We start from the raw sequence: 55,391 nt of genomic DNA on the forward strand, positions 1-55,391 counted from the left end.
CGTGTGGTCGGTGAAGTAGATGGTCGAGGCGCCCTGCCAGCGGGCTATGCGCAGCGCCTCGTCGAGGTGGCCGCGGGGCATGCCGTGGACGAAGTGGCAGAAGCGCTCGGGCGGGTAGTCGGCGGTCCACTCCGCCACCTGGGACCAGCGGTAGTCGCTCCACGGGCCGGAGAAGGTGACCAGTTGGTCGGCGCTCTCGGCGTAGCCGGGATACGGGTGGGTGCCGTGGCCGAGGACGACGTGGGCGTCGTCACGGATCGCGCGGAGCGTGGTGACCGTGCGGCGGATCTCAGGCAGCGCGGCGCGTTCGGTCGGGCAGCGGTCCAGGAGGAAGCCGTCGACCTGGTACCAGTCGATGTAGCGGTGTGCGTCGGAGATCATCTCGCCGAAGGTGCGGGCACCGTACGTGGTGTCGACGTGGCCGAGGACACGGACGCCCGCGTTGCGCAGGCGGCCGGCCGCCTCCAGGCAGTGCGGGTCGGGGCGGGCGCCGGGGCCGTCGGCGACGTTGAGGACGGCCCAGTGCAGGGGCATGTCGGGGCGGGTGAGTTCGCCCCATTCGGCCGGGGCGACGAGAGGGTGGGCGAAACCGGGGATGCCGAAGCCGGTGCGGAGTTCGGTGCTGGGTGTTGTTGTTTTCGTGCTGGTCAGATGCGGCATGCCGCCTCCATCCAGATGTCTGCCAGGGACTCTTCGAGGTTGATGCGGGGGCGCCAGCCGAGCCGGTCGCGTGCGGTGCGCACGTCCGCCTGTTGCCAGCTGCCGCAGCCGTCCGGGTACGGGTACGCGACCGGGGCCGCGTGGTCCGATTCGGAGCGGGGGTGGCCGATGGATGCGTGGCCGATGGTTGTCCTCAGAGGGCCGGGAGGGCCGTCGAGTTCGTGGAGGGCGCCGCCGTATCCGGCGACGCGGGCCAGGACGGCTGCGGCGTCGCGGAGTCGGACGGCGCGGCCCGAGCCGATGTTGATGACGCCCTGGGCAGCGGAGAGCGAGGCGGCGTGGACGGCTCGGGCCACGTCGCGGACGTCGATGAAGTCGCGTTGGGCGCCGAGGCCGCCGAGTTTGAGCTCGCCGTCCCCGGACTGCATGGCGCGGCGCATGGCCTCGGCGAGGCGGCCCAGCGGGGAGCCCGCGGGGGTGCCGGGGCCTGCCGGGGAGAAGACCCGGAGGACCACGGCGTCCAGGCCGGAGCCGAGGACGAGTTCGGTGGCGGCGAGTTTGCTGACGCCGTACGGGCCGCCGGGGCGGGGGACGGCGTCCTCCGCCGTGGCGGAACCGGGCTGGCTGGGGCCGTACTCGGCACCGCAGCCGATCTGCACCAGGCGGGCGCCGCAGCCACTGCGGCGGAGGGCCTCACAGACGGTGGCGACGGCGACGGTGTTGTGGCGGGTGAGGTCGCGGGCGCCGCCTCGGGTGGCGCCGGCGCAGTTGATGACGACGCCCGGGTGGACCGCGTCGAGGAAGCGGGTGAGGGCGCCGGGGCTGCCGGACGCGAGGTCGAAGCGGACGTCGGCGTCGTCGCCACGGCCGAGGGCGGTGAGCTGGACGGCCGGGTCGGCGAGCAGGCGGTCGGCTACGAAGCGGCCCAGGTAGCCGTTGGCTCCGATCAGTAGAACTCTCATCGGGCGGCTCCCGATGCTTGGGGTCGGGAGGTGGTCATGGGTGGTTCTCCTTCGAGGAGGGTGTGCGGATGCGGGTGCCTGCGGCGCCTGTGCGGGTTCGGTGGGGGCGTGTGCAGCGCCTGCGGGTGCGTGGTGGGGTCGGGGCCGCGCCGGGGGGTGTCCGTCCTCGGTCGGGCGGTGCTGTCTGTCCGGCAGTGCTCGGTGCCGGACGCCCGCCGCTGCGGGCGGACGTCCCCGGGCCCGTCCCGTTCCCGCCGTACGCGGATGCGGGTCCGCGGGAGTGCCGGGCGCGTCAGCACGGGTGCTCCGGCTGGGCGTGGGCCGACGCCCGGGTGAGTTTGCGGGTCGCGTGGATCAGCAGGGTCAAGGCGCCGATGCCGCAGGCGAGTGCCTGGACGCTGCCCGGGCCCCAGGTCGCTACGAGCGCCTCGACCGGGGTGGACAGGAAGGCACAGCCCGGCAGGCGGGCTGCGAAGACCGTGGCCAGGGCGGTTGCCTGGGCTGTGGCGGTGACGGTGAGGACGAGTGGTGGGGCGTGGGTGAAGCCGTGTGTGGTGAGGAGGCGGGCCAGGAAGAGGAGGGCGCCGAGGGTGGTGGCCTGGGCGTAGGCGCCGGGTTCGTTCAGAGCTGTGGCGCACAGGGCCAGCAGGGTCGTCAGGGCACACAGATGGAGGGAGAACGTGCCCAGCAGCAGGGGGCGTACGGAGGCGGCGAACTCCTCGAGACCGCGACTGGCCGTCAGTTTGGGGCGCACGCGCACCGCGAAGAGGTGGGCGCTCCAGGCCGCGGGGGCGCAGGCCAGGGTGAGGGCGAGGACCGGGGCCGTGGCGAGGGGCCAGGGGGCGTCGGCGGCGCCGGTGGGCAGGGCGTCGGGGCCGCCGGTGACGGCCGCTCGGAGCAGGCCGTCACCCAGGGCCGCGTAGGCGACGAGCCAGCATGTCTGGGTGGCGGTGCCGGTGGGGTGTGTGCGGTCCGGCATGGCGAGGGGGCCGCGTGACAGGGCTGCGCGCAAAGCCAGGGAGACGGCCAGGGCGCCGACGACGGCCGCGATCAGGCGGGACTGGCCTTGGGTGAGATGGATCGCCACCGCTGTGGCCGCGCAGGCCGCGCCGGGCAGGAGGGTGAGCAGGGCCCAGTCGGCGCGGGCCCGGGGGGTTGCCCGTGGTGTGGGGGGCGGGGGTGTGTCCGCGTCTCTCGGGATGCGGGCGTACATCTCCTCGGCCAGTGAGAAGACGTCCCGGTGGCGGAAGCGGGTCGCGGTGCGGTCGGTGACGCCGTGCGCCTCCAGGCCTGCCGCGATCTCCAAGGGGTCGACAGCTCGTTCGCAGAGCTCGCGGTGACGGTGCATCAGGGCCTTCACCGGGTCCACGGCCGTACGGCGGCCGGGAACAGGGGCGGGCTTGCGGCCGGTGGTCTGCGTGGCACGGTCTCCGGGTGCCTCGGCGGGCCCGTCCCGTAGGGCCGTCTCCGTCACGAGCCACTCCTCCGACTGTGGGTCCCACGCTCCGGGACTGCCCGGGGTCCCGGGGAGGTCCAGTTCGCCCAGGTCGCTCATCCGGCAGCCCCCTCGGTCGCGGCGACGGGAGTCGTGGCGCGGACCGGAGGCCCCGCGGCCCAGCCGGGGCCGCCGCGGGCCACGACGCGGGCGCTGTGCTCGGTCCAGCGGCCGGGCACATGGGCCTCGGCGGGGGCGGCGAACGGCAGGGGTTCGCCGGTGTCGTCGAGAACGACGCGGTGGACCGGGGTGCGCGAGACGATCTCCAGGTAAATGCCGTGAAATGCCGTGATGTTCTGTTCCACGGTGAACAGTTCGAGCGCGCGGGCCCGGGCGGCGGCACCCAGGCGCTCACGGCGCTCGGGGTCGCGCAGCAGCGCGACGCACGCCTCGGCGAGCGCCCGCGGATTGCGCGGAGGGACGACGAGTCCGGTGCCGCCGATGACCTCCACGACCGCGCCGACGTCCGTGGACACCGTGGCGCGGCCGCAGAGCATCGCCTCGACCAGGCTGATCGGGAAGCCCTCGACGACGCTGGACAGGACGGTCACGGCGCCCGACGCATACGCCTCGGCGAGGCTCGGGACCTCCGGGCCGCCGATCTCCTCGAAGGAGACCGGGTTGTCGCCGACGGCGTGCAGTCCCTCCGCCTCGTCGGGGAAGAGTTGTGCGGCCAGCGCCTTGCAGTGGCCGAGGTAGGCCGTGCCCTCGGCACCCGAGGGGGCGCCGACGATCCCCAGGCGCGTCTTCGGCTCCTCCTTGCGGATCTCCGCGAAGGCGTGCAGCAGGGAGATCAGGTCCTTGGTCGGTTCCACCCGGCCGACCCAGACCAGTGTGTCCGGGTCCGCGCACTCCGGGGACTCGCCGACCTCCGCGAAACGGGAGGTCTCCATGCCCGGGTAGACCGTGCGCAGCTTCTCGCGGTCGGCGCCGCAGCGCTCCTGCCAGCGGCGGGCGTGGGTGTTGCCGGGCGTGATGATCGCGGCCCGGCCGTAGATCTCGGCGGCGAGCCGGCCGTGGAAGGCGGCGAGCAGTGACCGTACGGCGGGTGTGGACTCGGTGTCGGCCAGGTAGTGCGTCCGCAGCCGCACTCCGTACTCGGTCACCAGCAGAGGTACGCCACCGAAGTGGTGCGCGAGGAGTCCGGGCAGCGCCGCCGGGCCGCCGGACGTCGCGTGGCACAGGTCGACCGCGCCGAGGCCGTCGTCCTCGTACCAGTCGAGCGAGAGGGGGCGCAGGGCCTGTTCCAGGTGCGCGGCCACGGCGAGCAGATCCGGTACGCGCGCCTCGCGCGCCGTCCGCCGGGCGCCCGGCGCACGACAGGCGCGTTCCAGGGCGCGTACGGCGGTCTCGGAGCGGAGCGCGCCCACCAGCCCGCCCTCGTCGCGGGCGAGTTCGGCGAGTCCGTACAGAGCGTTGGCGAAACGGTCCGCCTCAGCGACAGACGACTCCTCGGAACCCCCGGCACACAGCGCCGCGGCCAACTCGCCGTAGCACTCGGCGAACCGTCGGCGCGCACGCCGCCCGTACCCGACCCCGTCGTCCTCGGCCGTCCACAGCGGTGCCGTACGCACCCTGCTGACCTGCGGCGGCAGTTCGACCCAGCCCTCATCCTCCTGGCGCTCGCTCCGGCTGAGCGCGTAGATGTCGAACTCGTGCTGCTCAAGCCCGCGCACGAGCCGGTCGCACCAGAGCCTGGCGTCACCGCTCACATACGGATAGCCACCCTCCGTAAGCAGTCCGATCCGCACGAGTGCACCCCTGATCTCCCGTATGGGGAGCCGCCGTTGACCCGGCGGCTCGCAGCGGGACGAACGTATGCGGACAAGGCGGTGGTGCGATGGACGGTTGTCCATCGCACCACCAAAAGGGGTGAACGCTCGTAACTTTCCCGTGCGGGTCGCGTTCGATCGCGCTAAGAGATCAAGCAGTTACGTTACGTCAGGCCGCGGTCAGCTCTCGCCTGGCGGTTCTGCGCCGGGCCGCGACCTCCGGGTCGAGGGCCGGTACGGCGGCCAGCAGCTGCTTGGTGTACGGGTCCTGCGGGTTGTCGTACACCTCGTCGGCGGGGCCCTGTTCGACGATCCGCCCACGTTGCATCACCGCGACCCGGTCACTGACCTGGCGGACGACGGCCAGGTCGTGCGCGACGAAGACCAGCGCGAGTCCGAGTTCGCGCTGCAGCTCGCCGAGCAGGGCGACCACCTGGGCCTGGGTGGTGACGTCGAGCGCGGAGACGGGCTCGTCGCAGACGATGACGCGCGGGTCGGCCGCGAGCGCGCGGGCGATGCCCACGCGCTGGCGCTGGCCACCGCTGAACTCGTGCGGATAGCGGTCGTAGTGCGCCGCTTCGAGCCCCACGCGCTCCAGCAGTTCCCTCACACGCCCCCTGATGCGCCCCTCGTCCCGTTCGCCACGCGCGCGGAGCGGGTCGGCGATCGACTCGCCCACGCTGCGGCGGGGGTTGAGGGAGGAGACGGGGTCCTGGAAGACCATCTGGACGGCGGGATTCACGCCCACGCGCGCGTGCCCGTCGTGACGGACCTCCCCCACCGTCGGCTCCAGCAGCCCGACCAGCATCCGCCCCAGGGTGGTCTTGCCACTGCCGCTCTCGCCGACGATGCCGAGGGTCTCGCCCCGGTGGACGGTCAGCGACACGTCGTCCACGGCCGCGAAGGCGCGCTTGCCGCGACCGAACTCGCGCCTGAGGCCGACGGCTTCCAGGACGACTTCCTCGGACGCCTCCGAGGGGGCGCGCGACGCGTCCACGCGCGGGACCGCGGCCAGCAGATCGCGTGTGTACGGCTCCTTCGGCGCCCCGAGCACCGCGCCGACCCGCCCGTGCTCGACGACCCGCCCGTGCCGCATGACCAGCACCTCGTCGACGCTCTCGGCGGCGACGCCCACGTCATGGGTGACGAGCAGCAGCCCCATGCCGGTCTCCTCCCGCAGCGTGTGCAGCAGGTCGAGGATCTGGGCCTGGACGGTGACGTCGAGCGCGGTCGTCGGCTCGTCGGCGATCAGCAGGTCGGGCTCGCAGGCCAGCGCCATGGCGATGAGGGCGCGCTGGCGCATGCCGCCGCTGAACTCGTGGGGGCGGGAACGGGACCTGCGCTGTGCGTCCGGAATTCCCACCCGGTCCAGTACGTCGACGGCACGCGCGCGTGCCGCCCGCCGCGACGCCCGCGTGTGCACGCGGTACACCTCGGCGATCTGGTCGCCGATCGCGTAGTACGGATCGAGCGAGGACAGCGGGTCCTGGAAGACCATGGCGGCCTTCGCGCCCCGCAGCCGCCGCAGTTCGTCGTCGGACGCCTCCTGTACGTCGGTGCCGGCGACCTCGATCGAGCCGCCGACCCGCGCCCCCGTGCCGCGGTGCAGGCCCAGCAGGGCCGAGGCGACCGTGGACTTGCCGGAGCCGGACTCGCCCACCAGGGCCAGGGCGGCGCCCTGCTGCAGCCGGAAGGAGAGGCCGTCGACGGCCCGCAGGTCGCCGAACTCGACGGACAGATCCGTGACTTGGACGAGACTCACGTCAGTACCACCCGTCGGTCGGCCACCGCGTACAGCACGTCGGCGACGGCGTTGGCGAGGACCACGAAGAAGCCGATGACCAGGACCATGCCGACGACGACCGGCAGGTCGACCACATTGACGGCGTGGACGAGCTCCTGGCCGATGCCGGGCAGGCCGAAGAGCGACTCGATGAGGACCGCGCCGCCCACCGCGCTGCCGAAGTCGTTGGCGTTCAGCGCGATGATCGGTGCCAGCGCGCCACGCAGGGCGTGCCGGCCGATGATCGACCTCTCACTGACGCCGTAGGCCCGGAAGGTCCGGATGTGGTCCTCGGCGAGCGTCTCGAGCATCGATGCCCGGGTCAGCCGGGCGAAGTAGGCCGCCTCTCCGAGGGCGAGGGTGACCCACGGAAGCAGGAGGCCCCAGGCCCACTGCTCGGGGTCGTCGGAGAAGGCGACGTACTCCGGGAAGGGCAGCAGCTCCAACTGCCCGCAGATCACGATCATCAGGACGAGGCCGATGACGAAGACGGGCGTGGAGATGCCCGCCAGGGTGACACCGGTCAGCGCGCGCTCGCTGAACCGGCCGCGCCGCCAGGCGGAGAGCACGCCGGTGCCGACGCCCAGCAGGAGCCAGAGCACCATCGCGCCGAACACCAGCGACAGGCTGACGGGCAGCTTGGTCAGGATGATCTGCATGACCTGCTGATCGCTCTGGTACGACAGCCCGAGGCAGGGCGCCGAGCAGTGCGCGACGGACGTGCCGGTCGAGTAGTCCTGGCCGACGACGATGCCCTCGAGGAAGTGCCAGTAGCGCAGGTACAGCGGGTCGTCGAGCTTGAGCTGCTGGGCGACCTGGTGCACCTGTTCCGGCGAGCAGCGCGGGCCGCAGGTGATCTGGGCGACGTTGCCGGGGGTGGCGTAGAAGACGACGTAGACGATCACCGAGAGGGCGAGCAGGGTGAGCACGGCGCCCACGGCCCGGCGCAGCGCGAAACCGGCGAAGCCGCTCATGCGGTGCCCTCCTTGCCGGCCTTGTTCTCGCTCTTGCGGCCCGTTCCGACGCGCAGGCGGGAGGCCGCGCGCGGGTCGAGGGCGGTGCGGACGCCGTCGCCGAGGACGGTGAGCGCGAGCACGGTCACGAACAGCGCGCCCGCGGGCAGCAACAGGTACTGCGGGGCCGCCTGGTACCAGACGTTGGCCGCGGAGAGCATCTGTCCCCAGGACGGCGTCGGCGGCTTCACACCGACGCCGAGGAAGGACAGGGCGGCCTCGATGCTGATGTTGGCCGGCACCATGAGCGCGGCATAGGTGATGACGGGTGCGGCGAGGCCGGGCAGCAGATCACGGCGGGCGATCCGCCACGTTCCCCAGCCGCTGAGCCGGGCGGCGGCGACGTAGTCGAGTTCCTTGAGGGTGAGCGTCGCGGCACGCGCGATCTTGCCGATGGTCCCCCAGGCGACGAACCCGATGATGAGCGAGACCAGCACCGGCCTCGGGAAGTTGCCGGGCACGATGGCCAGCAACGCCAACGCCATGATCATCAGTGGCAGGGCGACGATGATGTCGGTGATCCGGCTCAACAGTTGATCAACCCATCGGTTGCCGAGCGCGGCCGCGACGCCCACGACGACGCCGAGGAGGACCTGCACGGTGGTCGCCGCGAGCGCGACGCCCAGAGAGACCCGGGCGCCGTACACCAACCGCGCGAACAGATCCCGCCCGGTCTGCGGTTCGACACCCAGCCAGTGGTCCCCGCTGATGCCTCCGAACGACCCGATCGGCACGCCCCCGCGCGCGGAGTCGACGAGCGACGGGTGGTAGGTGGTCGGGTCCTGGCCCTCGATCGCTGTGAGCAGCGGTGCGGCGAGCGCGACCAGGACGAGCAGCGCGACGACGGCCGCCGCGACGAGGGCGGCGCGCTGCGTCCGCAGCCGCCGCCAGAACTGACGAGCCCCCGAGGGCCCCGGGACGGGCTCCACGCCCGTCCCGGCGGCCTCGGTGGCGACAAGTGCCTCGCTCATCGGGTTACTTGACCGCGACCTGCGAGATGTCCAGCACACCGGTCCAGTCGCTGATCACGACGTTCCTGATGTCCTTGCCGTACAGCCGCTTGTAGACGGGGTGGAACAGCGGCACGGTCAGCGCCTGCTCGCCGATCTTCTTGTCCAGTGCACCCCACCGCTTGGCGGCAGCGTCAAGATCGGTCAACTTGTTGATCGCGTCAATCTCGGCATTGACCGACTTGTCGTTCAGCAGGCCCGTGTTGAAGTTCGATCCATCCTTGACGATCTGCCGGCCGTCGAAGATCGGGGCGAGGAAGGGACCGCCGGACGGCCAGTCCGCACCCCAGTGGGCGAGGAAGAAGCCGGGCTCGGTCTTCACGTTGTGGATCTTGTCGGAGTAGTCGTTGTCCTCGAGACCCTGCAGCTTGACCGTGATGCCGGCCTTCTTGAGCGCGTCCTGGACCGCGGTCGCGATCTCCGGGCTGGTCTCGAAGTCCTTGGCGTTGGAGTGGGTCAGGGTGATGGTGAGCCCGTTCTTGTAACCGGCCTCCGCCAGCAGCTCCTTGGCCTTGGCCGCGTTGCCGGTCTTGCCCGCCGGGAACAGGTCGTACGGCTCGTAGCCGAAGGACTTCTGGTTGGGCAGGAAGGTGGTCGCGGCCTCGGCGAGCGCGGAACCGCCGGCCGCGTTGACCACGGACGACCGGTCGATGGCGTACGAGATCGCCTGTCGCACCTTGACGTTGTCGAACGGCTTCACCGTCGGGTTGAACGCGATGTAGTTCGTGTAGCCGAAGTGGCCCGTGCCGACGCGCGAGGCCAGCTCCTTGTCACCCGTCACCTTGGCGAGCTCGGCCGGCCCGAGGTTGGTGTCCGTGGTGACCGCGGCCGCGTCCGTCCCCTGGGACGAGGACAGCCGCTGGTTGATCACGGACGAGTCGAGCCCGGACCGTACGTCGATCTTGTCCGGGTAGGCCTTGCGCTCGGCGTCCGTCGAGGCGGACCAGTAGGTGTTGCGTGCCAGGACGATCCGCTCACCGTCGTTCTCGTTCGTGACGACCTTGTACGGGCCGGACGAGACCGGGTGCTCCTCGTACTTGGTGCCCGTGTCCTTGGCCTTCGGGACCGGCGTGGTCTGCGTCTGCGTGGCCAGGTACGGGAACTCGCCCTCGGACTTGTTGAGATGGAAGACGATGGTCCGGCTGTCCGGCGTCTCGATGGCCGACAGGCCCTTCTTGTCCTTGTACGGCCCCTGGTAGTCGGCCGCCCCGACCAGCCAGTCCCTCAGGTAGGGGGCGCCGCCGGACAGCTCGGGGGCGAAGGAGCGCTCGATGCCGTACTTGATGTCGGCCGAGGTGATCGCGGTGCCGTCCTCGTACTTGAGGCCCTTCTTCAGGGTGTACGTCCACACGGTCGCGTTCTTGCTCGGGCGCCCGGTGTCGGTGGCGAGGTCGGGGACGACCTTCGCACCGGCGGCGCCGTTCTCGCGGTTGCGCGTGGTGAGCGTACGGAACACGAGGGAGGGCACGTTGCCGCCGCCGGAGGTGTACAGGCGGGCGGGGTCGAAGTCCTGCTGCGGACTGGAGTTCAGGACCGTGAGGGTGCCGCCCTTGTGGGGCGTGGAGTCGCCACCGGAGCTCTTGGCATCGTTGTCCTCAGGGCCGCAGGCGGCGGCGCCCGCTGCCAGGACCAGGCCTACGGATGCCGCGGCCACGCGGCGCGCTATGACGGACGGTTGACGCATCGGAGACGACCTCTCGAAGTGACAAGTCTCGGATCGCGAGACAGATAGACGAGGAGTGAGACGAAAGTGAACAGACGTCTGCCCCGGCGTCGGGTCGTCGGAAATCCGCGACACAGGTCACGGGTCACGGAGAGGAGTGAGAAGTCGCGACGCGAACGCCAGGGGCGAGCGTCAGCGACAGTGGATGTCGGCCACGCAGAGCGCGGTCACGCCGATGAGCGCCAGCTCGATGGCGGCGCGCTCGGCAACATGACTAGACCACATGCGCAGAAATATGAACGAACTTTCCCCCCATGTCAACGTGACATGAGTGACGCCCGTCAACTCCCGGGATACGGCCAGGGGTTGGCCTTGCAGTGGATTCCGTTGTGGTTCAGGAACTTGGTCTGCTGCTGCATGACCGGGGCGAGTTCGCCGTCCTTGTCGCACGTCACATGGTGATATCCGAGCCGATGGCCGACCTCATGGTTGATCAACATCTGCCGGTACGCATGGATTCGATCACCGTATGTACTGGATCCCTGTGCCCACCGATACGCATTGATCATCACTCGCTCGGTGGCGGCCGAGTCGCACGACACGTTGTCCACGGTGGTGTCCAGGCCGGACTTGGCGCACCAGTCGGCCGTGGTGCCGGGGCTGGCGAGCGTGATCACGAAGTCGGGCTTGCCGGAGTAGATGCGCTCGAAGGTGCGGGCACCGTCGTGGGCCCAGCTGCGGTCGTCGTTGAGCGTCTTCTGCACGGCCTCGGCGAAGAGTTCGCCGTCGAGCCCGAGCCCCTGCTCCACGTCCACGCGATAGGTGTACTTCTGCCCCTTGCCGGGCGCCTTGTCGATCCCCTGGATCGCGTCGAACTTCCCCGAGCCGTCGAGCTTGGCGCCGAGCGCGTACTTCTTGTCCATCTTCTGCTCGTACGTCAGCGTCGCCACACTCGCCGACGGCGAGGCGGACGGCGAGGCGGCGTCACGGACGTCCCGCGCCTGGTCGGTCGCGGTCTGCGTGCGCAGGGCGGTGTCGTCGTGCCCGTCCGTGACCTGACCGGCCACGACGACGGCCAGCACGGTGGTGACGGCGGCGGCCGCGATCCCGGTGAAGGTCCGCCCCTTGGCACCCTTGGCCGGCTCGGGCTCGCCCGCCGGGGGCGCCTCGTCGTCCTCGGTGTCGGTCTCGCTAGGCCAGTCGGTGACGGAGCCGTACGGCTCGGCGGCGTGCGCGGAGGCGGCCGTACGGCGTCCCGGCGCGGGGGTGCGAGGCGCGAAGACGTCGTCGTCCACGAGGCCGTCCGCCCCGAAGGCGTCGAGGTACTCCTGCCGCGGCCCCCCGGGCGGCGCCTGCCGCTGCCCCGGAAGGGTGGCCCCGGGCCCGGCCGGCCTGCCGTACCCGGTCCCGCCCTGCCCGCTCAACTCACCCCAGCCACCCCCGGGTTCACGCTGCTGGGGATGCCCACCACGAGCCTGGGGGACACCACGGGCGGGGGTGCCGTCGGGCAGCCGGGGAAAGCCGTGCGCGGGAGTCCCGTCCGGCAGCCGGGGAAAACCGCGTGCCGGAGTCCCGTCCGGCAGCCGGGGAAAGCCGTGCGCGGGCGTACCGTCCGCCATGCGCGGCACCCCGCGGGCAGGCGTGCCGTCGGGAAAACGCGGCGCGCCCTGCCCCGGCGCCCCGTACCCAGGCATCCCCCTCCCCGGCGCCGCCTGCCGCGCCGCCGGCGGAGGAACCGGTGCCCGCCCCCGGCCGGCCGCATCCTCATCGGCGCCCTTGGAAGCGCCCTTCGAACCACCCTTGCCGGCACCACTCTTGGGAGCCGGCCCACGTCGACTGTGGCGTCCCACGCCGCGCCTCAGCTCCCTGCGTTCGTGGAACCCGATGTACCGCCACCGACACCGACAACTCCCGCCCCACCGCCGGAGACCTCCGCATCCGCGAGGAAGTCGCGGAACGCGCCCGCGACCGTCTCCGGGTACTCCATCATCGCGACGTGCCCCGCCTCCGGCAGGGTGAGCAGGCGGGAGTCACGGAAGGTGCGGGCCGCCTTCTGGGCCATGCGGAAGCCGACGAGCTGGTCGCGGCCGCCGTAGACGAGAAGGGTCGGTGCGAGGACGCGCTCGGCCTGGCGCCACAGCGCGTGCTGGCCGCCCAGCGTGTACGCGTTCACGATGCCGCGCGCGGAGCGCGTCATCGCGTCCCAGAAGTACGGCAGTTGCAGCCGCCGTTCCATCTCCTCCACCGCGTGCTGGAACCCCTCGGGCGTCACCCGCCCGGGGTCGCCGTAGCACAGCGCGGTGACCCCGCGGACCCGCTGCTCGGCCGTCCACTCCTTGGTGAAACGGGTGAAGAGCGTGGCCACGCCGGGTACCGCCAGCAGCGCCGTGGGGACGGCGCTGCGCTGGACGCGGATCTCCGGCAGCGCGGGCGAGACGAGCGTGAGCGTGCGGACGAGATCGGGTCGCACCGCGGCCACGCGCGTGGTCACCGCGCCGCCGAGCGAGTTCCCGAAGAGGTGCACGGGCCCGCGGCCGGACGCGTCGAGAAAACGGATGACCGCGCGCGCGTGCCCCGTGACGGAGTAGTCGCCGTCGTCCGGCGGCGGGGAGTCGCCGAAGCCCGGCAGATCCACGGCCTCGCCGTCGATGGCGCCCTCCAGCTGGTGCATCAGCACCGACCAGTTCTGCGAGGAACCTCCGAGGCCGTGGACGTACAACGCGGGCGGCAGTCCCTCGCGCGCGGGCGGTCTCGACCGCACCGTCAGCGTGATCCCCGGCAGTCCGACCGACCTCAGCCACTCGCCCTCCGCGACCCTGACGGGCGCCACCTTGGGAAGGACGTTGGCGGGCGGCACGAACGGCAGCTCGGTCGAAGACATGCGGCAATGTTACGAGACGATCACGCAGTGATTCATGTGTTCGCCATCACAGACAGGCGTACGAATCAATACATGCGGATCAACGCATACAGGCGATGCATACAGGACAAACAGGTGCGCGGATCAATGGCGTAGGAATCGGGTGTCTCCTAGGCTCGTACGCAGGGCACCCGCACGTGGCCCCCTGACTCACCCAGGGACGTTCTAGGAAGGGAGCCCGGCATGGCCTACGACCCGACCGACCCCGAGTCCTTCGAGGAAGAGGACGGCCCCGTCGAACTCGACGTCGAAGCCCCGGAGGGCGACGCCGCCGAGCAGCACGCCGACATCGCCCCGAACCGCGACGACCCGCTGACCGGCGTCGATCCCGACCGGGCGAACGAGGCCGACCTCATCGAACAGGCCCGCGTCGTCTCGATCGACGAGGACGACTATCGGTGACGCCCCCGGTGCACTCCTGAGCAGGAACGGGGCAGACGGTGCCCGCTACAACCCCGTTTGAAACCTTTGCGCGGCTTTCGTCACCGTCCGGTCCGTGAAATTCTGCGCTCGCACCGCGCACACCACGGTTACTGAAAAGTACGATGGCGGCGCGGCGCACACCGCATGTGGACGACATTGGGAGGCGGCGTGACAGCCATCGAGCAGACAGAGGCGGCACGCCCGCGGGGCACACGCCTGCCGCGCCGTGCCCGACGGAACCAGCTGCTGGGCGCCGCGCAGGAAGTCTTCGTGGCACAGGGCTACCACGCGGCCGCGATGGACGACATCGCCGAGCGCGCCGGCGTCAGCAAGCCGGTGCTCTACCAGCACTTCCCCGGCAAGCTCGACCTCTACCTCGCCCTGCTGGACCAGCACTGCGAGTCACTGATCCAGTCCGTCCGTACGGCGCTCGCGTCAACGTCGGACAACAAGCAGCGCGTACGGGCGACCATGGACGCCTACTTCGCGTACGTCGAGGACGACGGCGGGGCCTTCCGTCTGGTCTTCGAGTCGGACCTGACGAACGAGCCGGCGGTCCGCGAGCGCGTCGACAAGGTCACCAACGAGTGCGCCGAGGCGATCTGCGAGGTCATCGCCGAGGACACCGGCCTCTCGCAGGCGGAGTCGATGCTGCTGGCCTCCGGACTCGGCGGGCTCGCACAGGTGGTGGCCCGTTCCTGGCTGCACAGCGACCGCAGCGTCCCGCGCGACCAGGCGGTCCAGCTGCTGACGTCTCTGGCGTGGCGGGGCATCGCCGGTTTCCCGCTGCACGGCACGGACCACCACTGACGGCCGTTTGTTCCCGTCCCCTGTTCGCTCCTGGCGTTCAGGGGCGGAGCATGCACGTCCCCTCACCGGGCTAATGTGTGCTGGTAAGGCGCGGCAGGTCGCGCACTTCACTGACCGTCGGAGGGACATAGTCGTGGAGGTCAAGATCGGCGTGCAGCACGCGCCCCGCGAGATCGTTCTGGAGAGCGGTCAGAGTGCCGAGGAGGTCGAGCGCGTGGTGGCCGAGGCGCTCGCCGGAAAGACGGCACTGCTGAGCCTCACGGACGAGCACGGCCGCAAGGTCCTGGTCCCGGCGGACCGCCTCGCGTACGTCGAGCTCGGTGAGCCGGCCCCGCGCAAGGTCGGCTTCGGCGCGCTGTAGGCAGATGCATGCGAGAGGGGCCCGGCGACTTCTGGTCGCCGGGCCCCTCTCGCATGCTGTCCGCAAGATTTTTTTCTCCACATATGGAGCACAAGGCCCGCACAGAGGAGGATTGCATTCCGCAGGTCACGGGTATGACGGGCTACGACCGTGATGCGCAGTGTGGCCGTGTGGGAGGGACCCCATGATGTTGATCGAAGCGCTCGGCTCCGCTCTGCTCGGTCTTGTGCTGGCAGGGGCGGCGGTGCACCGGCTCTCGCACCGGCTGCCCGTCCGTTCCCTGGTGCTGGCGACCGGCGTCGCCGGAGCCCTCTTCGGCGCCTTCGTGACCCACAGCGCGCTGGGCTCCGGCAACATCCTGCTGAACCTCATCGGGGCGACGATCGTCTCCGTGGCCTCGCTGTCCCTGCTGCTGCGCCCCGCGGGAAGACTCCGCCGTAGGTCGGCACCGGCGTAGAACCTGACAGTCCAACGCCCTTGGGGGCAGCGCCCAAAGGGGCGCGGGGCTGTGTTGAATTTGCGGCTACCGCCGCGTGGGCGCGACAAGCCCCCGCAGCCCCGCAGCCCCGCAGCCCCGCAGCCGCGAGTCAACCGCAAGCACCCCCCACGGAGCGCTACGCAGCCAACCCCAGCGCAGCCATCCGCTTCGTGTGCGCCTCGGTGATCCGGGAGAACATCCGCCCGACCTCCGCAAGGTCGAACCCGTCCGCGACGCCGCCCACCAGCATCGTCGACAGCGCGTCCCGGTCCGCGACCACGCGCTGGGACTGCGACAGGGCCTCGCCCATCAGCCGTCGCGCCCACAGTGCGAGCCGCCCGCCCACGCGCGGGTCCGCGTCGATCGCCGCCCGCACCTTCTCGACGGCGAAGCCGGCGTGCCCGGTGTCGTCGAGGACGGCCAGCACGAGCTCGCGGGTGTCCGTGTCCAGGCGGGCCGCGACCTCACGGTAGAAGTCACTGGCGATCGAGTCGCCGACGTACGCCTTGACGAGCCCCTCCAGCCAGTCCGAGGGCGCCGTCTGCTTGTGGAAGCCGTCGAGCGCGGCGACGAACGGCTCCATGGCCTGCGTCGGCTCGGCGCCGATCTCGGTCAGCCGGTCGCGCAGCTTCTCGTAGTGGTGGAACTCGGCCGACGCCATCTTCGCCAGCTCCGCCTTGTCCGCCAGCGTCGGCGCCAGCTTGGCGTCCTCCGCGAGCCGCTCGAAGGCCGCCAACTCGCCGTACGCCAGCGCACCGAGCAGGTCCACGACCGCGGCCCGGTACTGCGGATCGGCGGAGGCCTTCGCCCAGTCCTGGGCGGCGACTCCGGTCTGTGGGGCGGGTGCGGCGGCTTCGACGGGCTCCGCGGCTGCGCCGGGCGTCTCCGAGGCGTTGTCAGGCTTGTCAGAGGTCGTCATGAAGCGCACAATAGCCCGCCCACCGCACGCCGGAAGTCCCTGGTCAATGACTGTGACGACGGCTACGTGACCAATTCGGCCATCGCATGTGCGCGTTTCCGGGGTATGGTGGTAATGCGCCTGCTGAGTACTTAGTAGTACCTCGACAGGCCGCACGTATGAGGATGCCCGGTCGGTGGCCCGATCGGCTCCGACCCGACAGCCCTCCTTTATCCGTACGGCACAGTGCGTACGGAATCCCGAGGGGGACCCTCAGCGGTTCGAGCGCTAGAGCGTCGGCAGCGGTCCCGTGCCCTACGGCCAGCCCGTAAGGCAGCCGACGTCCCCGGCACGGTCCTGACACGACCCCCGCGCTCGCCTCGCGCCGCGTACACAGAAGAGGCAGCACCCTGACTACGACTTTCCGCGATCTCGGCATTCTCACCGAGACGGCCGAGGCCCTTGAGGCCGTCGGCATCATCAACCCGTTCCCCATCCAGGAGATGACGCTCCCCGTCGCCCTTTCCGGCACGGACGTCATCGGCCAGGCCAAGACCGGCACCGGCAAGACGCTGGGCTTCGGCCTTCCGATCCTCGAGCGCGTCACCGTCCCCGCCGACGTCGAGGCCGGCCGCGCGAAGCCCGAGGCGCTCACCGACGCCCCGCAGGCGCTCGTCGTCGTCCCGACGCGTGAGCTGTGTCAGCAGGTCACCAACGACCTGCTCACCGCGGGCAAGGTCCGTAACGTACGCGTTCTCGCCATCTACGGCGGCCGGGCCTACGAGCCGCAGGTCGAGGCCCTCAAGAAGGGCATCGACGTCGTCGTCGGCACCCCGGGCCGACTGCTGGACCTCGCGGGCCAGAAGAAGCTCGACCTCAAGCACATCAGGGCGCTCGTCCTCGACGAGGCCGACGAGATGCTCGACCTGGGCTTCCTGCCCGACGTCGAGAAGATCATCAACCTGCTGCCGGCCAAGCGCCAGACCATGCTGTTCTCGGCGACCATGCCGGGCGCGGTCATCGGCCTCGCGCGCCGCTACATGTCGCAGCCCACGCACATCCGCGCCACGGCGCCGGACGACTCGGGCACCACGGTCGCGAACACCGCGCAGTTCGTCTACCGCGCGCACAACATGGACAAGCCCGAGATGGTCTCGCGCATCCTCCAGGCCGACGGCCGCGGTCTGGCGATGGTCTTCTGCCGTACCAAGCGCACCGCGGCCGACCTCGCCGACCAGCTCAAGCAGCGCGGCTTCGCCTCCGGCGCGGTCCACGGCGACCTCGGCCAGGGCGCCCGCGAGCAGGCGCTGCGCGCCTTCCGCAACGGCAAGGTGGACGTCCTCGTCTGCACCGACGTCGCTGCCCGTGGCATCGACGTCGAGGGCGTGACCCACGTCATCAACTACCAGTCTCCCGAAGAGGAGAAGACGTACCTGCACCGCATCGGCCGTACCGGCCGCGCGGGTGCCAAGGGCATCGCGATCACGCTCGTCGACTGGGACGACATCCCGCGCTGGCAGCTCATCAACAAGGCGCTGGAGCTCAACTTCAACGACCCGCCGGAGACGTACTCCACCTCCCCGCACTTCTACGAGGAGTTGAACATCCCCGCGGGCACCAAGGGTGTCCTGCCCCGCTCGGAGCGCACCCGCGCCGGGCTGGAGGCGGAGGAGCTCGAGGACCTGGGCGAGCCGGGCGGCCGCAATGCACGCGGTCGCGGCGACCGCAGCGACCGGGGCAGTCGTGGTGGCCGCGACAGTCGTGGTGGCAGGGACGGTCGCGGCGGCAGGGACGAGTCCCGTCCCGCCGACGGCGAGCGCGCGGACCGTACGCCGCGCCGCCGCCGTCGTACCCGCAACGGAACCCCGCTGGACGCGACGACCACCACCGAGGCGGTCGCACCGGAGGAGACCACCGCGGCGGAGGACGCCACCGCGACCCGCACCCCGCGCCGCCGTCGCCGCACCCGCTCCGCAGCTTCCGAGTCGGTGCCGGCCACGGCACCGGTCTCGACCGAGCCGGTGGTGACGGAGGCCGCCGAGGCCGCCGTGGCGACTTCGGAGGGTACGTCCCTCGACGCCGCGGAGACCCCGGAGAAGCCGCGTCGCCGCCGTACCCGCAAGACCGCGGAGACCACAGAGGTCACGGAGTCCGTGGCCGCGCCGGTGACGGTCGTCGAGACCGCTCCGGAGGCGCCCGAGGCTCCGGCCGCCAAGCCCCGTCGTACCCGCAAGGCCGCGGCTGCCGCTCCGGCCGCCGAAGCCGCCGTCGACACCGCCGAGGCTGCGGAGGCCAAGCCGCGTCGCCGGACCCGCAAGGCCACGGTCGCCGCGGAGGCCCCGGTCGCCGCGGAGGCTGCCGTCGATACGGCAGAAGCCGCTGAGGCCAAGCCGCGTCGCACCCGCAAGACCGCGGCCGCCGCTGCGGCCGAGGCCGCCGTCGACACCGCCGAGGGCGTGGAGGCCAAGCCGCGTCGCCGTACGCGCAAGGTCGCCGAGCCCGCCGTGACCGCCGACATCCCGGCCCAGGCCGACCAGGAGCCGGAGGCCGCCAAGCCGCGTCGTACCCGGAAGACCGCGGCTGCCGTCGCGGCCGAGGCCGCCGTGGACACCGCGGAGGGTACGGCGGCCAAGCCGCGCCGCACCCGCAAGACCGCGGCCGCCGCTCCGGCCGAAACTGCCGTCGACACCGCCGAGGCCACGGAGGCCAAGCCGCGTCGCCGGACCCGCAAGGTCGCCGAGCCCGCCGTGGTGGCGGAGACGGCGGAAGCCGCCGAGGCCAAGCCGCGCCGCACCCGCAAGACCGCGGTGAAGAAGACGGCCGAGGCCGCCGACATCCCGGCCCAGGCCGACCAGGAGCCGGAGGCCGCACCGCGGCGCCGGACCCGTAAGGCGGCGGCAGCGAAGCCCTCGGAGAGCTGATCTCCCGTACGCCGACGGCCCGGCCCACCTCGTGTGGGGCCGGGCCGTCGGCGTTCCCGGACGGTTTCCCCGCCCCGCCGGACGTTCGTGCCCCGGTAACCCTCACCCGATAGCCTCCCCCCGTGACCAGCCAAGCCACCTTCACGCCACCCCCCGGCGCCCGCGCCCACCTCCTCCGTACCGCGCGCGGTGAGTTCGCCGTCGTCGACTCCCCCGCGGCCGTCGGTGTCGAGCCGAAGGGCGTGGCGCTGCTGCTGCCCGGGTTCACGGGGAGCAAGGAGGACTTCACGCTGCTGCACGAGCCGCTCGCGGCGCGCGGGTACCGTGCCGTCGCCGTGGACGGGCGGGGGCAGTTCGAGTCGGACGGGCCCGAGGGCGACGAATCCGCCTATGCGCAGGGCGAGTTGGCGCGGGACGTACTCGCACAGGCCGCAGCCCTCGACGCCGGCCCGGTACACCTGGTGGGGCACTCCCTCGGCGGCCAGATCTGCCGCGCCGCCGCACTGCTCGACGACTCCCCGTTCCGTTCCCTCACCCTCGTCGCATCCGGCCCGGCGCAGATCTCCGACTCCCAGCAGCAGCGCGTGAAGCTGCTGACGGACGCGCTCCGCGTGATGACGGCGGCCGAGGTGTGGGAGGCCATCCTGGCGATGGGACCGCCGGAGAAGGTCGGCGGCCCCGCCCGCGGCATCGGCGACATCAACCAGCTGCGCACCCGCTGGCTGGGCCACAAACCGGCCCAACTCTTCGCCACGGCACGTCAGTTGTGCACGGAGCCGGACCGCGTCACCGAACTCGCCGCCGTCCCACTGCCGTTCCACGTCCTGTCGGGCACCCGCGACGACACCTGGCCCGTGACACTCCTCGACGACATGGCCGTACGGCTGAAAGCGCGCCGGACGGTGATCCCCGGAGCCGAACACTCCCCCAACGCCGACCAGCCCCTCCCCACGGCCCGCGCCCTCGCCGGCTTCTGGGACAGCACCGGCGCATAGGGCCGGTCCGGCGGATCATGCCGGTGTCGCGGGCCCTGGCACACAAGGGCGTGGGGACCCCATCGCGTCGCCCGCCGCGGCAGCGGCTGACGTCAACGTCTCCTCCGCCTTGCGGCTGCACGCACCAGACCCCGCTCGGGTCGCCCCGGGCGCCGCTTCTTGCCGCCGGCCTGATCCGCCGGACAGGCCCTGGCCCCTAGTACTGCGCCTGCAAGTGCCCCCAGAACCCGTCCCGCAGTGCCCGCCGCAGATCCGCCTGCCCGCGCAGCGAGTACTGCAGCAGACCCTCCGCCTCCACCAGCAGGTCCTGGTCCACCGAGCCCGGGAGGTAGGGGTGGCCCGGCAGCAGCTCCACCAGTGACTCCCGCCCTCGCGCCGCCAGCCACTTCGCCGCGATCTGCGCGCCCACGAAGCGGACGTCCTCCCGCGCCGGACGGACCGCCGTCGCCTCGTAGGCGTGGGCCGCGCGCCGGGACACGTACGGTTTGAAGAAGTCCAGGTCGAGGGTGCGCTGGCTGTCGACCTCCCAGAGCAGTGGCTCGGCCTGGTTACGGCCCTCCGGCGCCTCGATGCCCCACAGGTGGACGCGAGCGCCGTACCCCTGGGCCGCCTCGACCGCCGAGACCAGGTCCTCGTCGCCGCCGAGGAGCGCCGCGTCGCTGATGGCGCGATGGCGGGCGAGGGACTCCAGATCGCTCCGGATCAGTGAATCGACGCCCTTCTGCTGGTTGTTGGCGTTGAGGTTGCCCAACCGGACCTTCACGTCCGGGAGTTCGGCGATCGACTGCTGCTCCGCCGTGTGGATGCGGCGTCTGGCGCCGTCGTACCAGTAGACCCGCAGCAGCCGGCTGTCCGCGAAGATCGTGCGGGCCCGGTCGATGAGCGCCTCGATCAGGCCCTCGGTGTCCAGATCGAAGGCGCGGCGGTCCTCCGTGCCGGCGACGAGGCGCCCGGCGGCCGCGTACAGATATCCCGCGTCGACGAAGATCGCATGGGTCGAGGGCGTCTTCGCCACCTCGGCGAGCATGCGCTGGAGCAGCTCGTTGGTGCGGTCGATGCGGGCGTTGAGGGCCGCGAGGTCGTCGTTCATTGCCTCCATTGTCCCGGCGGTCACGCTGCGAACACAACCGGTCCCGAACAGTCGCTTACCGATCAGTAGTTAGCCGTTCGAAAAATTTCTTTAGCGTAGGGAATGTTTGTAACACGCATCCCGTTGACTACCTACGTACACAGAAATTCTCCTCAGGAGGATGACCAGACGAAGGGAGAAGCCATGCGCTTCGAAATCATGCGACTCGACGACGTCGACGGTACCCCCGTGGACAGCACCGTCGTGGACGCCGCCTCCGTCAACCGGATCGTTCAGCAGGCCGCCGCCATCGGGCAGCGGCTGTGGATCCGTCCGGCCGACACCTCGGCCTCGTAACAGCCGCGGATCACCGCAGAAGCTTCAGAGCCCCCGCCCGGCACCGACGCCGGACGGGGGCTCTGCGCATGGCCACTGTCCACGGGGTCAGCTCGCCTGGATCACCTGCGTGACCCCGTTGATGATCTGCTGCACGGCGATCGCGGAGAGCATCATGCCCGCGAGCCGGGTCACCAGGACCACGCCGCCGTCCTTGATGACCCGGATGATCAGCAGCGAATACCGCATCACGACCCACAGCACGACATGGATGGCGAGGATCGCCGTCCACACCGACACCTGCGAGGCGACGCCGTCGGCCTTCTGCACGGCGAGGATGACCGACACGATCGCACCCGGGCCCGCCAGCAGCGGCATGCCCAGCGGTACGAGCGCGACGTTGACGTCCTTGGTCTGCTTCGGCTCGTCCGTCTTGCCGGTGAGCAGGTCCAGCGCGATCAGCAGGAGCAGCAGTCCGCCCGCGATCATCAGCGCGGGCACGGAGACGTGCAGGTAGTCGAGGATCTGGTGGCCCAGCAGCCCGAAGACGGTGATGACACCGCCCGCCACACAGACGGCCTGGAAGGCCATCCGCCGCTGCACCTTGGCGGGCCGGCCGGCGGTCAGCGCGAGGAAGATCGGGGTGATCCCGGGGGGATCCATGATGACGAAGAGGGTGAGGAAGAGCGAGCCGAAGACGGCGACGTCGAACATGACGGAAGAGGCCTTGCAGTAAGAGGGGTGAGCGGGCGTGCCGAGGTGCGGCTCAGGCTCCGCCGGTCCCCGGCACCGGGAACGCCCCGGTGGCCCGCCGCGTGATCTCCCCGTACACCTCGGGGTCCGTCGTGTACTCGCCGAGGGTGACCGTCTTCCGGCTGCCGTGGTAGTCGCTGGACCCGGTCGTCAGCAGACCCAGTTCCTTCGCGAGCCCTCGCAGCCGTACGCGCGTGTCGGCGTCGTGGTCCATGTGGTCGACCTCGATGCCGTCGAGGCCGGCCGCCGCCATCTCCGCGATCGCGGACTCGGGCACGGTCCGCCCCCGCTTGCTCGCGGCCGGATGCGCGAACACGGTGACGCCGCCCGCCGCCTTGACCAGACGGATCGCCTCGAAGGGGTCGGTCTCGTGCTTCTCCACGAAGGCCCGGCCACCGTCGGCCAGCCAGTCCTGGGTGAAGGCGTCGCTCACGGTCGGCACGACGCCGAGCTCGACGAGCGCGGTGGCGACATGCGGCCGCCCGACGGACCCGTCACCGGCGATCCGCGCCACCTGCTCCCAGGTGACCGGCACACCCAGCTCCTGAAGCTTCGCGACCATCCCGCGCGCCCGCGGCACCCGGTCGTCCCGCACCAGCTCGCGCTCGGCCAGCAGCGCCGGCTCCTCGGGGTCGAAGAGGTAGGCCAGCATGTGCATGGACACGCCGTCGATACGACAGGACAGCTCGGCCCCGGTGACCAGCGTGAGTCCCTCGGGCAGCGCGGCGATCGCCTCGGTGTACCCACGGGTGGTGTCGTGATCGGTGAGCGCGACGACATCCAGCCCGGCGGCGCCCGCGTTGCGGACCAGCTCGGCGGGCGTGTCCGTACCGTCGGAAGCGGTGGAGTGGCAGTGCAGGTCGATGCGCACGGCGGACTCCACAGGGCGACGGGACAGAAGCGGACGCTCAAGGATAACCGGATTTTCCAGCTCCCCTGTCACACCCGCAACGGCTGAACGCCCCCTACGAACACCCACCCAGGGGCGCAGGACCGTGTTGAATTTGCGGCTACCGCCGCGTGGGTGCGTCCAGCCACAACGAGCCCGCACCCGCCCACAGACGGACACACGCACCGCCAATAGGCGCTACGGCTTGAGCAAGCGCGGCGACAACGCCCCGCACGGCACCAGCTCCACCTCGGCCCCCGCGTCCCGCAGATCCGTCAGCACCAGCTCGTCGTACATCAGCAGCCCCGACTGCTCGGGCCACACGACGGCCCACAGCCACAACCCAAGCGCCTCGCCCGCGAAAACGGCCCGGTCGTCCGGCGCCCCCGCGACATGCCACAACGGCGTGGGCCGACCCGCGGCGAGGACCTTGGCCTGGGGCGGTTTCTCGACGTTCAGGTACGGCCCCGGGTCCGGGCCGTCGACGCCCGCGTACCGCGCGCCGAGGCCGACGCCGAGTTCCTCGGCGACGAGGATCAGCTCTCCTATGCCGCCCAGCGGGCCCGGTCCCGAGCAGGCCACCGCGGTCGCACGGCCGCCGCTGCGGTCGTCGCCGGCACTGAGCACGCCCGTGAACAGCCAGCCGACCGGCAGCGGCCACGGCATCCACACCGGTACCTGCGTGCGGTGCACCACGACGCCGAGGGCCTCGACGCTGGGCGGGATCACCGGCTGCAGTGGATGCACGCTGCCGTGGACATCGCACTGCCAGGTGTCGGCGAAGAGTCCGGGAGCCCTGACCCGGCCACCACACTTCGGGCAACTGGGTTCGCCCCTCATAGGGCCCCACGGTCCTACCCCTGCTCCCCCACGTCAAGGACGATCACCCGTCCGGCCGGAACCCCAAAACTGCATGCAGCTTGCATTAATTAGCCACGCTAACTTACTATGTGCATATACCAACTATCTCCTCAGGGGAGGAAAGCATGGACGACCCATTCGATGCGGGAGCCGGTAGCCTCCTGCGCCAGCCCAAGGCGGTCTGGGCGACCGCCGGCGCGTCCGTCGTCGCCTTCATGGGCATCGGACTCGTCGACCCGATCCTGCCGTCCATCGCCCAGGGCCTCGACGCCACGGCCAGCCAGGTCTCCCTGCTCTTCACCTCGTACTTCCTCATCACCGCGATCGCGATGCTGGTCACCGGCTTCGTCTCCAGTCGCATCGGCGGCAAGAAGACCCTGCTGCTCGGCCTCGCCCTCGTCGTGGTCTTCGCGGGCCTCGCGGGCACCTCGAACTCGGTCGCGGAGCTGGTCGGCTTCCGGGCCGGCTGGGGCCTCGGCAACGCACTGTTCGTCTCGACGGCCCTCGCGGTCATCGTCGGCGCGGCGGCCGGCGGCAGCGCCGCGGCGATCCTGCTGTACGAGTCCGCCCTCGGCCTGGGCATGGCGTGCGGGCCCCTGCTGGGCGCACTGCTCGGCGACGCCAGCTGGCGCTACCCGTTCTTCGGCACCGCGTTCCTGATGGCGGTCGGCTTCCTGTGCATCACTGCGTTCCTGAAGGAACAGCCGAGGCCGGCCCGCAAGACCTCGCTGCTCGACCCCATCAAGGCGCTCGGCCACGGCGGCCTCGCCTCGGCGGCCGTCTCGGCGTTCTTCTACAACTACACGTTCTTCACCGTGCTGGCCTTCACGCCGTTCGTGCTGAACATGACCCCGTACAAGTCGGGCGCCGTCTTCTTCGCCTGGGGCGTCCTGCTCGCCGTCTTCTCGGTGGTCGTGGCGCCGCGGATGCAGGAGCGGTTCGGCTCGCTGAAGGTGCTCGGCGGCTCACTGGTGCTGCTCGCGGTGGACGTGCTCGTCCTCGGCTACGGCAACCACACCGCCGCCATCGTCTGCACGATCCTGTCCGGTGCCTTCATCGGCGTGAACAACACCGTCTATACAGAGCTGGCCCTCGGCGTGTCCGACGCGCCGCGCCCGGTGGCGAGCGCGGGCTACAACTTCGTGCGCTGGTTCGCGGCGGCCGCCGCGCCCTTCTTCGCGCCGAAGATCGAGGAGTGGACCGACATCCACATCCCGTTCGTGGTCGCGGCGGTCACCGCCGTACTGGGCGCGGTCGTGGTCGTCGTACGACGGAAGTCGCTCACCCTCCCCCACTCTCGAACTCGCTCGAGCGGGGGGACCCCCATCGCGGAGGAGCCGGAGCCGCGGAACGCGACCGAGGACAGCGTCACCGTCTCCGCCAACTAGCGCTTTCCGGCCACCGGTTGGTGAGATCAGTCACTCGAGTGGGACGGATTTCCGGGAGGGATCCCGGAGGTCCGTCCCGTTCGTCAGCCAGCGCTCCTGCAGGGCCTGGGCGCCGTGCACGCGCTTCCAGGCGGCCTCGTTCGGGGTCATGGGGAGCAACGGCAGGAACTGGACCGGGTCGAGGGGCTCGTCGAGCTCCAGGTCCTCGACCAGGCCGCCCGGTTCGGCGACCAGGACCGAGGTGAACGGGGCGCCGGGCCACAGCGGTTCACCGACGTCGAGGGAGGCACCGGGGGCCACGATCACGCCCTCGACCTGCGGGGACGCGCCCAGGACGGCGAGCGGGCGGAGGACCTTGTCGGTATCGGCGAGGCCACTCCTGACAGAAAGGACCAGCTCGGCGCGGGGCCCCTTGACCGGGTCGGCGAGCATCGAGGTCGGGTCGCCCATCGGCTGGGCGGACATGCCGAGCGTGGCGTAACGGACGATGTCCCCCTCCTGAAAACGCAGCACTTCGATGCGGTCCGTACCGAGGAAGGTGACCGCGGCGCGCGCGTCCGGCACGCCCAGCGCGGTGCGCAACCGGGCCTCGACCAGAGGAAGAACATCAGCCATGCCGCGAGCATAGAACTCGTCAGTACCGGGCAAAGCAGCGCCTTGACAGTTCAGTCGGCTGATAGTCTTGCCCGGTCGTTCGGGGCAGCACGCAGAAGCGTCGCGAATCGAGTCCCGACGCCGAATGAGACTCCCTTACGGGAATGGATCGTCCCTTACGAGGGACCGGCCGGAGGAGGTGGGGCTGTCATGGATCGAAGTCGACCGTGCAGTACCACTCGCTCTTCCGGCTGCTGATGCAGCTGCTGTGACTCCCGGCTGACCGCCGCCTCTCACATCTCGCGTCTTCGTGCGGAAGAGCACTTCGTTTCGTCTTGCCTGATCTGTCTGATCTGAAGCAGTAGCTGAATCAGTAGCGAAACTCGCCACCGCGACGGTGCGGTGCTCCCCGCTTTGTGGACGTGCCAAACACCCGCAGTCAGGACGTCCCCATTCCGGGTAGTTCCACCCGCCGCCGGCGCCCTTTCGTTGCCTGCCACGAAGGAGCCTGCCATGTCGATGATCCGTGACCTGCGTGCCGCAGTCCGCCCGTCGCGCATCTCCCTGCGCAAGGACACCGGCGCGTACGACACGACGCGCGACCCCTCGACGCCCTCCGCCGTCGTCGACTGCGCCGTCTACCGCGACGGTGCCCGCGTGGAGACTCCGAAGGCGCTGACCCCGCACGAGGCGATGCGCCAGGTGCGGCGCGACGGGGGATTCGTGTGGATCGGTCTGCACGAGCCGACCGAGGCCGAATTCTCCGGTATCGCAAGCGAGTTCGGGCTGCACCCGCTGGCTGTCGAGGACGCGGTGCAGGCCCACCAGCGGCCCAAGCTGGAGCGCTACGACGACTCCCTGTTCACCGTCTTCAAGACCATCCACTACATCGAGCACGACCGGCTCACCGCCAACAGCGAGATCGTCGAGACCGGCGAGGTCATGTGCTTCACCGGACGGGACTTCTTCATCACCGTCCGGCACGGCGGGCAGGGCTCGCTGCGGGCGCTGCGACACCGGCTGCAGGACGACCCCGAGCTGCTCGCCAGGGGGCCCTCGGCGGTGCTGCACGCGATCGCCGACCACGTCGTCGACGGCTACGTCGCGGTCGCCGACGCCGTGCAGGACGACATCGACGAGGTGGAGACCGAGGTCTTCTCGCCGGGCCGCAAGGGCTCGCCGCGCGGTACGGACGCCGGGCGGATCTACCAACTCAAGCGCGAGGTGCTGGAGTTCAAGCGGGCCGTGTCGCCGCTGCTGCGTCCCATGCAGCTGCTGAGCGAGCGGCCGATGCGGCTGATCGACCCCGACATCCAGAAGTACTTCCGGGACGTCGCCGACCACCTCGCTCGGGTCCAGGAACAGGTCATCGGCTTCGACGAGCTGCTCAACTCGATCCTCCAGGCCAACCTCGCGCAGGCGTCCGTCGCCCAGAACGAGGACATGCGGAAGATCACGTCCTGGGCCGCGATCATCGCCGTACCGACGATGGTGTGTGGCGTGTACGGCATGAACTTCGACTACATGCCCGAGACGCACTGGAAGTTCGGCTACCCGGTCATCATGATGATCACCGGCGTGATCTGCCTCGGGATCCACCGCACACTGAAGCGCAACGGCTGGCTGTGAGCGTGCGTGGATAGGCTGGGCGCATGACAAGTGAGCTGCTCGACCGGGCCCTCGTCGAGGAGGCCACGAAGAAGTCCGGCCTCGTCTGGGTCCAGGGGCCCGGCGCCCCGGCCCGTGCCCTGTGGCATGTGTGGCACGAGGGTGCGGCATGCATGGTCGGCGACGGGCCCGGGGAGCAGCCGCTGCCGGGGCTGACCGACGGGGCCGAGGCCGAGGTGACCGTCCGCAGCAAGGACAAGGGCGGTCGGCTGGTCGCGTGGACCGCGAAGGTCGTCGAGCTGGCGCCGGAGTCCGAGGCCTGGGAGGCGGCGGTCGGCGAGCTCAAGGGCAAGCGGCTGAACGCGCCCGACGGCGAGGCGATGACGGGCCGTTGGGCGCGGGAGTGCCGGGTGTTGCGGCTGGAGCCGACTGGGACGAGCGCAGCCCTGCCCGACGGCGACCTGGCCGAGGCGCCGCTGCCGACGCCGGCGACGACCCGTCAGCCGATCCCCGCGGGACTTCCGCGGCTGCTGTTCAAGAAGCGCAAGCGGGGCTGACCGGCTGGCTCCTGGGACGTCAGGACGCCGGCAGCGCCTTGCCGTAGTCCACCGTCTCACTCTGCTTCGGTTCGTTCAGGGCGAAGTCCTGGCCCCAGGACGAGAAGGTCAGGGTGCCCGCGCCGCCGGCCCGGACCAGGCGGAGCGGGTACGCCTTGCCCTTCAGGGAGACGTCCAGCGTGCCGCCGTCGCCGTCGTCGCCGGTGATGCGGATGGTGGGGGTGCCCGCCTGCTCGTGGTGGCCGTCCGTCCCCAGCGTGCCGTGGAGAGTCAGCAGACCGTCGAGGAGGACGTCCATGTCCGTGAAACCGCTGAACTTCTTGTACGAGGGGTCCCCCTGCGGCACCTTCACGTACTTGCCCTCCAGCTTGTCCCCGGCCGCCGCGTCCGAGCCGTCGCCCTTGCCGTCCGCATCGGTCCAGAAGTCCGCGTCGGCCATGAGGAACAGCTGCTTGTCGATCCGCAGCAGTTCGAAGGTCGCCCCCTCCGCGGTGACCGACCCGGTGCCGCCGTCGGACTTGAGACGCATGTCGAGTCTGTACGTGCGCCCGTTGGTCACCACGTTCCCGGAGAGACGTACCGCGTCGGCGGACTCGGCGGCCTTGCGGGTCCTGGACTGGATCTGGTCGGCCGGCAGTTTGCCGACCCCGTTGGTGCCGGCGTCGGGGTCGTCACTGCATCCCGTCAGTCCCGTTCCCGTCACGACCAGAGCGCACATGGCGCTCACCAGACCGGCCCTGCGGGTACGGCCCTGGGGAATCGCAGTCACAGGTGGGGCTGCCTTTCGGTCGCGGGGCGTGAGAGGTGTACGGCAGGGTACCGGGGTCGTACGCGCTGAGCGGAGCCAGTCCGTCCGGACCGCTCACCAGGGCGTATCCGATCGGGACGGGCTAGCCTGAAGCCCACCCGAGCGGGCAATTCGGAAAAGAAGCTCTCAGGAAACACTCGAAAGACCCGTAGGAAAGAAGGAGGCGCAGCCATGGCAGCCGGCGCCCCCCGGATCTTCGTCTCGCACCTCTCCGGCATCGCCGTCTTCGATCCGAACGGCGACCAGGTGGGGCGCGTACGCGATCTGGTCGTCATGCTGCGCGTCGGGCGACGGCCCCCGCGCGTGCTCGGGCTGGTCGTCGAACTCTCCACGCGCCGCCTCATCTTCCTGCCCATGACCCGGGTGACCGGCATCGAGTCCGGCCAGGTCATCACCACCGGCGTGCTCAACGTCCGCCGCTTCGAGCAGCGGCCCACCGAGCGGCTCGTCTTCGGTGAGCTGCTCGACCGGCGCGTCACCCTCGTCGAGACCGGCGAGGAAGTCGCCGTCCTCGATTTGTCGGTGCAGCAGCTCCCGGCCCGCCGGGACTGGGAGATCGACCGCGTCTTCGTACGGAAGGGGAAGAGCGGCGGCGCCTTCCGGCGGGCCAAGGGCGAGACGCTGACCGTCGAGTGGTCCGCCGTCACCGGCTTCTCCCTGGAGGAGCACGGACAGGGCGCCGAGAGCCTCCTTGCCACCTTCGAGCAGCTGCGCCCCGCCGACCTCGCCAACGTCCTGCACCACCTCTCCCCCAAGCGGCGTGCCGAGGTCGCCGCCGCCCTCGACGACGACCGCCTCGCCGACGTACTGGAAGAGCTCCCCGAGGACGACCAGATCGAGATCCTCGGCAAGCTCAAGGAGGAGCGTGCCGCCGACGTCCTGGAGGCCATGGACCCGGACGACGCCGCCGACCTGCTCTCCGAGCTCCCCGAGGAGGACCAGGAGCGGCTCCTGAGCCTGATGGAGCCCGCCGACGCGGCCGACATGCGGCGCCTGATGTCGTACGAGGAGCGCACCGCGGGCGGCCTGATGACGACCGAGCCGATCGTCCTGCGGCCGGACGCGACCGTCGCCGACGCCCTCGCGCGCGTGCGCAACCCCGACCTCTCCCCCGCCCTCGCCGCCCAGGTCTACGTCTGCCGCCCGCCCGACGAGACGCCGACCGGCAAGTACCTCGGCACGGTCCACTTCCAGCGGCTGCTGCGCGACCCGCCGTACACCCTGGTCAGCGCGATCCTCGACGACGACCTGCAACCCCTCGACCCGGACGCGGCGCTGCCGCTGGTCGCCGGGTTCTTCGCGACGTACGACATGGTCGCGGCGCCCGTCGTGGACGACTCCGGGTCGCTCCTCGGCGCGGTGACCGTGGACGACGTCCTGGACCACATGCTGCCCGAGGACTGGCGGGAGACGGAGTTCCACCTGGACGGGGACGAGGTCGAGGGGGTGGCTCCGCATGGCTCCTGAGCGCGAGAGCACCCGCGAGCGCAGCCCCGCCGGCGCCACGGCCGCCACACGCCCCCGGGCCCGGCTCGACCAGCCGCGCCCGCCCCGCCGCAGGCTGCTGCCCGAGTGGGACCCGGAGGCCTTCGGACGGCTCTCGGAGCGCATCGCGCGGTTCCTCGGCACCGGACGGTTCATCGTCTGGATGACGATCGTCATCATCGCGTGGGTGCTGTGGAACATCTTCGCGCCGAGCGACCTGCGCTTCGACAACTACCCGTTCATCTTCCTGACGCTGATGCTGTCCCTCCAGGCCTCCTACGCCGCCCCGCTGATCCTGCTCGCACAGAACCGGCAGGACGACCGCGACAAGGTCAACCTCGAACAGGACCGCAAGCAGAACGAGCGGTCGATCGCGGACACCGAGTACCTGACCCGCGAGATCGCCTCGCTCAGGATCGGCCTCGGCGAGGTCGCGACCCGTGACTGGATCCGCTCCGAACTGCAGGACATCGTGAAGGAGCTGGAGGGGCGGCAGGACGGGCATGTCGTATTCCCGGCAGAACGGTCGGCCCGACGTGACGTAGACGACCGGTGACGGGCATCCCGGGCCCCCGGTGCGGCGCCGTACCATCGTCCTTATGGCTAGCGAAGACGCTGTGCGTGAAGCACTGGCGACGGTGAACGACCCCGAGATCAACCGACCCATCACCGAACTGGGGATGGTCAAATCGGTGGAGATCGGTGCGGACGGAGCGGTCGCGGTCGCCGTGTACCTGACGGTCTCCGGCTGCCCCATGCGCGAGACGATCACGCAGCGGGTGACCGAGGCGGTCTCGCGCGTCGAGGGCGTCACCCGCGTCGATGTCGAGCTCGACGTGATGAGCGACGAGCAGCGCAAGGAACTGGCGACCGCGCTGCGCGGCGGGACGGCCGAGCGCGAGGTGCCCTTCGCGAAACCGGGCTCGCTCACGCGCGTGTACGCGGTCGCCTCCGGCAAGGGCGGCGTCGGCAAGTCCTCGGTCACGGTGAACCTGGCGGCCGCGATGGCCGCGGACGGCCTGAAGGTGGGCGTCGTCGACGCCGACATCTACGGCCACTCCGTGCCGCGCATGCTGGGCGCCGAAGGCCGTCCGACCCAGGTCGAGAACATGATCATGCCGCCGTCGGCGCACGGCGTGAAGGTCATCTCGATCGGCATGTTCACCCCGGGCAACGCCCCGGTCGTCTGGCGCGGTCCGATGCTCCACCGCGCGCTGCAGCAGTTCCTGGCGGACGTGTACTGGGGCGACCTGGACGTGCTGCTCCTCGACCTCCCGCCGGGCACCGGCGACATCGCCATCTCGGTGGCCCAGCTGGTCCCGAACGCCGAGATCCTGGTCGTGACGACGCCTCAGCAGGCGGCGGCGGAGGTGGCCGAGCGGGCGGGTTCCATCGCCGTCCAGACCCACCAGAAGATCGTCGGTGTGGTCGAGAACATGTCCGGCCTCCCGTGCCCCCACTGCGACGAGATGGTCGACGTCTTCGGCACCGGCGGCGGTCAGAGCGTCGCGGACGGCCTCACCCGCACGACCGGCGCCACGGTCCCCGTCCTCGGCTCCATCCCCATCGACGTCCGCCTCCGCGAGGGCGGCGACGACGGCAGGCCGGTGGTCCTGACCGACCCGGACTCCCCGGCGGGCGCGGCCCTGCGCGCGATCGCGGGGAAGCTCGGGGGACGGCAGCGGGGTCTTTCGGGACTGTCGCTCGGGATCACTCCCAGGAACAAGTTCTAGGTAACCCCAGGGGCGTGGGGAACTGCGCGACCAGCCACATACGGCCCGCAGTTCCCCACCCACCGCAGCGCGCTATCCGTACACGCTGATGTCCTTGATCATCGCGAAGCCCAGGCCGTACGCGCTCATGCCTCTCCCGTACGCCCCCACGTGCACCCCCTCCTGGGTCGAGCCGGCCAGTACCCAGCCGAACTCGGACTCCCGGTAGTGGAAGGGCGTCGGGACGCCGTCGACGGGCAGGGACAGCGTCGACCAGTCCGCCCCTTCCAGGTCGTCGGCCAGAGCCCATGCGGTCTCGGTCTGCTGTTCCAGCCAGTCGTCCCGCAGGGTGTGGTCCATCTGACCGGGCCAGGTGAAGGACAGCAGCCCCACACCGGCCAGCCACGCCGCCGAGGAGACCGACGTGGCCTCGAGCAGCCCCGTACCGTCGGCGCTGCGCCGGGACGGATTCGCGGCCACGGTGACGACGACCGCGAACTTCTCCTTGGGCTCGCCCGCGGCGGCCCCGACTGCGTACTCGTTCTTCACGGAGGGCTCGTCGCCGTGCCCGATCGACCCGTGTTCGACGGCCCCGTCGGCCGCCGTACCCACCTGCATCAGCCAGCGCGCCCCCGTGAAGGCCTCATCGAGGCCGTACCACGGGAAGGGCGCCAGCAGGTAGCCGTCGACCGTGCGCCGGGCGGAGGGGACCTGTTGTCCACCCTCCGCGGCCGGCGCCTGCGCGACTGCCCGACTCGTCGTCTCCATGTGCCCGGACGCCTCCTCGATCTCGTCGGACCGGACGGCCCGCCCCCCTTCGGGCGTACTCGTACGGTCCTGACAACAACTCGGCAGCATAGCCACCCCACCGGGACCAGCAGCGAAACCGACCGGCGCGTGGGTCGCCCGGAGGACGGGTTCAGGCCGTACGAAGTGGCTGCGGGGTATGAAACACATCACGCACGACAGAGCCGCACGTCGCTGACGTGCGGCTCCAGAGTGCGGTGACGTCGGTCAGGTGGCGTCCGCGTCGAAGATCGGGCGGTCGTCCTTGCCGTCGTCCTCGGGCTTCTTGGTCATGTCGATCCGGCCGCCCGACGAAGAGGGCGACGAAGACGACGAGGACTCCGACTCACGACCGTGGACGGCGTCGGTGACCTCGGCCATCTCCTTCTTCAGGTCGAAGCCGTTGCGGATCTCCTTGAGACCCAGCTCGTCGTTGTCCATCTGCTTGCGGATGAAGGCCTTGGGGTTCAGGTCCTCGAACTCGAAGTCCTTGAACTCCGGGCCCAGTTCGCTGCGGATGTCCTGCTTGGCGCTCTCCGAGAACTCCCGGATCTTGCGGATCGTCCGCGTGACGTCCTGGATCATCTTCGGGAGCTTGTCCGGGCCGAAGACGAGCACGGCGAGGACAACGAGCGTCACCAGCTCGAGCGGTCCTATGTCATTGAACACCTGAAGCTCCTTGCGATGTCCTCGGTCCTCGGCCCTCGGTGGTCTGCGTGGGTCTTCCGTGGTCCGGGCCGGGTCCACGGTACCTGCCGATCCCGTACGACCGGTACTGTCCCGTGGGCTCCGACTCCGGGCGGGTGGGCTGTTTTCCGCGTTGTTTGCCTCGTGGGACGGGGTTTGCGGGCCCGCCTGTGAGGTTTCTGTCAATCGGTTCTCTTAACCGCTCTTAATCGCCGTCCGAGGAGCCGAGCACCAGGGAGATGGTCATCTCCTTGCCGGCGCGCTCCACGGTGAGCTCGAGGCGGTCGCCGGGGCGGTGCGCGCGGGTCTTGACGATGAGCTCGTCGCCCGAGTGGACGCGCTGGCCGTCGACCTCGGTGATGACGTCGCCCGGCTTGATGCCCGCCTGGTCGCCGGGGCCGCCCTCGGTGACCCCGGCGCCGCCGTCGCTGCGCTTGGTTCCGACACGGGCGCCGTCGCCCGTGTACTCCATGTCGAGGGTGACGCCGATGACCGGGTGGGTCGCCCTGCCGGTGTTGATCAGTTCCTCCGCGACGCGCTTCGCCTGGTTGACGGGGATGGCGAAGCCGAGCCCTATGGAGCCGGACTGACTGCCGTCGACACTGTCGCTGTCGGCGGAGCGGATGGCGGAGTTGATGCCGATGACATGGGCCTTGGCGTCGAGGAGCGGTCCGCCGGAGTTGCCGGGGTTGATGGGCGCGTCGGTCTGCAGGGCGTCCACATACGACACGTCGCTCCCGTCGGCGCTGTCGCCGCCAGCCGTGATGGGCCGTTCCTTGGCGCTGATGATGCCGGAGGTGACGGTGCCCTCCAGGTCGTAGGGGGCACCGATGGCGACGACGGGGTCGCCGACCTGGACGTTGTCGGAGTTGCCGAGGGTCAGGGGCTGCAGGCCGCTGACGCCGCTGACCTTGACGACGGCGAGGTCGTAGCCGCTGTCGCGCCCGACCACGGTGGCTTTCGCCGTGTCCCCGCTGTGGAAGGTCAGGGAGATCTCGCCGTCCTCACCGGCGGGCTCCACGACGTGGTTGTTGGTGAGGATGTGGCCGCGGTCGTCGAGCACGAAGCCGGTTCCGGTGCCGGACTCCTCGGCGCCGCTCACATGCAGGGTCACCACGCTGGGCAGGGCCTTCGCGGCGATCCCGGCCACGCTGTCCGGGGCCCGCCCTGCGGGCTCGGCCCCGGCCTGCGGCAGCTCCACGTGCTCTACCCCGCCGTTGCGCTCCAGATAGGCCCCCACGACCCCGCCGACGCCTCCGGCGACGACAGCGAGCAGTACGGCCGCACCGGCCAGGGTCCTCCTGAGCCGCTTGCGCCGCTGGTCCGTGGTCGCGACCGCCGCGCCGTTCTGCTGGAGGGGGCCGTTGACGGGGGCCCAGGGGTCGTAGTTCTGCCAGGGGGTGGGGGCGGGCACGCCTGCGGCCGACGGCGGGACCGGTGCCTCGTACGACACGGGCGGCGCGGGCGTCTCGGGCGGCGCCGGTATCGCCGTGCCGTGCGCGGGGGTGGTCGCCGGGTGCTGGATGGGCGGAGCGGGGGCCCAGGGGCCCGGCACGCCGTACGGCGGGGTGCTGTGGGGGTTGGGGTCGTCCAGGGGCTCGGGATGGGCGGCAGGGGGCTCGGCGGGGCTCTCCGGGGCGAGGTTCTCGGCGGGCTCGGCGGCGGGCGCGGTCACCGAGGCGTCTTCCGTCGGCGGAACGGTCGCCGGCACGGGCCGTTGCAGCTCGAAGTCGCCGTTCGCGTCGGCCGCCGTCTGCGGAGCCCTGAGCTCGAAGTCGCCGTCCGTGCCGGTCAGGTCCTGCGGAGGCCTCAGTTCGAAGTCGCCGTCGGCAGCGCGGGCTTGTGTCACCGCGTCCGCGGTCGGGATCGGCGCCTGCTGCGCCCCGGTCGTCTCCTCGGGCGACGGTGTGTCCCCCTCCGCCGGCCCCGAAGGGTCCTGCGGCCGAGGTCGGCTCCACCACTTCGCCTTCGTGGGCTTCCCCTCGTCCATGCTCTCCCCACAGCTGACCGCGGCACGGCTCATCGGCAGTGGCCGCGGGTCGTCGACTCCCCTGTGGATTCAACCAGGTTCGCGCGCCGCCGCGCAGAGGCCGGTCAGCGAGGGGTGGCAGAAGGGGCGGAGGTCGCGTCGGGTACGCGTGTGGCGAGGAGGTCGGGGGTGGTGAGCTCCGGGTTCGTGGACCAGGAGGTCAGGGTGAGCGGCGGGGTCGCGCTGAGCGGACGTATCAAGGGGGACATCGCGGCGGCACCGGCCATCACGGGGGCCGTGAGGGTGTGGACGACCGCGTCCTGGACCTGGCCCGTGGCAGGGGCCGGCACTCCGGGCAGCAGCGGTGCGGACACCTGGGTCGGGGTGACCGGGGAGTCGCCGAGCATCCGCTGGCCCTGCTCCTGCGCGAGCAGCGGGCCGACACCGCGGCGCCGCTGGCCTTCGGGCGCCGTCGCGGATCCCGTGCCCTGGCTGCGCGCCGGGGTCACATTGCTGCCGGCCCCGGTACCGGAAGCGCGCGAGTCCGCGGTGTCAGTTGGCGCACCCGTAGTGACGCCGCCCAGCGCGATCGCGGCCAGCGACACCGCCCCGGCGGCGACGAACGCGAAGCGCATGCCGCGCGAGGCCGACCGCTCGGCCTCGTGACGGCTGACGTCGTGGATGCGGAAGCCGCGGTCCGGTGCGGACGGCAGCACGGAGGCGTGCGCGGCGGCGGGTACATAGCCGAACTCGAACCGCTCGCCACGCTTCGTTCCGAAGACCCCGGCGGCCCCGGGCCGTCCGGAGAGTCCGGCGAAGCCTCCCCCGCCGAACGGCGAGCCGTCGCCGTCGTCGGAGTCACCTCCCCCGGGAAGGCCCTGGAGGCGGGCGAGGAAGCTCTCGGAGGGCGGGGGCGGTGCGGCCTCCGCGAAGACGTTCTTCAGTCGGCGCTGTGCGTCGGCCTCGGCCTTGCACTTGGCGCAGGTGGCCAGATGCGCGAGGACGCGGTCCCGCGACTCATGACCGAGCTCACCGTCCACCAGGGCGGCGAGTCGATCTCCCAGATGCTGCTCCGCGAGGTGTCCCTCGCCGGGTTTGGGCCGAGATCCACTCACGCGGTCGCGCCCCCTCCCCCCAGAGCGGGCACACGCGGCATGAAGGAGCGGCGCTCGGCGCGGGCCTCGGGCGAACGGTGCGCGAGGGCCTTGCGCAGCTGGGAGCGGCCGCGGTGGATCCGCGAGCGGACCGTGCCGAGCTTGACGCCCAGGGTCGCGGCGATCTCCTCGTACGACAGTCCTTCGATGTCGCACAGGACGACCGCGGCGCGGAACTCGGGCGCGAGCGTGTCGAGGGCCTGCTGGACGTCGGCGTCGAAGTGCGCGTCGTTGAAGACCTGCTGCGGTGACGGCTCGCGGCTGGGCAGGCGCTCGGCCGCGTCCTCGCCGAGGGCGTCGAAGCGGATGCGCTGCTTGCGCCGGACCATGTCCAGGAAGAGGTTGGTGGTGATGCGGTGCAGCCAGCCCTCGAAGGTCCCCGGTGTGTACGTGGACAGCGAGCGGAAGACGCGGACGAAGACCTCCTGAGTGAGGTCCTCGGCGTCGTGCTGATTGCCGGTGAGGCGGTAGGCCAGCCGGTAGACCCGGCCGCTGTGGGTGCTGACGATCTCCTCCCAGGTGGGCGGAGTCCACGCCTGCCCGTCCGCGTCGCTGGAAAAAGTCGCGGTCTGGGCGTAGTCGCCGGCGTGGCGGTGGTCAGCAGCGGTGTTGTTCACGGATTTCGGCCTGCCCGCCGATCCGAGAAAGCGCCGAAGCACTCCTCCCCGATCCACAGGTACGGCCGCACCTCCCCTGTCGGCTCTGGTGGTGTCCAGTGGAGCCCCTACCATAGCCACCTCGCCCGTTAGCTCCGGATAAGCGGTTTTACGAGAAATTGATCTGGGCTGATACCGCTCGGACCGCTGCGTCAGCAGTTGCTCGAGCTCCTGCCCGTCATCGTGATCCAACTGTGTCCCCCCAGTCCGTCTCCCACCCCTCTAAACGCCCGGTCCCATCAGCAGGTTCCCGGCACCAACGGATACAGTCACGCCCAGGCAACCACGGGGACAGGAGAGGGTCATTACCGGCAACCGGCAGACGAGCTGGGCGTTCGCCGACGCCTACGTCGCCGAGGACGAAGTGCTGCGCTGGGCTCGCGACCGGGCCCGTGAGGCGGGCCTGCGCTCGGTGTCGCCCGGCACGGGCGCGGCGCTGCGGTTGCTCGCCGCCACCGTGGACGCGAAGGCGGTCGCGGAGATCGGCACCGGGACCGGCGTGTCGGGCATCCATCTGCTGCACGGCATGCGCCCGGACGGCGTCCTGACCACCGTCGACCCCGAGCCCGAGCACCAGCAGTTCGCCCGCCAGGCCTTCCGCGCCTCCGGCTTCGCCAGCAACCGGGCCCGTTTCATCCCGGGCCGCGCCCTGGACGTCCTGCCCCGCCTCGCGGACGCCGGCTACGACCTCGTCTTCTGCGACGGCGACCGGCAGGAGGTCATGGACTACTTCGCTGAATCGTTGCGCCTGCTGCGTCCCGGCGGGCTCGTCGTCTTCGAGGGCGTCTTCGCGAACGGCCGGACGGTGGACTCGGGGCCGCAGCCCACGGAGGTCCTGCGGCTGCGCGAGCTGCTGCGCGCGGTGCGCGAGACCCAGGAACTGGTGCCGTCACTGCTCCCGGTGGGTGACGGGCTGCTGTGCGCGGTCAAGCGGTGACCTGCGAATAGGCCGTACGTGATCCTCGTACCGCCGCCCGTGCCTGATCCGTGTCACCGACCCACCGGACAAGCAACTGCCCCGGCACCATGTGCGATGCCGGGGCAGCCGAAAAGCTGAAAGGGTATGGTCGCTTCCGCGTCAGCCGACGACCTTCTTGAGGGCGTCGCCGAGCGCGTCGGCCTCGTCAGGGGTCAGCTCGACGACGAGCCGACCGCCGCCTTCGAGCGGAACGCGCATGACGATGCCCCGCCCCTCCTTTGTCACCTCGAGCGGGCCATCGCCCGTCCGCGGCTTCATGGCCGCCATGCTCGTTCCCCTTCCTGAAACCAGCTCATAGTCAAAGCCGACAGCCCTGGAGGGCACGCGTATTCCTGGAGTGGGACACGCGACACCGGCATCGAACACATTGCTTCCAAGCCATTATCCCGCATCTCAGGACCCGATGACCAACATCAGTCGGCATCGCTTGGGCAACGCGCGCGAGCAAAACCACTCAATTCGGCGATGTGACTGCGATACTGCGCCGCCGCGGGGACATCCGCCGACCGGATCCGGTGCCCTTTTCTTTGACGCAGGTCACACGTCGGGTCCGGTCCGCGGACGGTGATCTCCGCCATGCTGTCCTTCGGAGACGAAGACGTACCGACGAGTACGTCGAGCCGCGACACCGGAGGGGATACGCCATGGCCGACACCGTGCTCTACGAGGTGAGCGACGGACTCGCGACGATCACGCTGAACCGCCCCGAGGCGATGAACGCGCTGAACATCGCCACGAAGGTCGCTCTGCGGGAGGCCGTGGAGTCGGCGGCCTCGGACGACGCCGTACGGGCCGTGCTGCTCACCGCCGCCGGGGAGCGGGCGTTCTGCGTGGGGCAGGACCTCAAGGAGCACATCGGGTTGCTGGCCGAGGGCTCCGAGGTCGTCATGAGCACCGTCAAGGAGCACTACAACCCCGTCGTGAAGGCGCTGACGGAGATGCGGAAGCCCGTGGTGGCCGGGGTGAACGGGGTCGCGGCCGGGGCCGGGTTCGGGATCGCGCTCGCCGCGGACTACCGGGTCGTGGCGGATACGGCGGCTTTCAACACGTCGTTCGCGGGGGTCGCGCTGACGGCCGACTCGGGGATCTCCTGGACCCTGCCGAGGGTTGTCGGGCCGGGGCGGGCTGCCGACCTGCTGCTCTTCCCTCGGAGCATCTCCGCGCAGGACGCGTATGAGCTGGGGATCGCGAACCGGCTGGTGCCCACGGGTGAGCTGCGCGCGGAGGCCGAGAAGGTGGCGCGGACTCTTGCCGAGGGGCCGACGGTGGCTTACGGAGCGATCAAGGAGTCCGTCGCTTACGGGCTGTCCCACACTCTGGCGGAGACGCTGGAGAAGGAGGACGAGCTGCAGGGGCGGGCGGGGGCGTCCGAGGACCATGCGATTGCTGTGCGGGCGTTTGTGAACAAGGAGAAGCCGAAGTACTTGGGGCGGTGAGCGCCGTCGGGGGGGGTGCGAGTGCGCTGTGGCTGGTCGCGCCCACGCGGCGGAGCCGCAAATCGATACAGCCCCGCGCCCCTTACGGGGCGCTCCTGGCCACGCATGTCTGCAAGTGGTCGTCCACCAAGCCGCACGCCTGCATCAGGGCGTAGGCCGTCGTCGGGCCCACGAAGCGGAGACCCCGTTTCTTCAACGCCTTGGACAGGGCCGTCGAGTCGTCCGTGACCGCCGGGACGTCTGCCAAGGTCTTCGGGGCCGGTCCCGGGGTCGGCGCGTGGGACCAGATCAAGGCGTCCAGATCACCCGGGGTCCATTCAGCCAGCACGCGTGCGTTGGCGAGCGTCGCGTCGATCTTGGCGCGGTTGCGGATGATGCCCGCGTCGGCGAGCAGGCGGTCGCGGTCGGCGTCGGTGAAGGCCGCCACGTCCGTGATCTTGAAGCCCGCGAAGGCCGTACGGAAGCCCTCGCGGCGGCGCAGGATGGTGATCCAGGACAGGCCGGACTGGAAGGCCTCCAGGCTGAGGCGTTCGAAGAGCGCGTCGTCGCCGTGGACCGGGCGGCCCCACTCCTCGTCGTGGTACGCCACGTAGTCCTCGGTGGACAGCGCCCAGGGGCAGCGCAGCGCGCCGTCCGGACCGGCGAGGGCGGCCCCGTCGCTCACTGCTGCTCCCCCGGGCCCTGGGCGGGCTTCTCCATGGAGACATGGGCCGCTGCCTGCGCACCGGCCAGCGCGGACTCCAGGTCGGCGATACGGGCGTCGCGCTCGGCGAGTTCGGCGCCGAGGCGGCCGAGCGCGTCGTCCACGTCGGCCATGCGGTAGCCGCGGGCGGCGAGCGGGAAGCGCAGGCTGTCGATGTCACCGCGGTGGACCGGGCGGTCCGGCGGCAGGGGGTCCTGCAGCCGCTCGGGGGCGGCCTCCGGCAGCGGGCCGTCGCTCTCGCCGCCGCCCACCACGGCGAGCGTCACCGCGGCGACCACGACCGCGAGCGCGATGACCAGGAACAAGAACATAACCATCGCTGAGGTCCCCATGGTCCCTGCCGACGGCTGGGCGCCGGCGTCGAATGTGTCAGGGTCCGATCGTGCCATGCGAGTCTGACAGTTAGGGTCGCAGGCGGCCGATGATCAGGACGTACGAAGTGAGGTCACAGGGGATGCTCAGGCTGGGCAGGCGTGAATTCGACACGCACGAGCCGGTGATCATGGCGATCGTGAACCGGACCCCCGACTCCTTCTACGACCAGGGGGCGACGTTCCGCGACGAGCCCGCCCTCGCGCGCGTGGAGCAGGCCGTGGCCGAGGGCGCCGCCATCATCGACATCGGCGGCGTCAAGGCCGGGCCCGGCGAGGAGGTGTCCGCCGAGGAGGAGGCGCGGCGGACGGTCGGCTTCGTGGCGGAGGTGCGGCGGCGGTTCCCCGATGTCGTCATCAGCGTGGACACCTGGCGGGCAGACGTCGGGGAGGCCGTGTGCGAGGTCGGGGCGGATCTGCTCAACGACGCGTGGGGTGGGGTGGATCCGGGGCTGGCCGAGGTCGCCGCGCGGTACGGGGTGGGGCTGGTGTGTACGCATGCGGGGGGCTCGGAGCCGCGTACCCGGCCGCATCGGGTGACGTACGACGACGTCATGGCCGACATTCTGCGGGTGACCCTGGGTCTTGCCGAGCGGGCCGTGGCGTTGGGGGTGCCGCGGGAGTCCGTGATGATCGATCCCGGGCACGACTTCGGGAAGAACACGCGGCACAGTCTCGAGGCGACTCGGCGGTTGGGCGAGATGGTGTCCACCGGGTGGCCGGTGCTGGTGTCGCTGTCCAACAAGGACTTCGTCGGGGAGACGTTGGACAAGCCGGTGAAGGAGCGGGTGGTGGGGACGCTCGCGACGACTGCGGTGTCGGCGTGGCTCGGGGCTCAGGTGTACCGGGTGCACGAGGTGGCGGAGACGCGGCAGGTGCTGGACATGGTGTCGTCGATCGCGGGGCATCGTCCGCCGGCGGTCGCCCGGCGGGGGCTGGCGTAGGGCCGACGGCGGAGCCGCCGATGGATGCAGCCTCGTCCCCGCTGCCCCTACCCGTCCCTGGGGGCTGCCGCCCCCAGATCCGCCTGAACGGCCTCGTCCTCAAACGCCGGACGGGCTGAAATGCCCGTCCGGCGTTGAGAGATGAGCTCCGCTAGCGGCCCGCCTCCTTCGACACCAGCGCCACCGCCTCGTCGATGTCGTCCGTCACGTGGAACAGCAGCAGGTCCTTCTCCGACGCCTTGCCCTGGGCGATCAGGGTGTTCTTGAGCCAGTCCACCAGGCCGCCCCAGTACTCGCTGCCGAAGAGGACGATCGGGAAGCGGGTGACCTTCTGGGTCTGGACGAGCGTCAACGCCTCGAACAATTCGTCCAGGGTGCCGAGGCCGCCCGGCAGGACCACGAAGCCCTGCGCGTACTTCACGAACATCATCTTGCGGACGAAGAAGTAGCGGAAGTTGAGGCCGATGTCGACGTAGGGGTTGAGCCCCTGCTCGAAGGGGAGCTCGATGCCGAGGCCGACGGAGATGCCCTTCGCCTCGCAGGCGCCCTTGTTGGCCGCCTCCATGGCCCCGGGGCCACCGCCGGTGATGACGGCGAAGCCGGCCTCCACCAGGCCTCGGCCCAACCGCACGCCCGCCTCGTACTCCGGCGAGTCCTGCAGCGTCCTCGCCGAGCCGAACACACTGATCGCGGGCGGGAGTTCGGCCAGTGTGCCGAAGCCCTCGATGAACTCCGACTGGATGCGGAGCACGCGCCAGGGATCCGTGTGGACCCAGTCCGAGGGACCCCCGGCATCCAGCAGCCGCTGGTCCGTCGTGCTCGCCGTCACCTGTCCGCGCCTCCGGAGGACCGGTCCCAGGCGCTGCTCCTCCGGTGGCTGCTTCTTGCCCTCGGGGTTGCCTGTAGCCATGTGCGCTCCCTCCTTGCGGGGTCTTTCCACCTCAGCGTAGATCTACGCGGGTTACGGACGGGGGACGCGAGCATGTCCGCCATGAAGCGCCACCGCGCACGCTCGTCCCGTCACGCGGTCAGCCAGGACCTCAACCGCTCCTCCGCCACCGGGATCAGCGAGGCCTTCACCCGCTCGTCCACCTTGTGCGCCAGCAGCGGGTTGCCCGGGCTGTAGTTCACGGCGGGCACGCCCAGCGCGCTGAAGCGGGCGACGTCCGTCCAGCCGAACTTGGGGAAGGCCTCGCCGCCGACCGCGGCCATGAAGGCCTGGGCGACGGGATGGGTGAGGCCGGGGCGGGCGCCGCCGGTGTGGTCGTCGACGACGAACTCGTCCACGCCGCAGTCCGCGAAGTAGTCCCGGACGAAGGCCTCCGCCTCCTCCTCGCTCCGGTCCGGTGCGTAGCGGAAGTTGACTACGAGGGTGCAGGCATCGGGGATGACATTGGTGGCGACGCCTCCCTCGACACGTACGGCGTTGAGGCCCTCGTGGAACTGGAGGCCGTCCACGACGGGCCTGCGCGGCTCGTACGCGGCGAGCTTCGCGAGGGCCGGGGCGGCGGCGTGGATCGCGTTGGAGCCCATCCACGCGCGCGCGGAGTGCGCCCGCTCCCCCTTGAACTTCAGGAACACCCGGAGCGTGCCCTGGCAGCCGCCCTCCACCTGGTTGTCCGTCGGCTCGAGCAGCACCGCGAAGTCGCCCTCCAGCCACTCCGGGTGGGCCTCGGCCACATGACGGAGGCCGTTCAGCTCCGCGGCGACCTCTTCGTTGTCGTAGAAGACGAAGGTGAGGTCGCGGTTGGGCTCCGGGAGCGTCGCCGCGATGCGCAGCTGTACCGCGACCCCGGACTTCATGTCGCAGGTGCCGCAACCCCACAGGTAGCCCTCGTCGTCGAGCCGCGAGGGGACGTTGTCCGCGATCGGGACGGTGTCGATGTGGCCGGCGAGAATGACGCGTTCCGGGCGACCCAGGTCCGTGCGGGCGACGACGTTGTTGCCGTACCGGTCGACCGTCAGGTGCGGCAGAGCACGCAGGGCGGTCTCGATCGCGTCCGCGAGGGGCTTCTCGGTGCCGCTCTCGGAGGGGAAGTCGACGAGCTGAGCGGTGAGCTGAGCGGCGTCCAGCGTGAGGTCAAGTGGGGTGTCGGCCATGCTCTCGACCCTAACTCCCCCGGAACGCCCCCGACCGTCCCGCCCGCTGTCCCCAACCGGCACATCCGGCACAGTACTCTCCAGTATCTTTGCCGGATGCCAGAGCCGTCATCCCCTACTCGCAGCCGTCGTGGCCGCTTCTTCCGCTTCGCGGCGGCGGTCGTGGTCCTGTGTGCCGTCGCCGGTTACCTCGTGGTGCAGTACGTCACCGGAGGCGCGGGCGACCCGGGGTGCAGAGTGGTCTCGGCGGACGGCAAGGGAGCGACGTACGAGTTCACCTCGGAGCAGGCGGTGAACGCGGCGACGATCGCCGCCGTCGGCACCGGGCGCGGTCTGCCCGAGCGGGCCGTGACCATCGCGCTCGCCACCTCGCTCCAGGAGTCGGGGCTGCGCAACATCACCCACGGCGACCGTGATTCGCTCGGCCTGTTCCAGCAGCGGCCCTCGCAGGGCTGGGGCACGAAAAAAGAGATCATGGACCCGACGTACGCGGCGGACATCTTCTACAAGCACCTGGTCAAGGTGGACGACTACCAGGACCTCCCGCTGACCGTCGCCGCGCAGCGCGTGCAGCGCAGCGGCTTCCCGGAGGCGTACGCGAAGCACGAGCCGGACGCCACGCTGCTCGCCGCCGCGCTCACCGGCGAGGCGGCGGCCACGCTGACCTGTGACGGACGCCAGGCCACCGCCCAGGCCACGGGTCCGGACGCGGTGCGCTCCGCGCTCGTACGGGACTTCGGGCGGGACGTGCTGGAGACCACCGCCGCCGAGGTGGGCGGCAAGGCGACGCCCACGCCGACGCCCTCCGCGAGCAGGAGCGGCGAGCGGACCGTGACCCTGCCCGTCTCCGAGAACACGAGCCCGGGCTCGAAGCGCAGCCTCCGGGAGCGCGGCTGGCAGCTCGCCCACTGGGCCGTGGCCAACGCCTCCGCGCTGCACATCGAACGCGTCTCGTACGCCGGGCGCCAGTGGACCGCCGGGAACACCGACAGCCGGTGGCGTGCGGCGGACACCAAGGGCACCTCAGGCGCGGCGAAGGACGCGGACGCCGTGCGCATCGTGACCGCGCCGTAGTACGGGCAACCGTACGGATGATCACCCGGAAGGGTTACGTCCGCCCGGCGCGGCCGTGGGTGTGCGCAGGTTTTCGCCCGGTCACCCTCGTATCCGTCAAAACCCTTGAGGACAAAGGGCTGTAAGGATTCAGCGGACTTTCGGACCGGGCACTTTTTGCCCGTTTTTATCCGCAGGCGATTATGCGACGCATTGCCAACTCTTTACGTTGGCGCGCCGCAACCTTCGCGGGCTTCGAGCGGTAGTCACTGCGTCCGAGCCCGGAGATCAACTGCCGGGTGAGGTCGGAACACTTCCTCGTTCTCTCCCGTCAAAGGAGCATCATGTCCCTCCCCCTGACCCGCAGGATCGCCCGTGCCGCGCTGCTCGTCGCTGCGGGAGCGGCAGCCGGGGTCGGTGCGGCCGGCTCCGCCAGTGCGGCCCCCGCCGAACTGCCCGCCACCCCGAACCTGGGCGGGCTGACCGCCCTGGACGCGGCGAACGTCGGCAACACCGTCGACGGTGCGGCGCAGAACCTGACCGGCACCGCGGGTGAGACCGGCGGCAAGGCCGTCAAGAAGGCCGTGCCCACCGCGGGCAAGACCAGCGGCAAGGCCGTGAAGAAGGCGGCTCCCGCGGCGCAGAAGACCGCGGGCGAGGCGGCCGGCTCCGCCGGGGACATCCTCGGTGACACCGCGTCCACCGCGACGAAGGGCGGCCTCCCGACGGACTCCCTCACCAAGGGTGGCCTGCCGACGGAGTCCCTCCCGGTGAAGAGCCTGCCGCTCGGCTGAGCGCCTGGCTTTCGCAGCGAACGGTGACGGGGTCCAGGGAGTTGTTCCCTGGACCCCGTTGCCGTGTGTGCCTACGTCGGCAGAGGCCGGGGCGTGTTCGGACGGTGCCCGGCGCTGCAGGCTGCGCCCACCCGTTCCGCCCTGCGGAACGACTGCCCACAGCGGTCACGCCAGCCGCTCGACCGCCGCTCGCACCCGCTCGTCGGTCGCCGTAAGAGCGACTCGTACGAACTTCTCCCCCGCCTCGCCGTAGAAGTCGCCCGGCGCCACCAGGATGCCCAGGTCGGCGAGGTGGGCGACCGTGGCCCAGCAGGACTCGTCCTTCGTGGCCCAGAGGTAGAGGCTGGCCTCGCTGTGCTCGATGCGGAAGCCGTGGTTCAGCAGGGCCTCGCGCAGGAGCGTGCGGCGGGCCAGGTACCGCTCGCGCTGTTCGCGGACGTGGGTGTCGTCGCCCAGGGCCGCCACGACGGCCGCCTGGGTGGGCGCCGAGGTCATCATGCCGCCGTGCTTGCGGATCTGCAGGAGCGGGGCGAGGACGGCCGGGTCGCCGGCCAGGAAGGCGGCGCGGTAACCCGCCAGGTTCGAGCGCTTCGAGAGCGAGTGGACGGCCACGATGCCGTCGTAGGAACCGCCGTTCACCTCCGGGTGCAGGACCGAGACCGGGTCGGCCTCCCAGCCCAGCTCGAGGTAGCACTCGTCGGAGAAGAGCAGGACGTCGTGCTCGCGGGCCCAGGCCACGATCCGGGTCAGCTCGGCCTTGGACAGCACCTTGCCCGTCGGGTTCGACGGGGAGTTCAGCCAGAGGAGCTTCAGGCCGGTCGGGTCCAGGTCCGTCGGGTCGTCGTAGACCTCGTACTCCGCGCGGGCCAGGCGCGCGCCGACCTCGTACGTCGGGTAGGCCAGCCGCGGGTACGCGACCCGGTCGCCGGGGCCGAGGCCCAGCTGGGTGGGGAGCCAGGCGACGAGTTCCTTGGAGCCGACGATCGGCAGGACGTGCCGATGGGTGACCTCGCGGGCGCCCAGGCGGCGCTCCAGCCAGCCCGTGATCGCGTCGCGCAGCGCCGGGGTGCCCCAGACCGTCGGATAGCCCGGAGAGTCCGCCGCGTCGATGAGCGCCTTCTGGATCAGCTCGGGGACCGGGTCGACGGGGGTGCCGACCGACAGGTCGACGATGCCGCCGGGGTGCGCAGAGGCCGTCTTCTTGTACGGCTCCAGCTTGTCCCAGGGGAAGGTGGGGAGGCGGTCGGAGACTGCGGACACGGTGTCTGGCTCACTTTCTCGTACGGCACTCGTACGGCCCTCGTATGGCACCCCTACGGCAAACGCCTCGGCCCCGTACGGCGATCAGGCGTGATCAAGCCGTACGGGACCGAGGCGGCGCGGGTGCGGGCCGCTCTTACTGGTTCTGCGGCGGCAGCGCGGCGACGAAGGGGTGGTCGCGCTCGATCAGGCCCAGCTTGCTGGCGCCGCCGGGAGAGCCGAGTTCGTCGAAGAACTCGACGTTCGCCTTGTAGTAGTCCTTCCACTCCTCCGGAGTGTCGTCTTCGTAGAAGATCGCCTCGACCGGGCAGACCGGCTCACAGGCACCACAGTCGACGCATTCGTCCGGGTGGATGTACAAGGACCGGGAGCCCTCGTAGATGCAGTCGACCGGGCACTCCTCGATGCACGCCTTGTCCTTGACGTCGACACAAGGCTGCGCGATGACGTAGGTCACGCTGTCGTTCCTCCTCGATAGGGCGCTGGCGGGCCTCCACAGGCTCCGCCGCCTGGCGCGCGGGAGCGCGGCGTCGTCGATGCCCACCTCTAGTATCTCCGTTCTTGGGCATGATCCGAACAGGAGGGGTGAACTGACCTGTGGAAATCTCTGCGACAGGACGCCTCGTGGTCCGTATCACCGCAGCTGACGTGGGTAAACGGGTCTCCGTACGGCGGCTGGGCGAACCGGGCGTCACGCATGAGAAGTTCACCGACACGGTGGGTGTTCTCACATCATGGGACGACGGTGTGCTGCTGATCACGCGGCGGGACGGTCAGAGCGTCCGCATTCCGGAATCCGCGCTGGTCGCGGGCAAGATCGTGCCCCCCGCGCCGGCCCGTCGCAGGGGTCCCGCCGCCTCCTACGAGGAGCTGGCCCGCGTCGCCGCGCGGGCCTGGCGGCCGACGGAGAGCGAGCGGCTCGGCGAGTGGGAACTGAGGGCCGCCTCCGGGTTCACCCGGCGGGCCAATTCCGTGCTGCCGCTCGGTGACCCGGGCCTGCCGCTCGACGAGGCCCTGACCGTCGTACGACGGTGGTACGGCGACCGCGGTCTGCCCGCCTACGTCCAGACCGCGACCGGGGCCGAGGGCACGCAGGAGCTGCTGTGCGCGGAGCTGGAGCGGCGGGCGTGGACGCGGGAGGTGACCGCCGAGCTGTGGATCGGGGCGCTGGCGCCGGTCGCCGACCTGACGGAGGCCGGCGGGGTCGTGCTGTCCCGGGAGGCCGACGATGCCTGGCTGGCGCGCTATCAGCGCAAGGGGATGAGCGAGGTGGCCCTGAAGGTGCTGGGATGTGGGTCCCCCCGCTCATGGGGGTCCCCCCGCTCATGGGGGTCCCCCCGCTCGAGCGAAGCCGAGAGTGGGGGAGAAGCCGAGAGTGGGGGAGGGCCCTCGGTGTGGTTCGCCACGGTGCCCTCCGAGACGGGGGGCGCGCCCGCCGCCATCGGGCGGTGTGTCGTCGACGGGCGGTGGGCCGGCTTCGCCGCCGTGGAGGTGGATCCGGCGCTACGGCGGCGGGGGCTGGCCACCACCGTGATGGCCGCGTTGGCCCTCCGGGCGTTGGACGAAGGGGCGTCGGCCGCGTGGTTGCAGGTCGAAGCGGAGAACGCGGGGGCGCGGGCCCTGTATGCCGGGATGGGGTTCTCCGCGCATCACGCCTATCACCACTATCGCGAGCCGGGAGCCTCCGGCGCCGAGCGGTGGTAGCGATCGCTGTGAAAGGGCACGAGCCAGCTATGCGTCCCCCGTATCCGCCGCCGCCCGAACGTTCCGCCGAACTGCGCCGGCGTTTCGCCGAAGAGGCCCGCTCCGAACGGCCCGATCTGTCGACGCTGTGCCTGCTGGTGGGCGCGGAGGCGGACGGGACGCTGGACGAGGCGGGTCTGGATGCTGCCCAGATCGAGCTCGACCGGCTGGCCGGCCAGTTGCCGTTCCGGCCCGGCGGGCCGCGGTCATGGGCGGTGTCGCTGTGCGAGCTGCTCGGGGACCGATGTGGTTTCCGTGGCACCCCTGCCGACTATCAGCGGCTGGAGTCCTCGCTGCTGCATGAGGTGCTACGGCGGCGGCGCGGGCTGCCGATCCTGTTGTCGGTGGTGTGGATGGAGGTGGCTCGGCGGGCCGGGGCGCCGGTGTACGGGGTGGCTCTGCCGGGGCACTTCGTGGTGGGGTTCGGGCCGCCGGAGGAGCAGGTGCTGGCCGATCCGTTCGACGGGGGGCGGGTGTTGGCGGGGGCCGATGCGGAGTTGTTGGTGGCGGGGGCGACCGGGGCCGCGCTGCAGCCGTCGATGCTTGTGCCTGCGGAGCCGTTGGAGGTTGTGCTGCGGATCCTGAACAACGTGCGGGCGTGGGCTGCGGCTCGGCCTGAGCGGTCGGATGTTGCGCTGTGGGCCGTTGAGTTGTCGCTGTTGCTGCCGTCTCATCCGGCTCGGTTGCGGTATGAGCGGGCGCAACTTCTCGTGCAGCGGGGGGATTTCCTGACAGGTGCCGCCGAGTTGGAGGCGTACGCGGAGATCGTGGCTGCGCTGGATGAGGCTGCGGCCGCTCGGATGCGGCAGCAGGCCCATGCTGCGCGAGCGATGTTGAACTGACGGTTGTGTCGCGGCTGCGGGTTCGTTGTGGCTGGTCGCGCCCACGCGGCGGAGCCGCGAATCGATACAGCCCCGCGCCCCTGGGTGGGCTACAGCCAGCCCTTCTCTCTTGCGATGCGGACTGCCTCTGCCCTGTTGCGTACCGCCAGTTTTTGGATGGCCGTCGAGAGGTAGTTGCGGACCGTGCCCTGGGACAGGTGCAAGGCCGCTGCCAGTTCGGCGTTCGTTGAGCCGTCCGCTGCCGCTCGCAGTACTTCCCGCTCTCGGTCCGTCAGGGGGTTCGCCCCATCCGCCAGGGCAGCCGCCGCCAGCGTCGGGTCGATCACCCGCTCCCCCGCCAGTACCTTGCGTACCGCTTCCGCCAGTTGGGCTGCCGGGGCGTCCTTGACCAGGAAGGCGTCGGCGCCTGCCTCCATGGCGCTGCGGAGGTAGCCGGGGCGGCCGAAGGTGGTGAGGACGACCAGTTTGATCGTCGGGAGTTCCTTGTGGACCTGGGCCGCCGCCTCGATGCCGGTCGCGCCCGGCATTTCGATGTCCAGGAGGGCCACGTCCACGTCGTGGTCGCGGGCCGCCGTCAACACCTCGTCGCCGCGGGCCACTTGGGCGACGACCTCGATGTCGTCCTCGAGGCCGAGCAGCGCGGCCAGTGCCTCGCGGACCATCGACTGGTCCTCGGCGAGCAGGACCTTGATCGTGCGGCTCGTCATGGGGCGGATCCTACGTCGGCCGCGGGACCTGTGGGCACTCGGGCGACCAGGCGGAAGCCGTGCCGCGTCCCGCCCGCCTCCAGGGTGCCGCCCGCCTTGTCCAGGCGCTCGGTGAGGCCGGTCAGGCCGTTGCCGGGGCCCCGGCCGGAGCCGCCGGAGCCGTTGTCCTCGACGGCGAGTTCGAGGACCGGGCCGTCGAGGGTCTGACGGCGGAGCAGCTCCACCGTGCAGCGGCCGGCGCCGCTGTGCCGTACGACGTTGGTGACCGCCTCGCGCAGCGTCCAGGCGAGGGCCGACTCGCTCTCCTCGGGGACGCCGGTGAGGTCGGGTTCGGCGGGGAGCTCGGTGGTGACTCCGGCCGCCGTCAAGGCGACCTGGGCGCCCGCGAGTTCGGCCGCCAGGCGGCGGCGCCGGTAGCCGGTGACGGCCTCACGGACGTCGACGAGGGCCTGCCGGCTGACCTGTTCGATGTCGGTGACCTGCTGGGCCGCCTTCTCGGGGTGCGCCGGGAGCATCCGGCCCGCGAGTTCGCTCTTCAGCGTGATCAACGACAGAGAGTGCCCCAGGAGGTCGTGCAGGTCGCGGGCCAGGCGCAGGCGCTCCTCGTTGGCGGCCAGTTGGGCGACCCTCGCCCGTGCCTCACGCAACTCGACGGTCGTACGGATGAGTTCGCGTACGCCCGTCATCGCGAAGCCGCCGAGCAGCGCCGGGATGAGGAGGGCGCCGATGTAGTCCGTCCCGTCGGAGACGATCAGGGCGAGGGCCGACATCAGGGCGGACGCGCCGGGGATGGTCCAGCGTGCGAGCCGCAGCGGCAGGGCCGCGCCGGACGAGATCGACACGTACACGAAGAGGACGAGCCACTCGCGTCCGAGTGTGAGGACGAGAAGGGTCGACTCGGCCGACAGGACCGCGAGCGAGGCGAGCACGAAGCTCTGGGCGTTGCGGCGGCCGGTCCGGAAGAGCAGGGCCAGGTACCAGACGACGAAGCCCGCGAGGCCGAGCCAGCCGAGGACGACGGCGACGGTGCCGTGGCCGCCGTGCAGCAGATCCGAGACGGGCGCGCTCAGGTAGACCAGCCAGATGCCCGTCCACAGCATCTTGACCATGGTCTGCTTGCGGGTTTCCGGGCGCTGCCCGATGCCGACGCCGGTGCCGCTCACGCCTTCAACGTGTCCTTCCGGTACAGCCAGGCCGCGCCGCCCGCGAACAGGGCGAAGGAGACGACCAGGATGGCGATGTCCTGTGCGTGCGGGGCCCGGCTCTGTTCGATGGCCCGCCCGAGGGCAGCGTACGCGTGCGTGGGCAGCCACTTGGCGATGTCCTGCAGCCAGGTCGGGAAGGTCGTCGTAGGCATCCACAGGCCGCCGAGCATCGACAGGCCGAAGTAGGTGATCATCGTGATCGGGCGGACCGCGTCCCCGCTCGCGAGGTAGCCGATGGCCACGCCGAGCGCGGCGAAGACCAGGCTGCCGGCCCAGATCGCGCCGGTGAGGGCGAGCCACTGCCAGGCGTCCAGCCGTACGTCCTTCACGGCCGCGGCGACGACGAAGACGATGACGATCGACGGCAGGCTCACCACGGCGGCGCTCGCCGTCTTCGCGAGGACGTACCCGCGCCCCGGCAGCGTGGTCAGCCTCAACTGCCGTACCCAGCCGCTCTCCCGCTCCTTGGCGATGCGCTCGCTGTTGCCCATCAGGACGGCGGTGAGAGCGCCGAAGGAGGCCATCGAGACCATCATGTAGGTCGCGACGGTCAGACCGGTGCCGGCGACCTTGTCCGTGCCGCCGGCGTTGCCCGCGATGATCAGGAACAGCAGCGACGGGTACAGCACCGAGAAGAACAGGAACTTGCGGTTGCGCAGGGCACGGGCGAGTTCGAGCTTGATCAGACTGTTCATGACGTACGGGCCTCCTCGGCCTCGGTGATGGCCACGAACGCCTGCTCCAGGCCGAGCCCGGCGACTTCGAGGTTGCGGGGGTAGACGCCGAGGCCGTACAGGGCGTGGACGGTCGCGTCGGCGTCGGAGGACTGGATGCGGACGGTCTGGCCGGATACGTCGATCGAGGTCAGGAAGGGGAGGTTCCGCAGCGGGACCGCGTCGATCGCGCCGCCGTCCCGGTCGAGGTCCAGGTCGAAGGAGATCCGCCGCGCCCCCGCCTTCGCCTTGATCTCGGCCGCCGTGCCGTCCGCCAGCAGCCGGCCCCGGTGCAGCACCAGCACCCGGTCGGCGATGGCGTCCGCCTCCTCCAGGTAGTGGGTGGCGAAGAGGACCGTACGGCCCTGGTCGGCCTGCTCGCGCATGGTGGACCAGAAGGCCTGGCGGGCGGAGACGTCCATGCCGGTGGTCGGCTCGTCCAGGACGATCAGGTCGCTGTCGCCGGCCGTGGCGAGCGCGAAGCGGACCCGCTGGGCCTGGCCGCCGGAGAGCTTGTTGACCTTGCGGTCGGCGATCTGGGCGATCCCGGCCCGGGCGAGGACGTCGCTGACCTTGTACGGCTTCGGGTGCAGCGCGCACGCGAGCCGCACCAGTTCCTCGGCCGTGACCTCGTCCATCAGCCCGCCGCTCTGCAGCATCGCGCCCACCCGTCCGGCGACGATGGCCTCGCGCGGTCCGGTGCCGAAGACACGGACCGTGCCGGCGTCCGGCTGCTTGAGCCCGAGGAGCAGGTCGAGGGTGGTCGACTTGCCGGCCCCGTTCGGGCCCAGCAGGGCCACCGTCTCCCCCGGGTGCAGCGCGAGCGTCAGCCCGTCGACGGCCCGCACGCTCCCGTAGCTCTTGCTCACCTGGTCGAACCCGACCGCTGTGGTTGTCATGTGGTCCAGAGTGGCTCTCAGGACCCCTCGCCCGGCAGTGTCGGCGATCCTGACTGCCGGATGACAGATGTCATACGTCGACCAGGGCGCCGTACGACGAAGAGGGCACCCGGCGTGTGCCGGGCGCCCTCTGTCGGGTCGCGCGCCCCTAGTTGGGGGTGGTGTCGATGACCTGGGTGCGCTCCGCCGCCGTCTTGGCGCGCAGGGCCTTGCCCAGCGCGGAGGCGACGTCCTCCGGCAGGACGTCACGCTTGCCGCTCGCGCCGTCGATCTTCACGCCGTCGAAGGTGGTGCCGTACGCCGCCTTGAGCGCCTTGAGGTCGTACTTCTCCACGAGCTTGCCGTCGACAGCCTTGAAGCCGAGGATCTTCGGCAGGGACAGGGCGCCGAACTGGATGCTGTGCGCCGAGTCGGTCTGGATGGTGACGATCTCGGACATCGCGGGCTCCGCGAACTCCTTCATCATCCGGTCGACCTCGGCGTTCGAGACAGTCGGCTGCTTGGTGGTCGTCGGGAGCTTCACCGCGGCGGAGGTGCCGGTCTCCACCTGGCTGCGGTACGCCTCCTCGACCGCCGTGGTCGACTGGGCGACGTTGATGCCCTTGCCGGCCTTGCCGTACACGGCGACGGCCTTGCCGTTCTTGAACACGATCGTGCCGTCGGTCGCCGAGCCGGAGCCGCCGGCGGCGTCCTGGAGGGCGGCGGTGAGCTTCTCCTCGTCGACCGGCATGACCGGGTCGACGACCCGGTGGTTGCCGAAGAGCGAGCCGATCACGGAGATCGGGTTGTAGTCGCTCTGCGCGGCCGCGGCGACCGTGGCCTGCTCGTCGAGCTGGAGCCCCGCCTGGTCCGGCGTGAGCGAGACGGTGTCGCCGTCGACCGACAGCTTCAGCGCCGCGTCGACGCGCTTGCCGAAGGCGTCGTCGAGCTTCTTGACGGCGTCGTCGCGGGTGCCGCCACCGATGTCGACGCCGAGCACATAGGTGCCCTTGGGCACGTCGGAGCGGTTCATCAGCAGTCCGGCGCCGTAGGCACCGATGCCGACGAGGACCACGAGGACGCCGACCAGCGTGAGCTTGCTGCGCCCCTTCTTCTTCTTTTTCTTCTTGGACGAGGCGGCCGGCGCGTCCTGCGAGGCCGTCTCGGGCAGCTTCGGGGGCGTGTGCGGCAGCGGTCCGTCGGCGTGGGCGCCCGGCCCGAACGGTCCGTTCTGGGCGCCGGGCGGTACGACGGGGATGCCGCTGGTGACGGTGTGCCCGGAGACGTTGTCCGGGTTGCCGAAACCGGGCGTGCCGGGCTCGGGGGCCGGCTTCTGCGGGGTGAGGATCGCGGTGTCGTCGCTCAGGCCGCCGCCGGGGCCGAGGTTGGTGCGGGGGCCGGGGCCGGGAGCACCGGGGCCGCTGAAGGGCTCGCCGCCGAAGGCCTGCGGGCCGTTGCTGATGGGAGAGACCTGCGGTCCGTTGCTGATGGGCGGGACCCGCGGGCCGTCGCCGGTGACCGGGCCGCCGGTCGGGCCCGAGGGGCCCTGCGGTCCGCCGGGGCCACCCGGGCCGTTCGGCCCGTTGAAGCCGCCGTAGCTGTTCTGGCCGCCCTGGCTGCCGTACGGGCTCTCGCTGTTCGGGCCGCCGTAGGGGCTCTGACCGTTCTGGGCGTTCGGGCCGCCGCTCCCGTTCCCGCCCGCGCTCCCGTTCCCGTTCCCGTTCCCGTTCTCCGAGAAGTACGGCAGGTCGTCGCGGCGCGGCTCGGCGCCGCCCGTGCCGGGACGCGGGCCGGCGGCCAGCGCCTCGGTGACGTCGAAGGAGCCCGTGCCGCCGCCGTGGCCGGGAGCCACGGGCCCGCCGGTGGCGCCGGGGAGCCCGGCACCGTTCGTGCCGCCGCCGGGGCGGGAACCGCCCGCACCGCCGGGCCGGGAGCCGCCCGGCACGCTCATGGAACCGACCACGCCACCGGGCCGCCCGGCACCGGGACGCGCACCACCGGGCGCACCCGCGCCAGTACCGGCACCCGTGCTGGGACGCGCACCGCCAGGCGCACCCGCGCCACCGGCGCCCGGTGCACCCGAACTGCCCGGCACACCGGCCCCGTTGGTCGCGCCGCCGCCCGGACCGCCAGTGGGGGGCCCGGACTTGCGGGGCGCAAACCAGTCGCTGGTCTTCTCCCCGGCGG

At 71.0% G+C, this 55,391-nt stretch carries 55 protein-coding genes (2 of these 55 running past the window's edge); 20 read left to right on the forward strand and 35 right to left on the reverse strand.

The genetic code is table 11. From position 1 onward, the window contains the following. The 11 genes from IG08_RS0100555 to IG08_RS0100605 form a co-directional block, all read right to left on the reverse strand. Positions 1–660, reverse strand: the 5' portion of a protein-coding gene (locus tag IG08_RS0100555) for a spherulation-specific family 4 protein (RefSeq protein ID WP_030594584.1). Its footprint begins 90 nt before the window's first position; 660 of the gene's 750 nt are visible here — the first part of the coding sequence; the start codon lies at positions 658–660; its stop codon lies beyond the left edge, outside the window. Beyond that, entirely contained in the window at positions 648–1,622 is a 975-nt protein-coding gene (locus IG08_RS0100560; RefSeq protein ID WP_030594585.1) for an NAD-dependent epimerase/dehydratase family protein, read from the reverse strand. The genes IG08_RS0100555 and IG08_RS0100560 overlap by 13 nt, the downstream gene beginning before the upstream one ends. Before the next feature lie 292 nt (positions 1,623–1,914). Next, a complete protein-coding gene (locus IG08_RS0100565; RefSeq protein WP_030594586.1) occupies positions 1,915–3,177 on the reverse strand; it encodes a hypothetical protein in 1,263 nt (420 codons plus the stop codon). Beyond that, positions 3,174–4,868, reverse strand: a complete 1,695-nt coding sequence (locus IG08_RS0100570; RefSeq protein WP_030594587.1) for a DUF3492 domain-containing protein — start codon at positions 4,866–4,868, stop codon at positions 3,174–3,176. The genes IG08_RS0100565 and IG08_RS0100570 overlap by 4 nt, the downstream gene beginning before the upstream one ends. Before the next feature lie 190 nt (positions 4,869–5,058). Next, entirely contained in the window at positions 5,059–6,651 is a 1,593-nt protein-coding gene (locus IG08_RS0100575; protein WP_030594589.1) for a dipeptide ABC transporter ATP-binding protein, read from the reverse strand. Beyond that, positions 6,648–7,646 (reverse strand): ABC transporter permease, encoded by a 999-nt coding sequence (locus tag IG08_RS0100580; RefSeq protein WP_030594592.1) that lies wholly within the window; start codon positions 7,644–7,646, stop codon positions 6,648–6,650. Before IG08_RS0100580 ends, IG08_RS0100575 begins: the two co-directional genes overlap by 4 nt. Next, positions 7,643–8,656 (reverse strand): ABC transporter permease, encoded by a 1,014-nt coding sequence (locus IG08_RS0100585; RefSeq protein ID WP_030594595.1) that lies wholly within the window; start codon positions 8,654–8,656, stop codon positions 7,643–7,645. Before IG08_RS0100585 ends, IG08_RS0100580 begins: the two co-directional genes overlap by 4 nt. Positions 8,657–8,660: 4 nt before the next feature. Next, positions 8,661–10,379, reverse strand: a complete 1,719-nt coding sequence (locus IG08_RS0100590; protein WP_030594598.1) for an ABC transporter substrate-binding protein — start codon at positions 10,377–10,379, stop codon at positions 8,661–8,663. 171 nt (positions 10,380–10,550) lie between these two features. Next, a complete protein-coding gene (locus IG08_RS62755; protein WP_315904023.1) occupies positions 10,551–10,643 on the reverse strand; it encodes an Ms4533A family Cys-rich leader peptide in 93 nt (30 codons plus the stop codon). Between the two features lie 56 nt (positions 10,644–10,699). After that, positions 10,700–12,208: a DUF3152 domain-containing protein gene (locus IG08_RS0100600; RefSeq protein ID WP_078655371.1), complete on the reverse strand. Its 1,509-nt coding sequence runs from the start codon at positions 12,206–12,208 to the stop codon at positions 10,700–10,702. Positions 12,209–12,216: 8 nt separating this feature from the next. After that, positions 12,217–13,239, reverse strand: a complete 1,023-nt coding sequence (locus tag IG08_RS0100605) for an alpha/beta fold hydrolase (protein ID WP_030594604.1) — start codon at positions 13,237–13,239, stop codon at positions 12,217–12,219. Positions 13,240–13,461: 222 nt separating this feature from the next. Between IG08_RS0100605 and IG08_RS0100610 the strand changes: the two genes are divergently transcribed. The 4 genes from IG08_RS0100610 to IG08_RS0100625 all read left to right on the forward strand — a co-directional run bounded on the left by IG08_RS0100610 (position 13,462) and on the right by IG08_RS0100625 (position 15,329). Further along, the gene (locus IG08_RS0100610; protein WP_030594607.1) at positions 13,462–13,680 is read left to right on the forward strand and encodes a hypothetical protein; all 219 of its coding nucleotides are present in this window, start codon (positions 13,462–13,464) and stop codon (positions 13,678–13,680) included. Positions 13,681–13,869: 189 nt separating this feature from the next. Further along, the gene (locus IG08_RS0100615) at positions 13,870–14,511 is read left to right on the forward strand and encodes a TetR/AcrR family transcriptional regulator (protein ID WP_030594610.1); all 642 of its coding nucleotides are present in this window, start codon (positions 13,870–13,872) and stop codon (positions 14,509–14,511) included. Positions 14,512–14,644: 133 nt separating this feature from the next. Beyond that, a complete protein-coding gene (locus IG08_RS0100620; RefSeq protein ID WP_030594613.1) occupies positions 14,645–14,872 on the forward strand; it encodes a DUF3107 domain-containing protein in 228 nt (75 codons plus the stop codon). 187 nt (positions 14,873–15,059) lie between these two features. Next, positions 15,060–15,329 (forward strand): hypothetical protein, encoded by a 270-nt coding sequence (locus IG08_RS0100625; protein WP_030594616.1) that lies wholly within the window; start codon positions 15,060–15,062, stop codon positions 15,327–15,329. Between the two features lie 157 nt (positions 15,330–15,486). Here IG08_RS0100625 and IG08_RS0100630 read toward each other — a convergent pair whose 3' ends face one another. Next, positions 15,487–16,278 (reverse strand): ferritin-like domain-containing protein, encoded by a 792-nt coding sequence (locus IG08_RS0100630; RefSeq protein WP_030594619.1) that lies wholly within the window; start codon positions 16,276–16,278, stop codon positions 15,487–15,489. A gap of 473 nt (positions 16,279–16,751) precedes the next feature. Between IG08_RS0100630 and IG08_RS0100635 the strand changes: the two genes are divergently transcribed. Together IG08_RS0100635 and IG08_RS0100640 are read left to right on the forward strand one after the other, a co-directional pair. After that, positions 16,752–19,169 (forward strand): DEAD/DEAH box helicase, encoded by a 2,418-nt coding sequence (locus tag IG08_RS0100635; RefSeq protein ID WP_030594623.1) that lies wholly within the window; start codon positions 16,752–16,754, stop codon positions 19,167–19,169. Between the two features lie 122 nt (positions 19,170–19,291). Then, positions 19,292–20,164: an alpha/beta fold hydrolase gene (locus IG08_RS0100640; RefSeq protein WP_030594625.1), complete on the forward strand. Its 873-nt coding sequence runs from the start codon at positions 19,292–19,294 to the stop codon at positions 20,162–20,164. A 196-nt stretch (positions 20,165–20,360) separates the two neighbouring features. Here IG08_RS0100640 and IG08_RS0100645 read toward each other — a convergent pair whose 3' ends face one another. Further along, positions 20,361–21,254, reverse strand: a complete 894-nt coding sequence (locus tag IG08_RS0100645; protein ID WP_030594628.1) for an NYN domain-containing protein — start codon at positions 21,252–21,254, stop codon at positions 20,361–20,363. Positions 21,255–21,437: 183 nt separating this feature from the next. On the opposite strand from IG08_RS0100645, the gene IG08_RS58715 reads away from it, so the two are divergent. Beyond that, complete coding sequence (locus tag IG08_RS58715; RefSeq protein WP_007384531.1) at positions 21,438–21,590, forward strand: hypothetical protein; 153 nt, start codon at positions 21,438–21,440, stop codon at positions 21,588–21,590. Between the two features lie 87 nt (positions 21,591–21,677). Here the strand turns inward: IG08_RS58715 and IG08_RS0100655 are convergent, their stop codons facing one another. The 3 genes from IG08_RS0100655 to IG08_RS0100665 all read right to left on the reverse strand — a co-directional run bounded on the left by IG08_RS0100655 (position 21,678) and on the right by IG08_RS0100665 (position 24,051). Continuing rightward, a complete protein-coding gene (locus IG08_RS0100655; RefSeq protein ID WP_030594630.1) occupies positions 21,678–22,283 on the reverse strand; it encodes a MarC family protein in 606 nt (201 codons plus the stop codon). Positions 22,284–22,335: 52 nt separating this feature from the next. Beyond that, positions 22,336–23,193, reverse strand: coding sequence for a PHP domain-containing protein (locus IG08_RS0100660; protein ID WP_030594632.1), 858 nt, complete (start codon positions 23,191–23,193; stop codon positions 22,336–22,338). A gap of 216 nt (positions 23,194–23,409) precedes the next feature. Next, positions 23,410–24,051 carry a DUF6758 family protein gene (locus IG08_RS0100665; protein WP_030594634.1) on the reverse strand — a complete coding sequence of 214 codons (642 nt, stop codon included), beginning with the start codon at positions 24,049–24,051 and terminating at the stop codon, positions 23,410–23,412. Between the two features lie 146 nt (positions 24,052–24,197). Between IG08_RS0100665 and IG08_RS0100670 the strand changes: the two genes are divergently transcribed. Continuing rightward, a complete protein-coding gene (locus IG08_RS0100670) occupies positions 24,198–25,460 on the forward strand; it encodes an MFS transporter (RefSeq protein WP_030594637.1) in 1,263 nt (420 codons plus the stop codon). Positions 25,461–25,490: 30 nt separating this feature from the next. Here the strand turns inward: IG08_RS0100670 and IG08_RS0100675 are convergent, their stop codons facing one another. Next, a complete protein-coding gene (locus IG08_RS0100675; protein ID WP_030594651.1) occupies positions 25,491–26,075 on the reverse strand; it encodes a suppressor of fused domain protein in 585 nt (194 codons plus the stop codon). Between the two features lie 492 nt (positions 26,076–26,567). On the opposite strand from IG08_RS0100675, the gene IG08_RS0100680 reads away from it, so the two are divergent. After that, a complete protein-coding gene (locus IG08_RS0100680) occupies positions 26,568–27,683 on the forward strand; it encodes a magnesium and cobalt transport protein CorA (RefSeq protein ID WP_030594656.1) in 1,116 nt (371 codons plus the stop codon). 23 nt (positions 27,684–27,706) lie between these two features. Beyond that, positions 27,707–28,219 carry a hypothetical protein gene (locus IG08_RS0100685; RefSeq protein WP_030594659.1) on the forward strand — a complete coding sequence of 171 codons (513 nt, stop codon included), beginning with the start codon at positions 27,707–27,709 and terminating at the stop codon, positions 28,217–28,219. A 19-nt stretch (positions 28,220–28,238) separates the two neighbouring features. On the opposite strand, the gene IG08_RS0100690 is transcribed toward IG08_RS0100685, so the two are convergent. Next, positions 28,239–28,988 carry a hypothetical protein gene (locus tag IG08_RS0100690; protein ID WP_030594662.1) on the reverse strand — a complete coding sequence of 250 codons (750 nt, stop codon included), beginning with the start codon at positions 28,986–28,988 and terminating at the stop codon, positions 28,239–28,241. Between the two features lie 210 nt (positions 28,989–29,198). Between IG08_RS0100690 and IG08_RS0100695 the strand changes: the two genes are divergently transcribed. Genes IG08_RS0100695 through IG08_RS0100705 form a run of 3 tightly spaced genes read left to right on the forward strand, consistent with a single transcriptional unit; the run spans position 29,199 to position 32,245 of the window. Next, positions 29,199–30,494 carry a magnesium transporter MgtE N-terminal domain-containing protein gene (locus IG08_RS0100695; RefSeq protein WP_030594665.1) on the forward strand — a complete coding sequence of 432 codons (1,296 nt, stop codon included), beginning with the start codon at positions 29,199–29,201 and terminating at the stop codon, positions 30,492–30,494. Next, entirely contained in the window at positions 30,484–31,068 is a 585-nt protein-coding gene (locus tag IG08_RS0100700) for a DUF1003 domain-containing protein (protein ID WP_030594668.1), read from the forward strand. The genes IG08_RS0100695 and IG08_RS0100700 overlap by 11 nt, the downstream gene beginning before the upstream one ends. A gap of 43 nt (positions 31,069–31,111) precedes the next feature. Next, complete coding sequence (locus IG08_RS0100705) at positions 31,112–32,245, forward strand: Mrp/NBP35 family ATP-binding protein (protein WP_030594673.1); 1,134 nt, start codon at positions 31,112–31,114, stop codon at positions 32,243–32,245. A 72-nt stretch (positions 32,246–32,317) separates the two neighbouring features. Here IG08_RS0100705 and IG08_RS0100710 read toward each other — a convergent pair whose 3' ends face one another. The 5 genes from IG08_RS0100710 to sigE all read right to left on the reverse strand — a co-directional run bounded on the left by IG08_RS0100710 (position 32,318) and on the right by sigE (position 37,551). Next, complete coding sequence (locus IG08_RS0100710) at positions 32,318–32,992, reverse strand: hypothetical protein (RefSeq protein WP_030594676.1); 675 nt, start codon at positions 32,990–32,992, stop codon at positions 32,318–32,320. 246 nt (positions 32,993–33,238) lie between these two features. Continuing rightward, positions 33,239–33,679, reverse strand: a complete 441-nt coding sequence (locus IG08_RS0100715) for a sec-independent translocase (RefSeq protein ID WP_030594677.1) — start codon at positions 33,677–33,679, stop codon at positions 33,239–33,241. A gap of 223 nt (positions 33,680–33,902) precedes the next feature. Further along, entirely contained in the window at positions 33,903–35,687 is a 1,785-nt protein-coding gene (locus IG08_RS0100720) for a S1C family serine protease (protein WP_030594680.1), read from the reverse strand. Positions 35,688–35,791: 104 nt separating this feature from the next. Then, positions 35,792–36,781, reverse strand: coding sequence for an anti-sigma factor family protein (locus IG08_RS0100725; RefSeq protein ID WP_030594682.1), 990 nt, complete (start codon positions 36,779–36,781; stop codon positions 35,792–35,794). After that, entirely contained in the window at positions 36,778–37,551 is a 774-nt protein-coding gene (gene sigE / locus IG08_RS0100730; protein ID WP_234342771.1) for an RNA polymerase sigma factor SigE, read from the reverse strand. Before sigE ends, IG08_RS0100725 begins: the two co-directional genes overlap by 4 nt. A gap of 229 nt (positions 37,552–37,780) precedes the next feature. Here sigE and IG08_RS0100735 point away from each other — a divergent pair, with 229 nt between their 5' ends. Then, positions 37,781–38,413, forward strand: coding sequence for an O-methyltransferase (locus IG08_RS0100735; protein WP_078655375.1), 633 nt, complete (start codon positions 37,781–37,783; stop codon positions 38,411–38,413). A gap of 141 nt (positions 38,414–38,554) precedes the next feature. Here IG08_RS0100735 and IG08_RS56570 read toward each other — a convergent pair whose 3' ends face one another. Beyond that, entirely contained in the window at positions 38,555–38,722 is a 168-nt protein-coding gene (locus IG08_RS56570) for a DUF3117 domain-containing protein (RefSeq protein WP_003966491.1), read from the reverse strand. A gap of 377 nt (positions 38,723–39,099) precedes the next feature. Here IG08_RS56570 and chcB point away from each other — a divergent pair, with 377 nt between their 5' ends. Then, the gene (gene chcB / locus IG08_RS0100745) at positions 39,100–39,891 is read left to right on the forward strand and encodes a 2-cyclohexenylcarbonyl CoA isomerase (RefSeq protein ID WP_030594691.1); all 792 of its coding nucleotides are present in this window, start codon (positions 39,100–39,102) and stop codon (positions 39,889–39,891) included. Positions 39,892–39,973: 82 nt separating this feature from the next. Here chcB and IG08_RS0100750 read toward each other — a convergent pair whose 3' ends face one another. Beyond that, positions 39,974–40,555, reverse strand: coding sequence for a DNA-3-methyladenine glycosylase I (locus tag IG08_RS0100750; RefSeq protein ID WP_030594701.1), 582 nt, complete (start codon positions 40,553–40,555; stop codon positions 39,974–39,976). Further along, positions 40,552–40,905, reverse strand: coding sequence for a DivIVA domain-containing protein (locus tag IG08_RS0100755; protein ID WP_030594704.1), 354 nt, complete (start codon positions 40,903–40,905; stop codon positions 40,552–40,554). The genes IG08_RS0100750 and IG08_RS0100755 overlap by 4 nt, the downstream gene beginning before the upstream one ends. Positions 40,906–41,048: 143 nt before the next feature. On the opposite strand from IG08_RS0100755, the gene folP reads away from it, so the two are divergent. Then, on the forward strand, positions 41,049–41,909 hold the full coding sequence (gene folP, locus IG08_RS0100760; protein ID WP_030594706.1) for a dihydropteroate synthase: 861 nt from the start codon (positions 41,049–41,051) through the stop codon (positions 41,907–41,909). Positions 41,910–42,060: 151 nt separating this feature from the next. Here folP and IG08_RS0100765 read toward each other — a convergent pair whose 3' ends face one another. Both IG08_RS0100765 and dapE read right to left on the reverse strand, forming a co-directional pair. After that, entirely contained in the window at positions 42,061–42,819 is a 759-nt protein-coding gene (locus IG08_RS0100765) for an LOG family protein (RefSeq protein ID WP_030594709.1), read from the reverse strand. A 110-nt stretch (positions 42,820–42,929) separates the two neighbouring features. Next, the gene (gene dapE, locus IG08_RS0100770) at positions 42,930–44,009 is read right to left on the reverse strand and encodes a succinyl-diaminopimelate desuccinylase (protein ID WP_030594712.1); all 1,080 of its coding nucleotides are present in this window, start codon (positions 44,007–44,009) and stop codon (positions 42,930–42,932) included. 96 nt (positions 44,010–44,105) lie between these two features. Here dapE and IG08_RS0100775 point away from each other — a divergent pair, with 96 nt between their 5' ends. Together IG08_RS0100775 and IG08_RS0100780 are read left to right on the forward strand one after the other, a co-directional pair. Further along, positions 44,106–45,083: a VldE C-terminal domain-containing protein gene (locus tag IG08_RS0100775; protein WP_078655377.1), complete on the forward strand. Its 978-nt coding sequence runs from the start codon at positions 44,106–44,108 to the stop codon at positions 45,081–45,083. Between the two features lie 323 nt (positions 45,084–45,406). After that, on the forward strand, positions 45,407–45,856 hold the full coding sequence (locus IG08_RS0100780) for a hypothetical protein (RefSeq protein ID WP_030594718.1): 450 nt from the start codon (positions 45,407–45,409) through the stop codon (positions 45,854–45,856). 165 nt (positions 45,857–46,021) lie between these two features. On the opposite strand, the gene IG08_RS0100785 is transcribed toward IG08_RS0100780, so the two are convergent. Together IG08_RS0100785 and fdxA are read right to left on the reverse strand one after the other, a co-directional pair. After that, the gene (locus IG08_RS0100785; protein WP_030594721.1) at positions 46,022–47,116 is read right to left on the reverse strand and encodes a bifunctional succinyldiaminopimelate transaminase/glutamate-prephenate aminotransferase; all 1,095 of its coding nucleotides are present in this window, start codon (positions 47,114–47,116) and stop codon (positions 46,022–46,024) included. A gap of 136 nt (positions 47,117–47,252) precedes the next feature. Continuing rightward, positions 47,253–47,573, reverse strand: coding sequence for a ferredoxin (gene fdxA / locus IG08_RS0100790; RefSeq protein ID WP_019058397.1), 321 nt, complete (start codon positions 47,571–47,573; stop codon positions 47,253–47,255). Positions 47,574–47,713: 140 nt separating this feature from the next. On the opposite strand from fdxA, the gene IG08_RS0100795 reads away from it, so the two are divergent. Both IG08_RS0100795 and IG08_RS0100800 read left to right on the forward strand, forming a co-directional pair. After that, complete coding sequence (locus IG08_RS0100795; RefSeq protein WP_030594726.1) at positions 47,714–48,820, forward strand: GNAT family N-acetyltransferase; 1,107 nt, start codon at positions 47,714–47,716, stop codon at positions 48,818–48,820. A 29-nt stretch (positions 48,821–48,849) separates the two neighbouring features. Beyond that, positions 48,850–49,701: a transglutaminase family protein gene (locus IG08_RS0100800; protein ID WP_030594729.1), complete on the forward strand. Its 852-nt coding sequence runs from the start codon at positions 48,850–48,852 to the stop codon at positions 49,699–49,701. 89 nt (positions 49,702–49,790) lie between these two features. Here IG08_RS0100800 and IG08_RS0100805 read toward each other — a convergent pair whose 3' ends face one another. The 5 genes from IG08_RS0100805 to IG08_RS0100825 form a co-directional block, all read right to left on the reverse strand. Continuing rightward, positions 49,791–50,408 carry a response regulator transcription factor gene (locus tag IG08_RS0100805; protein WP_030594732.1) on the reverse strand — a complete coding sequence of 206 codons (618 nt, stop codon included), beginning with the start codon at positions 50,406–50,408 and terminating at the stop codon, positions 49,791–49,793. Beyond that, complete coding sequence (locus IG08_RS0100810) at positions 50,405–51,571, reverse strand: sensor histidine kinase (protein WP_030594734.1); 1,167 nt, start codon at positions 51,569–51,571, stop codon at positions 50,405–50,407. Before IG08_RS0100810 ends, IG08_RS0100805 begins: the two co-directional genes overlap by 4 nt. Continuing rightward, positions 51,568–52,308 (reverse strand): ABC transporter permease, encoded by a 741-nt coding sequence (locus tag IG08_RS0100815; RefSeq protein ID WP_030594737.1) that lies wholly within the window; start codon positions 52,306–52,308, stop codon positions 51,568–51,570. The genes IG08_RS0100810 and IG08_RS0100815 overlap by 4 nt, the downstream gene beginning before the upstream one ends. Beyond that, positions 52,305–53,225, reverse strand: a complete 921-nt coding sequence (locus IG08_RS0100820; protein WP_030594739.1) for an ABC transporter ATP-binding protein — start codon at positions 53,223–53,225, stop codon at positions 52,305–52,307. The genes IG08_RS0100815 and IG08_RS0100820 overlap by 4 nt, the downstream gene beginning before the upstream one ends. 148 nt (positions 53,226–53,373) lie before the next feature. Beyond that, positions 53,374–55,391, reverse strand: the 3' portion of a protein-coding gene (locus IG08_RS0100825) for a peptidoglycan binding domain-containing protein (RefSeq protein ID WP_030594742.1). Its footprint extends 328 nt past the window's final position; the window shows 2,018 of its 2,346 coding nt (coding positions 329–2,346); its start codon lies beyond the right edge, outside the window; it ends in the stop codon at positions 53,374–53,376.

The organism is Streptomyces fulvoviolaceus (assembly GCF_000718165.1).
Taxonomy (GTDB): Bacteria; Actinomycetota; Actinomycetes; order Streptomycetales; family Streptomycetaceae; genus Streptomyces; species Streptomyces fulvoviolaceus.

What these genes read in the sequence shown, in the direction of transcription:
- IG08_RS0100560 (WP_030594585.1), bottom strand. Translation starts at nt 1,622, where the DNA reads ATGAGAGTTCTACTGATCGGAGCCAACGGCTACCTGGGCCGCTTCGTA.
- IG08_RS0100565 (WP_030594586.1), bottom strand. Translation starts at nt 3,177, where the DNA reads ATGAGCGACCTGGGCGAACTGGACCTCCCCGGGACCCCGGGCAGTCCC.
- IG08_RS0100580 (WP_030594592.1), bottom strand. Translation starts at nt 7,646, where the DNA reads ATGAGCGGCTTCGCCGGTTTCGCGCTGCGCCGGGCCGTGGGCGCCGTG.
- IG08_RS0100585 (WP_030594595.1), bottom strand. Translation starts at nt 8,656, where the DNA reads ATGAGCGAGGCACTTGTCGCCACCGAGGCCGCCGGGACGGGCGTGGAG.
- IG08_RS0100590 (WP_030594598.1), bottom strand. Translation starts at nt 10,379, where the DNA reads ATGCGTCAACCGTCCGTCATAGCGCGCCGCGTGGCCGCGGCATCCGTA.
- IG08_RS62755 (WP_315904023.1), bottom strand. Translation starts at nt 10,643, where the DNA reads ATGTGGTCTAGTCATGTTGCCGAGCGCGCCGCCATCGAGCTGGCGCTC.
- IG08_RS0100605 (WP_030594604.1), bottom strand. Translation starts at nt 13,239, where the DNA reads ATGTCTTCGACCGAGCTGCCGTTCGTGCCGCCCGCCAACGTCCTTCCC.
- IG08_RS0100610 (WP_030594607.1), top strand. Translation starts at nt 13,462, where the DNA reads ATGGCCTACGACCCGACCGACCCCGAGTCCTTCGAGGAAGAGGACGGC.
- IG08_RS0100625 (WP_030594616.1), top strand. Translation starts at nt 15,060, where the DNA reads ATGTTGATCGAAGCGCTCGGCTCCGCTCTGCTCGGTCTTGTGCTGGCA.
- IG08_RS0100635 (WP_030594623.1), top strand. Translation starts at nt 16,752, where the DNA reads ATGACGCTCCCCGTCGCCCTTTCCGGCACGGACGTCATCGGCCAGGCC.
- IG08_RS0100645 (WP_030594628.1), bottom strand. Translation starts at nt 21,254, where the DNA reads ATGAACGACGACCTCGCGGCCCTCAACGCCCGCATCGACCGCACCAAC.
- IG08_RS58715 (WP_007384531.1), top strand. Translation starts at nt 21,438, where the DNA reads ATGCGCTTCGAAATCATGCGACTCGACGACGTCGACGGTACCCCCGTG.
- IG08_RS0100655 (WP_030594630.1), bottom strand. Translation starts at nt 22,283, where the DNA reads ATGTTCGACGTCGCCGTCTTCGGCTCGCTCTTCCTCACCCTCTTCGTC.
- IG08_RS0100665 (WP_030594634.1), bottom strand. Translation starts at nt 24,051, where the DNA reads ATGAGGGGCGAACCCAGTTGCCCGAAGTGTGGTGGCCGGGTCAGGGCT.
- IG08_RS0100670 (WP_030594637.1), top strand. Translation starts at nt 24,198, where the DNA reads ATGGACGACCCATTCGATGCGGGAGCCGGTAGCCTCCTGCGCCAGCCC.
- IG08_RS0100675 (WP_030594651.1), bottom strand. Translation starts at nt 26,075, where the DNA reads ATGGCTGATGTTCTTCCTCTGGTCGAGGCCCGGTTGCGCACCGCGCTG.
- IG08_RS0100680 (WP_030594656.1), top strand. Translation starts at nt 26,568, where the DNA reads ATGTCGATGATCCGTGACCTGCGTGCCGCAGTCCGCCCGTCGCGCATC.
- IG08_RS0100685 (WP_030594659.1), top strand. Translation starts at nt 27,707, where the DNA reads ATGACAAGTGAGCTGCTCGACCGGGCCCTCGTCGAGGAGGCCACGAAG.
- IG08_RS0100695 (WP_030594665.1), top strand. Translation starts at nt 29,199, where the DNA reads ATGGCAGCCGGCGCCCCCCGGATCTTCGTCTCGCACCTCTCCGGCATC.
- IG08_RS0100700 (WP_030594668.1), top strand. Translation starts at nt 30,484, where the DNA reads ATGGCTCCTGAGCGCGAGAGCACCCGCGAGCGCAGCCCCGCCGGCGCC.
- IG08_RS0100705 (WP_030594673.1), top strand. Translation starts at nt 31,112, where the DNA reads ATGGCTAGCGAAGACGCTGTGCGTGAAGCACTGGCGACGGTGAACGAC.
- IG08_RS0100710 (WP_030594676.1), bottom strand. Translation starts at nt 32,992, where the DNA reads ATGGAGACGACGAGTCGGGCAGTCGCGCAGGCGCCGGCCGCGGAGGGT.
- IG08_RS0100720 (WP_030594680.1), bottom strand. Translation starts at nt 35,687, where the DNA reads ATGGACGAGGGGAAGCCCACGAAGGCGAAGTGGTGGAGCCGACCTCGG.
- sigE (WP_234342771.1), bottom strand. Translation starts at nt 37,551, where the DNA reads ATGGTAGGGGCTCCACTGGACACCACCAGAGCCGACAGGGGAGGTGCG.
- IG08_RS56570 (WP_003966491.1), bottom strand. Translation starts at nt 38,722, where the DNA reads ATGGCGGCCATGAAGCCGCGGACGGGCGATGGCCCGCTCGAGGTGACA.
- chcB (WP_030594691.1), top strand. Translation starts at nt 39,100, where the DNA reads ATGGCCGACACCGTGCTCTACGAGGTGAGCGACGGACTCGCGACGATC.
- IG08_RS0100755 (WP_030594704.1), bottom strand. Translation starts at nt 40,905, where the DNA reads ATGTTCTTGTTCCTGGTCATCGCGCTCGCGGTCGTGGTCGCCGCGGTG.
- folP (WP_030594706.1), top strand. Translation starts at nt 41,049, where the DNA reads ATGCTCAGGCTGGGCAGGCGTGAATTCGACACGCACGAGCCGGTGATC.
- IG08_RS0100765 (WP_030594709.1), bottom strand. Translation starts at nt 42,819, where the DNA reads ATGGCTACAGGCAACCCCGAGGGCAAGAAGCAGCCACCGGAGGAGCAG.
- dapE (WP_030594712.1), bottom strand. Translation starts at nt 44,009, where the DNA reads ATGGCCGACACCCCACTTGACCTCACGCTGGACGCCGCTCAGCTCACC.
- IG08_RS0100775 (WP_078655377.1), top strand. Translation starts at nt 44,106, where the DNA reads ATGCCAGAGCCGTCATCCCCTACTCGCAGCCGTCGTGGCCGCTTCTTC.
- IG08_RS0100780 (WP_030594718.1), top strand. Translation starts at nt 45,407, where the DNA reads ATGTCCCTCCCCCTGACCCGCAGGATCGCCCGTGCCGCGCTGCTCGTC.
- IG08_RS0100800 (WP_030594729.1), top strand. Translation starts at nt 48,850, where the DNA reads ATGCGTCCCCCGTATCCGCCGCCGCCCGAACGTTCCGCCGAACTGCGC.
- IG08_RS0100805 (WP_030594732.1), bottom strand. Translation starts at nt 50,408, where the DNA reads ATGACGAGCCGCACGATCAAGGTCCTGCTCGCCGAGGACCAGTCGATG.
- IG08_RS0100815 (WP_030594737.1), bottom strand. Translation starts at nt 52,308, where the DNA reads ATGAACAGTCTGATCAAGCTCGAACTCGCCCGTGCCCTGCGCAACCGC.
- IG08_RS0100820 (WP_030594739.1), bottom strand. Translation starts at nt 53,225, where the DNA reads ATGACAACCACAGCGGTCGGGTTCGACCAGGTGAGCAAGAGCTACGGG.